Origin of the sequence: Nocardioides lijunqiniae, assembly GCF_015024225.1 — a bacterium.
Classification (GTDB): Bacteria; Actinomycetota; Actinomycetes; order Propionibacteriales; family Nocardioidaceae; genus Nocardioides; species Nocardioides lijunqiniae.
In genome coordinates this window covers 1-56,666 of sequence record NZ_JACJGM010000030.1, presented here as the reverse complement: position 1 = coordinate 56,666, position 56,666 = coordinate 1, and the positions used below count along the sequence as shown (strand labels likewise).

Annotated in this window: 53 protein-coding genes and 1 riboswitch (1 of these 54 running past the window's edge); of the genes, 22 read left to right on the top strand and 31 right to left on the bottom strand. The window is 73.9% G+C overall.

From position 1 onward, the window contains the following. The 4 genes from cydD to IRQ30_RS17400 form a co-directional block, all read right to left on the bottom strand. Positions 1–2,441, bottom strand: partial view of a thiol reductant ABC exporter subunit CydD gene (gene cydD, locus IRQ30_RS17415; RefSeq protein WP_193614236.1) — the 5' portion only. 874 nt of this gene lie to the left of the window's left edge; the window shows 2,441 of its 3,315 coding nt (coding positions 1–2,441); its start codon is at positions 2,439–2,441; its stop codon lies off the left edge, out of view. Beyond that, positions 2,438–3,457 carry a cytochrome d ubiquinol oxidase subunit II gene (gene cydB, locus IRQ30_RS17410; protein WP_193614235.1) on the bottom strand — a complete coding sequence of 340 codons (1,020 nt, stop codon included), beginning with the start codon at positions 3,455–3,457 and terminating at the stop codon, positions 2,438–2,440. The genes cydD and cydB overlap by 4 nt, the downstream gene beginning before the upstream one ends. Positions 3,458–3,472: 15 nt before the next feature. Next, on the bottom strand, positions 3,473–4,921 hold the full coding sequence (locus IRQ30_RS17405; protein WP_193614262.1) for a cytochrome ubiquinol oxidase subunit I: 1,449 nt from the start codon (positions 4,919–4,921) through the stop codon (positions 3,473–3,475). Positions 4,922–5,032: 111 nt separating this feature from the next. Then, positions 5,033–6,016, bottom strand: coding sequence for an Acg family FMN-binding oxidoreductase (locus IRQ30_RS17400; protein WP_193614234.1), 984 nt, complete (start codon positions 6,014–6,016; stop codon positions 5,033–5,035). Positions 6,017–6,124: 108 nt separating this feature from the next. Between IRQ30_RS17400 and IRQ30_RS17395 the strand changes: the two genes are divergently transcribed. After that, positions 6,125–6,796 carry a response regulator gene (locus IRQ30_RS17395; RefSeq protein ID WP_193614233.1) on the top strand — a complete coding sequence of 224 codons (672 nt, stop codon included), beginning with the start codon at positions 6,125–6,127 and terminating at the stop codon, positions 6,794–6,796. Between the two features lie 28 nt (positions 6,797–6,824). Beyond that, a complete protein-coding gene (locus IRQ30_RS17390; RefSeq protein ID WP_338089769.1) occupies positions 6,825–8,549 on the top strand; it encodes a sensor histidine kinase in 1,725 nt (574 codons plus the stop codon). Between the two features lie 10 nt (positions 8,550–8,559). On the opposite strand, the gene IRQ30_RS17385 is transcribed toward IRQ30_RS17390, so the two are convergent. The 6 genes from IRQ30_RS17385 to IRQ30_RS17360 all read right to left on the bottom strand — a co-directional run bounded on the left by IRQ30_RS17385 (position 8,560) and on the right by IRQ30_RS17360 (position 14,921). Next, on the bottom strand, positions 8,560–9,393 hold the full coding sequence (locus IRQ30_RS17385; RefSeq protein ID WP_193608163.1) for a ScoMcrA-related endonuclease: 834 nt from the start codon (positions 9,391–9,393) through the stop codon (positions 8,560–8,562). Between the two features lie 53 nt (positions 9,394–9,446). Further along, positions 9,447–10,898: an SDR family NAD(P)-dependent oxidoreductase gene (locus IRQ30_RS17380; RefSeq protein ID WP_338089768.1), complete on the bottom strand. Its 1,452-nt coding sequence runs from the start codon at positions 10,896–10,898 to the stop codon at positions 9,447–9,449. 9 nt (positions 10,899–10,907) lie between these two features. Beyond that, on the bottom strand, positions 10,908–11,861 hold the full coding sequence (locus IRQ30_RS17375; RefSeq protein WP_193614232.1) for an MBL fold metallo-hydrolase: 954 nt from the start codon (positions 11,859–11,861) through the stop codon (positions 10,908–10,910). Between the two features lie 276 nt (positions 11,862–12,137). Continuing rightward, the gene (locus tag IRQ30_RS17370) at positions 12,138–13,166 is read right to left on the bottom strand and encodes an SGNH/GDSL hydrolase family protein (RefSeq protein ID WP_193614231.1); all 1,029 of its coding nucleotides are present in this window, start codon (positions 13,164–13,166) and stop codon (positions 12,138–12,140) included. Between the two features lie 113 nt (positions 13,167–13,279). After that, the gene (locus IRQ30_RS17365; RefSeq protein WP_193614230.1) at positions 13,280–13,771 is read right to left on the bottom strand and encodes a cupin domain-containing protein; all 492 of its coding nucleotides are present in this window, start codon (positions 13,769–13,771) and stop codon (positions 13,280–13,282) included. 10 nt (positions 13,772–13,781) lie between these two features. After that, positions 13,782–14,921, bottom strand: coding sequence for a carboxylate-amine ligase (locus tag IRQ30_RS17360; protein WP_193614229.1), 1,140 nt, complete (start codon positions 14,919–14,921; stop codon positions 13,782–13,784). Positions 14,922–14,988: 67 nt separating this feature from the next. Here IRQ30_RS17360 and IRQ30_RS24275 point away from each other — a divergent pair, with 67 nt between their 5' ends. Further along, entirely contained in the window at positions 14,989–16,587 is a 1,599-nt protein-coding gene (locus IRQ30_RS24275; RefSeq protein WP_338089767.1) for a phospholipase D family protein, read from the top strand. Between the two features lie 21 nt (positions 16,588–16,608). Here IRQ30_RS24275 and IRQ30_RS17350 read toward each other — a convergent pair whose 3' ends face one another. The 10 genes from IRQ30_RS17350 to IRQ30_RS17305 form a co-directional block, all read right to left on the bottom strand. Then, positions 16,609–17,271 (bottom strand): HAD family hydrolase, encoded by a 663-nt coding sequence (locus tag IRQ30_RS17350; protein ID WP_193614227.1) that lies wholly within the window; start codon positions 17,269–17,271, stop codon positions 16,609–16,611. Between the two features lie 35 nt (positions 17,272–17,306). Continuing rightward, positions 17,307–18,086, bottom strand: a complete 780-nt coding sequence (locus IRQ30_RS17345) for a UbiA family prenyltransferase (RefSeq protein WP_193614226.1) — start codon at positions 18,084–18,086, stop codon at positions 17,307–17,309. Then, on the bottom strand, positions 18,083–18,661 hold the full coding sequence (gene idi, locus IRQ30_RS17340) for an isopentenyl-diphosphate Delta-isomerase (protein ID WP_193614225.1): 579 nt from the start codon (positions 18,659–18,661) through the stop codon (positions 18,083–18,085). The genes IRQ30_RS17345 and idi overlap by 4 nt, the downstream gene beginning before the upstream one ends. Further along, positions 18,658–19,680, bottom strand: coding sequence for an NAD(P)/FAD-dependent oxidoreductase (locus IRQ30_RS17335; RefSeq protein ID WP_193614224.1), 1,023 nt, complete (start codon positions 19,678–19,680; stop codon positions 18,658–18,660). Before IRQ30_RS17335 ends, idi begins: the two co-directional genes overlap by 4 nt. Then, the gene (locus tag IRQ30_RS17330) at positions 19,673–20,209 is read right to left on the bottom strand and encodes an isoprenylcysteine carboxylmethyltransferase family protein (protein WP_193614223.1); all 537 of its coding nucleotides are present in this window, start codon (positions 20,207–20,209) and stop codon (positions 19,673–19,675) included. Before IRQ30_RS17330 ends, IRQ30_RS17335 begins: the two co-directional genes overlap by 8 nt. Beyond that, a complete protein-coding gene (locus IRQ30_RS17325; RefSeq protein ID WP_338089766.1) occupies positions 20,206–21,336 on the bottom strand; it encodes a type III polyketide synthase in 1,131 nt (376 codons plus the stop codon). The genes IRQ30_RS17330 and IRQ30_RS17325 overlap by 4 nt, the downstream gene beginning before the upstream one ends. Beyond that, positions 21,333–22,241, bottom strand: coding sequence for a sucrase ferredoxin (locus IRQ30_RS17320; protein ID WP_193614221.1), 909 nt, complete (start codon positions 22,239–22,241; stop codon positions 21,333–21,335). Before IRQ30_RS17320 ends, IRQ30_RS17325 begins: the two co-directional genes overlap by 4 nt. Then, positions 22,238–23,368, bottom strand: a complete 1,131-nt coding sequence (locus IRQ30_RS17315) for a cupin domain-containing protein (RefSeq protein ID WP_338089765.1) — start codon at positions 23,366–23,368, stop codon at positions 22,238–22,240. Before IRQ30_RS17315 ends, IRQ30_RS17320 begins: the two co-directional genes overlap by 4 nt. 2 nt (positions 23,369–23,370) lie before the next feature. Next, a complete protein-coding gene (locus tag IRQ30_RS17310) occupies positions 23,371–23,601 on the bottom strand; it encodes a hypothetical protein (protein WP_193614258.1) in 231 nt (76 codons plus the stop codon). 170 nt (positions 23,602–23,771) lie between these two features. Beyond that, positions 23,772–26,642: a response regulator gene (locus IRQ30_RS17305; RefSeq protein WP_193614220.1), complete on the bottom strand. Its 2,871-nt coding sequence runs from the start codon at positions 26,640–26,642 to the stop codon at positions 23,772–23,774. A gap of 274 nt (positions 26,643–26,916) precedes the next feature. Between IRQ30_RS17305 and pcaDC the strand changes: the two genes are divergently transcribed. From pcaDC to IRQ30_RS17285, 4 genes are all read left to right on the top strand, one after another. After that, complete coding sequence (pcaDC, locus tag IRQ30_RS17300; protein WP_193614219.1) at positions 26,917–28,119, top strand: bifunctional 3-oxoadipate enol-lactonase/4-carboxymuconolactone decarboxylase PcaDC; 1,203 nt, start codon at positions 26,917–26,919, stop codon at positions 28,117–28,119. A gap of 24 nt (positions 28,120–28,143) precedes the next feature. After that, positions 28,144–28,962: an IclR family transcriptional regulator domain-containing protein gene (locus IRQ30_RS17295; protein WP_193614218.1), complete on the top strand. Its 819-nt coding sequence runs from the start codon at positions 28,144–28,146 to the stop codon at positions 28,960–28,962. Between the two features lie 63 nt (positions 28,963–29,025). Next, positions 29,026–30,207 (top strand): acetyl-CoA C-acyltransferase, encoded by a 1,182-nt coding sequence (locus IRQ30_RS17290; protein WP_193614217.1) that lies wholly within the window; start codon positions 29,026–29,028, stop codon positions 30,205–30,207. Positions 30,208–30,254: 47 nt separating this feature from the next. After that, positions 30,255–30,521: a hypothetical protein gene (locus IRQ30_RS17285; RefSeq protein ID WP_193614265.1), complete on the top strand. Its 267-nt coding sequence runs from the start codon at positions 30,255–30,257 to the stop codon at positions 30,519–30,521. Here the strand turns inward: IRQ30_RS17285 and IRQ30_RS17280 are convergent. Together IRQ30_RS17280 and IRQ30_RS17275 are read right to left on the bottom strand one after the other, a co-directional pair. Beyond that, complete coding sequence (locus IRQ30_RS17280; protein ID WP_193614216.1) at positions 30,518–31,222, bottom strand: hypothetical protein; 705 nt, start codon at positions 31,220–31,222, stop codon at positions 30,518–30,520. The genes IRQ30_RS17285 and IRQ30_RS17280 overlap by 4 nt on opposite strands. Continuing rightward, the gene (locus IRQ30_RS17275; RefSeq protein WP_193614215.1) at positions 31,219–31,596 is read right to left on the bottom strand and encodes a nuclear transport factor 2 family protein; all 378 of its coding nucleotides are present in this window, start codon (positions 31,594–31,596) and stop codon (positions 31,219–31,221) included. The genes IRQ30_RS17280 and IRQ30_RS17275 overlap by 4 nt, the downstream gene beginning before the upstream one ends. Positions 31,597–31,666: 70 nt before the next feature. On the opposite strand from IRQ30_RS17275, the gene IRQ30_RS17270 reads away from it, so the two are divergent. Further along, entirely contained in the window at positions 31,667–32,161 is a 495-nt protein-coding gene (locus IRQ30_RS17270) for a GAF domain-containing protein (RefSeq protein ID WP_193614214.1), read from the top strand. A 3-nt stretch (positions 32,162–32,164) separates the two neighbouring features. Here the strand turns inward: IRQ30_RS17270 and IRQ30_RS24270 are convergent, their stop codons facing one another. The 3 genes from IRQ30_RS24270 to IRQ30_RS17255 are packed head-to-tail and all read right to left on the bottom strand — an operon-like array spanning position 32,165 to position 36,060. Then, on the bottom strand, positions 32,165–33,220 hold the full coding sequence (locus tag IRQ30_RS24270) for a dihydrodipicolinate reductase (protein ID WP_193614213.1): 1,056 nt from the start codon (positions 33,218–33,220) through the stop codon (positions 32,165–32,167). Positions 33,221–33,230: 10 nt separating this feature from the next. Next, on the bottom strand, positions 33,231–34,481 hold the full coding sequence (locus IRQ30_RS17260; protein WP_193614212.1) for a DUF1501 domain-containing protein: 1,251 nt from the start codon (positions 34,479–34,481) through the stop codon (positions 33,231–33,233). A gap of 7 nt (positions 34,482–34,488) precedes the next feature. Further along, a complete protein-coding gene (locus IRQ30_RS17255) occupies positions 34,489–36,060 on the bottom strand; it encodes a DUF1800 domain-containing protein (RefSeq protein WP_193614211.1) in 1,572 nt (523 codons plus the stop codon). A 239-nt stretch (positions 36,061–36,299) separates the two neighbouring features. Between IRQ30_RS17255 and IRQ30_RS17250 the strand changes: the two genes are divergently transcribed. From IRQ30_RS17250 to IRQ30_RS17190, 13 genes are all read left to right on the top strand, one after another. Beyond that, on the top strand, positions 36,300–37,649 hold the full coding sequence (locus IRQ30_RS17250; protein ID WP_193608188.1) for a CNNM domain-containing protein: 1,350 nt from the start codon (positions 36,300–36,302) through the stop codon (positions 37,647–37,649). Continuing rightward, a complete protein-coding gene (locus IRQ30_RS17245) occupies positions 37,646–38,791 on the top strand; it encodes a CNNM domain-containing protein (protein WP_193614210.1) in 1,146 nt (381 codons plus the stop codon). Before IRQ30_RS17250 ends, IRQ30_RS17245 begins: the two co-directional genes overlap by 4 nt. 73 nt (positions 38,792–38,864) lie before the next feature. Beyond that, complete coding sequence (clsA, locus tag IRQ30_RS17240) at positions 38,865–39,479, top strand: cardiolipin synthase ClsA (protein WP_193608190.1); 615 nt, start codon at positions 38,865–38,867, stop codon at positions 39,477–39,479. After that, positions 39,472–40,356, top strand: a complete 885-nt coding sequence (locus IRQ30_RS17235; protein ID WP_193614209.1) for a DUF881 domain-containing protein — start codon at positions 39,472–39,474, stop codon at positions 40,354–40,356. The genes clsA and IRQ30_RS17235 overlap by 8 nt, the downstream gene beginning before the upstream one ends. Next, on the top strand, positions 40,353–40,685 hold the full coding sequence (locus tag IRQ30_RS17230) for a DUF1290 domain-containing protein (RefSeq protein ID WP_193608192.1): 333 nt from the start codon (positions 40,353–40,355) through the stop codon (positions 40,683–40,685). Before IRQ30_RS17235 ends, IRQ30_RS17230 begins: the two co-directional genes overlap by 4 nt. Continuing rightward, positions 40,678–41,457, top strand: coding sequence for a DUF881 domain-containing protein (locus IRQ30_RS17225; RefSeq protein WP_193614208.1), 780 nt, complete (start codon positions 40,678–40,680; stop codon positions 41,455–41,457). The genes IRQ30_RS17230 and IRQ30_RS17225 overlap by 8 nt, the downstream gene beginning before the upstream one ends. Positions 41,458–41,521: 64 nt before the next feature. After that, a complete protein-coding gene (gcvH, locus tag IRQ30_RS17220; protein ID WP_193608194.1) occupies positions 41,522–41,908 on the top strand; it encodes a glycine cleavage system protein GcvH in 387 nt (128 codons plus the stop codon). A 122-nt stretch (positions 41,909–42,030) separates the two neighbouring features. Further along, on the top strand, positions 42,031–42,579 hold the full coding sequence (locus IRQ30_RS17215; RefSeq protein WP_193614207.1) for an FHA domain-containing protein: 549 nt from the start codon (positions 42,031–42,033) through the stop codon (positions 42,577–42,579). 2 nt (positions 42,580–42,581) lie between these two features. Beyond that, complete coding sequence (gene ftsR, locus IRQ30_RS17210; protein ID WP_420827615.1) at positions 42,582–43,340, top strand: transcriptional regulator FtsR; 759 nt, start codon at positions 42,582–42,584, stop codon at positions 43,338–43,340. A gap of 61 nt (positions 43,341–43,401) precedes the next feature. After that, positions 43,402–43,878 (top strand): bifunctional nuclease family protein, encoded by a 477-nt coding sequence (locus IRQ30_RS17205; protein ID WP_193608196.1) that lies wholly within the window; start codon positions 43,402–43,404, stop codon positions 43,876–43,878. 174 nt (positions 43,879–44,052) lie between these two features. After that, positions 44,053–44,652 carry a MerR family transcriptional regulator gene (locus tag IRQ30_RS17200; protein ID WP_193608197.1) on the top strand — a complete coding sequence of 200 codons (600 nt, stop codon included), beginning with the start codon at positions 44,053–44,055 and terminating at the stop codon, positions 44,650–44,652. Positions 44,653–45,019: 367 nt separating this feature from the next. Further along, a riboswitch (glycine riboswitch) is annotated at positions 45,020–45,158 on the top strand. A gap of 89 nt (positions 45,159–45,247) precedes the next feature. Next, complete coding sequence (gene gcvP, locus IRQ30_RS17195) at positions 45,248–48,115, top strand: aminomethyl-transferring glycine dehydrogenase (protein ID WP_193614206.1); 2,868 nt, start codon at positions 45,248–45,250, stop codon at positions 48,113–48,115. After that, entirely contained in the window at positions 48,112–49,374 is a 1,263-nt protein-coding gene (locus tag IRQ30_RS17190) for a serine hydrolase (protein WP_193614205.1), read from the top strand. The genes gcvP and IRQ30_RS17190 overlap by 4 nt, the downstream gene beginning before the upstream one ends. On the opposite strand, the gene IRQ30_RS17185 is transcribed toward IRQ30_RS17190, so the two are convergent. The 5 genes from IRQ30_RS17185 to IRQ30_RS17165 form a co-directional block, all read right to left on the bottom strand. Beyond that, complete coding sequence (locus tag IRQ30_RS17185; RefSeq protein WP_193614204.1) at positions 49,349–49,765, bottom strand: hypothetical protein; 417 nt, start codon at positions 49,763–49,765, stop codon at positions 49,349–49,351. The two genes, IRQ30_RS17190 and IRQ30_RS17185, sit on opposite strands and share 26 nt — an antisense overlap. Beyond that, on the bottom strand, positions 49,762–50,304 hold the full coding sequence (locus IRQ30_RS17180) for a hypothetical protein (RefSeq protein ID WP_193614203.1): 543 nt from the start codon (positions 50,302–50,304) through the stop codon (positions 49,762–49,764). The genes IRQ30_RS17185 and IRQ30_RS17180 overlap by 4 nt, the downstream gene beginning before the upstream one ends. 41 nt (positions 50,305–50,345) lie before the next feature. Continuing rightward, positions 50,346–51,071 (bottom strand): Ig-like domain-containing protein, encoded by a 726-nt coding sequence (locus IRQ30_RS17175; protein WP_193614202.1) that lies wholly within the window; start codon positions 51,069–51,071, stop codon positions 50,346–50,348. A gap of 95 nt (positions 51,072–51,166) precedes the next feature. Further along, entirely contained in the window at positions 51,167–52,561 is a 1,395-nt protein-coding gene (locus tag IRQ30_RS17170) for a TldD/PmbA family protein (protein ID WP_193614201.1), read from the bottom strand. Next, a complete protein-coding gene (locus IRQ30_RS17165) occupies positions 52,561–54,114 on the bottom strand; it encodes a TldD/PmbA family protein (protein WP_193614200.1) in 1,554 nt (517 codons plus the stop codon). Before IRQ30_RS17165 ends, IRQ30_RS17170 begins: the two co-directional genes overlap by 1 nt. Positions 54,115–54,199: 85 nt before the next feature. On the opposite strand from IRQ30_RS17165, the gene IRQ30_RS17160 reads away from it, so the two are divergent. Then, positions 54,200–54,676: a pyridoxamine 5'-phosphate oxidase family protein gene (locus IRQ30_RS17160; RefSeq protein ID WP_193614199.1), complete on the top strand. Its 477-nt coding sequence runs from the start codon at positions 54,200–54,202 to the stop codon at positions 54,674–54,676. A 118-nt stretch (positions 54,677–54,794) separates the two neighbouring features. Here IRQ30_RS17160 and IRQ30_RS17155 read toward each other — a convergent pair. After that, positions 54,795–56,666: SbcC/MukB-like Walker B domain-containing protein (locus IRQ30_RS17155; protein WP_276592211.1), on the bottom strand; the 1,872-nt coding region annotated here is incomplete at its 5' end.

Here is a 56,666-nt window from a genome sequence, read left to right as displayed (position 1 = left end):
GCGGTCAGCCACGCCATCGCGGCGACCCCGGCTCCGGACGTGAGCAGGACGAGCCCGCGCGCAGCCCCGAGCCAGCGCGCAGCCCGCACCCCGGCACCGGTCAGCCTGCCGCCGATCGCCGACACACGGCGCACGGCGTCCTCGACGGCACCCCACATGACCAGCTCGGTGGCGACCTGCGCCGCCTCCACGACCGCGGCGGAGAGCTCGGCGCGCAGCCCGACCGCCGCGCGCTCGCGCCGGCCGGCCCCGAGGCGGGCCAGCACGAAGCCCCCTCCGGCGCCGACGACGGCCGTCGCCAGCACCACCGGCACGGCCGAAGGCATGACGAGCGCGGCCACCACCGACGTCACGGCCGTGACCCCGGCGAACCCGAGCACGGGGAGCCGCACCCGCAGCTCCCGGTCCACGACGCTGTCGACGTCGTCGACCACCGAGGTGAGGACGTCGCCACGGCGTCGCCCCAGACGGCCGGGGGTCAGCGGCACGATCGCGTCGTAGACGTGGACCCGGCGCTCGGCGAGCATCCGCAGCGCGGTGTCGTGAGAGCGCAGCCGCTCGACGTAGCGCAGGACCGGGCGCGCGAGGCCGAAGAGCCGCACCCCGACCACGGCCACCAGCAGCGTCAGCACCGGCGGCCGGGTCGACGCCTGCACGATCAGCCATCCCGCCGTCGCGGTCAGGGCGACGCCCGAGGCCGACGCGAGCGAGCCGAGCACGATGCTGCTCCACAGCGACGCGGGTCGGGCGGGCTCGACCGTCACCGGCGTGGCCGCCTGCGGTTTGGTCACAGACCGCACGATTCGGGGGCTCGAACCTGCGGTTTGTGACCAAACCGCAGGCGCGCCGCGTGTCAGCGCCACCACCTGGTCGGCGAGCGCCAACACGGCGGGCCGGTGCGCGACGACGAGCACCCCGCTCGTCCGGCCGAGCTCGACGATGGTGTCGGCGATGACCCGCTCGGTGAGCTCGTCGAGGTGGGCGGTGGGCTCGTCGAGCAGGACCCACGGCCGCCGCGCGAGCACCACCCGCGCCAGGGTCAGCCGCGCGCGCTCACCGGCCGAGAGGCTGCCGCCGTCCTCGGCGACCTGCGCCTGCAGACCACCGGGCAGCAGCCGCACCCGCTCGGCGAGCGCCACCCGCTCCAGGGCGTCCCAGAGCTCGTCGTCGCTCGCCGCGGGCGCCGCCAGCCTCAGGTTCTCGGCCACCGTGCCGGCCAGCAGCACCGGGCGCTGCGGCAGCCACGCGACCTGGGAGCGCCACGCTGCGGTGACCGGGACGCCCCCGACGGTGATGGCGCCCTGGGCCGGGAGCAGCCCCGCCACTACGGCCAGCAGCGTGGACTTCCCGCAGCCCGACGGACCCGTCAGCACCGTGACGCCGCGTGCGGGCACCACCGCGGAGACGCGCTGCAGCGCCGGACGCGAGCGCCCGGGGTAGCTCACGGTCACCTCGTCGACGACCAGGTCGCCGTCGCCGTACGTCGCCAGGGACTCGGCCTCCGGAGCCGCGTCGAGCAGCGCGCTCACGGCCGCGAACGTCGCCACGCCCTCCGCGGCGGCGTGGAACTCCGCGCCGACCCGGCGCAGCGGCCAGTAGGCCTCGGGGGCGAGCAGCAGCACGAACAGCGCCGTGCTCAGCCCGACCTCGCCGTGCGCGAGCCGGACGCCGATGACCACCGCGACCAGCGCGACGCTCAGCGTGGCCACCAGCTCCAGCACGGCCGACGAGGCGAACGCCACGCGCAGCGTCGCCTGCGACGCGCGCCGGTAGCGGTCGGTGACGGCGGCGATCCGGGCGGACTGCGCACGGGCCCGGCGGTGGGCGACGAGCGTCGGTAGCCCCTTGACCACGTCGACGAAGTGCCCGGAGAGCGCGGCCATGGCGGCCCACTGCTCCTGGGCCCGGTCGCGGGTCGCCAGCCCGACCAGGGCGCCGAACACCGGCACCAGCGGGAGGGTGAGAGCCACGATCAGCGCGCTCCACCGGTCCTGCGTGGCGATGACCGCCAGCGTGAGGAGCGGCAGCACGAGGGCCAGCACGGCGGCCGGGAGGTAGCGGGTGAGGTAGGGCTCGGCGGCCGCCACCCCGCGGGTGGCCAGCACCGACAGCTCGCCGCTCGACGAGGAGCCCTGACCTCCGCGACCCAGCACCGTGCGCACGACCTGCTCGCGCAGGTGGTCGCCGACCGCGGCCGCGGCCCGCGCCGAGAGGACGTCGGAGCCCCAGGACACGACCGCGCGAGCGCCGACCAGTGCGAGCACCGCGACGACCCACGAGCCCAGGGGCTCGCCGGTGACCACGGCCACGACCAGCCCCGTGACGGCGTAGGCCTGCGCCACGACGAGCACCGCGCCCAGGACTCCGGCTGCGACGACGCCCAGGAGCGGGCGCCGCGCGGGGGCCAGGTGGGGCCGCAGCCGCGGGTCCGTGGGCCTCACGGCGCGAAGGGGGTGGGCAGCGGCGCGGGGATGTGGTCGACGGAGATCCGGCGACGGAACACCCAGTAGGTCCACGCCTGGTAGGCCAGCACCAGGGGCGTGAAGATCACCGCCACCACGGTCATGATCTTGAGCGTGTACGCCGTGGCCGCGGCGTTCGTCGTGGTGAGCCCGGTGCCGCCCGCCAGGCTGGTGGGCATCACGTCGGGGAACAGCGCGAGGAACAGCCCGGCCACGCCCAGGCCGATGGCGAGGAACGTGCCGACGAAGGACCAGCCGTCCCGGCCGGCCAGCACCGCGAGCAGCCCCAGGACCAGGGCGACCGCGGCCGCGGCGAAGGCGAGGGCGGAGGCCGCGGTGCCGGTGTCCAGCTGGGTCCAGCCGAGGAAGACGACCGTCACGACCGCCGCTCCCAGGCCGAGACGGGTGGCGAGGTCACGGGCGTGCTCGCGCACCCGGCCGGAGGTCTTCAGCGAGATGAAGACCGCGCCGTGGGTGAGGAACAGCAGCAGCGTCGTGGCCCCGCCCAGGAGGGCGTAGGGGTTGAGCAGGTTGAAGAAGCCACCGGCGTACTCGAGGTCGCCGTCGATCGGCACGCCCCGCAGGATGTTGCCGAACGCCACGCCCCACAGGACGGCGGGCACGGCCGAGCCCACGATGATGGCGAGGTCCCAACGGGCGCGCCAGGCGACGTCGTCGCGCTTGTGGCGGTACTCGAAGGCCAGTCCGCGCACGATGAGCGCGACCAGGATCAGCAGCAGCGGGAGGTAGAACCCGCTGAACAGCGTGGCGTACCACTCGGGGAAGGCGGCGAACGTGGCGCCGCCGGCGACGAGCAGCCAGACCTCGTTGCCGTCCCAGACAGGCCCGATGGTGTTGATCAGGACCCGGCGCTCGTCCTCGGTGCGGCCGATGACGGGCAGCAGCATGCCGACCCCGAAGTCGAACCCCTCGAGGACGAAGTAGCCGATCCACAGGACGGCGATCAGGCTGAACCAGACGGTGGTGAGCTCCATGGCGGTCTCCGGGTCTCAGTAGGCGAACGCGAGCGGGCGGTCGGGGTCGTGGTCGGGGCGCTCCGGCGGCAGGTCGTCGTCCTCGACCTTGTCCGCGCCGTGGCGGGCGTAGCCGAGCAGCAGCTTGACCTCGATCACCGCCAGGACGCCGTAGAGCAGCGTCAGGACGACCAGCGACACGAGCGCCTCGGTCGGCGAGACGCTGGGGGAGACGGCGTTCTGCGTGGTCATCAGCCCGAAGACGGCCCAGGGCTGGCGGCCCATCTCGGTGAAGATCCAGCCGAACGAGTTGGCCAACAGGGGCAGGAACGGCAGGGCCAGCGCCGCGGTCATCAGCCAGCGGCCGCGCGGGGTCCGTCCGGCACGCGTGGCCCAGAGGATCCACACCGCGATCGCGGCGGCGGCCATGCCGAGCCCCATCATCAGGCGGAACGTCCAGTAGGTCAGGGGGATCACCGGCGTGTAGTCGCCGGGGGAGTAGTAGGCCGCGCCCGGGTCGCTGCCGTACTCCTCGGCGTACTGCTCGCGGAGCTCGTCGATGCCGACGACCTCCCCTTCGAGGTCGCCCGTGGCGAGGAACGACAGCAGCCGGGGCACCTTGATCGCGAAGCGCTCCTCGCTGCCGTCGAGGCTGCCGACGGTGAAGACGGAGAAGTCGGCCGGCTGCTCGGTCCCGTAGAGCGCCTCGGCCGCGGCCATCTTCATCGGCTGCACCTCGGTCATGACCTTGCCCTGGAAGTCGCCCGAGATCGTGACGCCGACGCCCGCGACCAGCACGACCGCCGCGGCGCTGCGCACGGCCGAGCGGTACATCGAGCGGTCCTCCTCGTCGCGTGCCTTGCGCACGAGCTGCCAGAAGGCCACGCCGACCACGAACGCCGCGCCGGTCATGTACGCCGCCAGCACGGTGTGGGGGAACGTCACCAGCTGCACCTTGTTGAACATGACCGCCGCGAAGTCGGTCATCTCGGCGCGGCCGGTCTCGGCGTCGTAGCGGTAGCCCACCGGGTTCTGCATGAACGAGTTGGCGGCCAGGATGAAGTAGGCGGAGAACAGGGTGCCGAGGTGCACCAGCCACATGCAGGCGGCGTGGAGGCGGGCCGGCAGCCGGTCCCAGCCGAAGATCCAGAGGCCGAGGAACGTCGACTCGAGGAAGAAGGCCAGCAGCCCCTCGATGGCGAGGGGAGCGCCGAACACGTCGCCCACGAAGCGCGAGTAGTCGCTCCAGTTCATGCCGAACTGGAACTCCTGCACGATGCCGGTCACCACGCCGATGGCGAAGTTGATGAGGAACAGCTTGCCGAAGAAGCGCGTGAGTCGCAGCCACTGCGGGTTGCGCGTGCGCACCCAGGCCGTCTCGTAGCCGGCCACGATGGCCGAGAGCCCGATCGTGATCGGGACGAACATGAAGTGGTAGACGGTCGTGATGGCGAACTGCCAACGAGCGATGTCCAGGGTGTCCAGGTCCACGTGCTCTCCTGTGGTGGTGGGCGGGGCACGCCCACGCTAGGAACGCGACGGGGTCGGGCGTCACGGTCGCGGGTCCCGACCCGGAGGGACGAAGGTCCCGGGCCCTCAGGGCAGGAGCACGTCGCCCACGGGACGGCGCGGCGTGCGCGGCAGCTGGCTGCGCCCGAGCTCCTGCCACCCGAGACGCACCAGGACCTGCGGGTGCGCGAGCCCGCCGAGGACCTCGGTGCGCATGGCGCCGCGGGTGCTGGGCACCTCGACGACCTGGCTCAGCGGCACGACCGAGAGCCCGTCGACCGTCGCGGCCAGCCACAGCTGGCTGAGCGCCTCGCCGGTCGCCAGCCAGGCGTGCGGCTCGTCGGTGTCCGTGCAGAGCGCCAGGAGCCCGTCGGAGCCCTCGAGCAGCCCGGTGCGCGCCGCTGCGGGGCCGGCGGCCCCGCTCGTGAACCGTCCGACCGGCGCCCCAGCATGTCCGGTCGCCTCCGGGATGCTCGCGGACGGGACGCCCTCGCCGCGGCCGCGGTCGACCCAGGACCGCTGCTCGGCCGCGAGCCGGGCGTCGCCGAGCTGGTGGTCCCGCGCGCGCTCCACGAGCAGCTCCACGCGGAAGCGCGTGGTCGTGTCGACCAGCGGCAGCGCCCGTACCCCGGGGGTCGTCACGGAGGCGGCCAGCAGCGCCAGCCGCTCCTCGGCCACGGGCCAGGAGGTGAAGCGCCGCCGGTCGGTCACCCGCCGGGCCAGCGTCGCGAGGCGCTCGACCGCGTCGGCCGGGCGGGGGCCGCGGCGCAGCTCGAGCCGGGCCAGGTGGTCCGGGTCACCGGGGTCGGGCACCAGGACGACGTCCGCGGGCGTCCCGAGGGCCTGCGCCGCGACGCGCGCCTGGTGCAGGGCCGCGCCGCACGACACCAGCAGGTTGCGCCCGGCCGGGTCGGCCACGAGGAGCTGGCGGCTGCGGTCGGCGTACAGGTCGACGCGGTTGCCGTCCACGCGCCAGAGCCACGGCTGCGTGTTGTGCACGCTGGGGGCCCCGCAGGCCAGCTCGACCACACGGCGGGCGGGCGAGCCGGAGGGAGCGGTCCGGGGGTCCATCCGTCCAGCGTGCGACGGCCGGGTGGAGGGGACCAGGGACCAAGGTCCCGGCTCTTCCGGGCCTTCCGGTCCGGTCGGCGCACCGGCGACGGACCCTAGGCTGGGGGCATGACGCAGAGTTCCGCCACCAGCCCCGAGGAGCGCGACCGGATCCGGGTGTTCCTGCTCGACGACCACGAGATCGTGCGGCGCGGCATCCGGGAGCTGCTCGAGAGCGAGGGCGACATCGTCGTGGTCGGCGAGTCGGGCTCGGCCGTCGAGGCGGCCAGCCGGATCCCGGCGCTGCGCCCCGACGTCGCGATCCTCGACGGCCGCCTGCCCGACGGCACCGGCATCGACGTGTGCCGCGAGATCCGCTCGGTCGACCCGGCGATCCACGCCCTCATCCTCACGTCCTACGACGACGACGAGGCGCTCTTCGCCGCGATCATGGCCGGCGCGGCCGGCTACGTGCTCAAGCAGGTGCGCGGCGGCGACCTCATCGACACCGTGCGCCGGGTGGCCGCGGGCCAGTCGATGCTCGACCCGGCCGTCACGGCCCAGGTGCTCGAGCGGGTCCGCAACGGGCCCCGGGTCGACCCCAGCCTGGAGCAGCTCACCGCCCAGGAGCAGCGCATCCTCGAGCTGATCGGCGAGGGCATGACGAACCGCCAGATCGCCTCCACCCTGTTCCTCGCGGAGAAGACGGTGAAGAACTACGTATCGTCGCTGCTGGCCAAGCTCGGCCTGAGCAGCCGCACCCAGGCGGCGATCTTCGCCACCAAGCACCCGCACCGCTGAGCGCCCGGTGCAGCGGTAGCCTGCCCGCGTGAGCGACGCCCCTCGCCCGGACCCGGCCCCCTCGAGCGCCCTGGAGGAGACCGGCTTCGACGACCTGCTGCGCGAGGTGCTCAGCCGGGTCCACGGCGCCCTGGACGAGCAGGCCCGCTGGCAGCTGCTGCTCGACGCGGTCGTCACGATGGCGGCCGACCTGACGCTGGACGAGCTGCTGGCCCGCATCGTGCGGATCGCCAGCGACCTCGCCGGCGCGCGGTACGCCGCCCTCGGGGTGCTCGGCGACGGGCCGGACAAGCGGCTGCGGCTCTTCGTCACCCACGGGATCGACGAGACGCTGGTGCGCGAGATCGGCGACCTCCCCACCGGCCACGGTCTGCTGGGGCTGATCATCGACCGGCCCGAGCCCCTGCGCCTGCACGACATCGCCGAGCACCCGGCGTCGTACGGCTTCCCGGAGCACCACCCGCCGATGGCGTCGTTCCTCGGCGTCCCGGTGCGGATCCGCGACACCGTCTTCGGCAACCTCTACCTCACCGAGAAGGTGGGCGGCGGCGACTTCACCGAGCAGGACGAGGCCATCGTCGTGGCGCTGGCCGCCGCGGCCGGCGTGGCCCTGGAGAACGCCCGGCTGCACGAGGAGGCCGGGCACCGCCAGCGCTGGCTGGCCGCCTCCGCCGAGGTGGCCTCCCTCGTCGCCGGCATGACGGTCGTCGCGGACGCCGTCCAGGCGGTCGCTGACCGGGCGCGCGACGTCTCGGGCGCCGACCTGGTCTGGGTCGCCTCGGGAGCCGACAGCGAGAGCCTGCACCTCGAGGCGGTCGCCGGCGCCCTCGCGGACCCCCAGACGATGGCCCAGGTCGACCTCGGGCACTCGCTGGCGAGCGAGGTCGTGCGCACGGGAGCGCCCCTCAAGGTCGGCGACATCGGCATCGACCCGCGCGCCGTCGACGTCGCCGCCCGGCTGGGCTGGCCCGCGGTCGGCCCGGCGGTCGCCGTCCCCCTCCGCAGTGCCCAGGGCGTCCAGGGCGCGCTCGTCCTCGCGTGGTCGCCGGAGCGGGCCGCGGCCTTCCACGCCGTCGACCCGGCGCTGGCGATGAGCTTCGCCGAGCAGGCCGCCCTGGCGCTGCAGGTGGCCGAGGCCCACGAGGACCAGCAGCGTCTCGTGCTCTTCGAGGACCGCGACCGGATCGGGCGCGACCTCCACGACCTCGTCATCCAACGACTGTTCGCCGTCGGGCTGGGGCTCGAGAGCGTCTCGCGCCTGAGCGACCGGCCCGAGGTGCGCGACCGCCTCGGCCAGGCCGTCGACGACCTGGACGCCACCATCAGGGACATCCGGCGCTCGATCTTCGCGCTCGGGACGCTGGAGGAGTCGACCGACGTCCAGGCCGAGGTCACCCGCATCGTCGACCGGGCCGCGACGACCCTGAAGTTCCGGCCCACCCTGCGCTTCACCGGGCCGGTGCGCACCCGGATCCCCGCCGGCGTCGTGCCCGACGTCCTGGCGGTGCTGGGGGAGGCGCTCTCCAACGCGGCGCGCCACGCCGACGCGCACGCCGTCGACGTCGAGCTCAGCGCGGTCGACGACCTGCGGCTCACCGTCCGCGACGACGGCCGGGGGCTGCCCGCCGGGGTGCTGGAGAGCGGGCTGTCGAACATGCGCCAGCGCGCCGACCGGCTCGGCGGCTGGTGCGACGTACGCTCCGCCCCCGGCCAGGGCACCACCGTCGAGTGGTGCCTCCCGGCCGGGGCCTAGCGGCGGCCGCTCAGGCGCAGTTGTCGCACTCGCCCGTGGCGGGCAGCTGCATGTGGCAGGTGGGGCACGTCGGGATCTCGCGCTCCTGGTAGCGGATCTTGCGCTCGCGACCGCGGGCCGCGGCGAGCTTCGGGGTCAACGCGGCGATCCCGCCACCCTCGGGCAGGTCGGCGCCGAAGCGCTGGTGCGCCAGCAGGCGCTGCTGGGCCGCGTGGTCGTCGGGGTCCTCGGGCAGGGTGCCGGTCGCGGCCTGCACGGCGGGCGCGTACGACGCGCCGACGCTGCCGTCTGCGTTGACGCAGAACGCGGTCAGCAGCGGCTCGTCGTTGCGGGCGCACATGGCGGCAACGCGGGTGAGCACGTCGCCGAGCCAGTAGTGGGTCTGCTGGGAGGTGCGGATGCCGGTGCGGTTCTGCACCTGGACCGCGAGCTCCTTGGTGGTCAGCACCCGGTGGTAGTGCCCGGCGGTCTCGAGGAGCGTGGCGTGGGCGGCTTCGGCCCAGGCGTTGCGCGACTCGTCGAGCTCGAGGTCGGCGGCGTCGCGCCACTCCCCGTTGACCGGCTGGTCCACCAGCCCGGAGGCGTCGACCTGGGTCACGTCGAAGCCGAGGTGCGACAGCAGCCGGCCGGCGCCGTCGAGGCTCCCGGCGAGGTGCGCTCGCGAGGCGGCCTTGCCGGTGGCGTACTTGTGCGCGACGCCCAGGATGGCGTTCGCGTCGTAGCTGTTGCCCTCGTGCCACACCACGTAGTCGCGGCTCCCGCCGAACCCGTAGGTCCGCAGGAACGCCTCGCTCCCGCGCTCGTCGTACTCGGAGAGGGCGTCTAGGACGTGGTCACGGGTCACTGCTGGAAAGTCGGGCACATGTTCGACCTTAAGCCCGGGACCCGCCGAACCCGTCACCAGGGACTGGGACGGTAGTCCTTCACGAAGCATCCGTACAGGTCCTCGCCCGCTTCCCCGCGCACGATCGGGTCGTAGACGCGGGCCGCGCCGTCGACCAGGTCCAGGGGGGCGTGCCACCCCTCGGCGGCGATCCGGAGCTTCTCCTGGTGGGGTCGCTCGTCGGTGATCCAGCCCGTGTCGACGGCCGTCATCAGGATCCGGTCGGTGTCGAACATCTCGCCGGCGCTGGTGCGCGTGAGCATGTTCAGCGAGGCCTTCGCCATGTTGGTGTGGGGGTGCCCGGCGCCCTTGTAGCGGCGCGAGAACTGCCCCTCCATGGCCGAGACGTTGACGACGTATCGGCGCCGGGCCTGCGCCGCGCGCATCGCCGGGCGCAGCCGCGAGATCAGCAGGAACGGTGCGATCGAGTTGCACAGCTGCACCTCGAGCAGCTCGAGCGGGTCGACGTCCTCGACCTTCTGCGTCCACGAGTTGACCCGCTGCAGGTCCGGGAGCAGCCCGCCGGCGTCGACCGCGGTGCCCGCGAGGTGCGCCTCGAGCGAGGCGTGACCGGCGCTGAGCGCCAGGGCGGTCATCGAGGCGGGTGACTCGCCGAGGTGGTGGGCGATCGGGTGGTCGCGCAGCGTGCCGGCGATGGAGGCCGGGTGCAGCTCGGAGACGTGGTCGAAGGTGACCATCTCCGGCAGCGCCAGGTCGGTGGGCAGCGGCGCGAGCTCGGCCTCGGCCAGCGGCGCGTAGGCGCCGGGGGAGCGTCGCACCGTCTGGCAGGCGTTGTTGACCAGGATGTCGAGCGGTCCCGCCGCCGCGACCTCGTCGGCGAGCGAGATGACCTGGGTCGGGTCGCGCAGGTCGATGCCCACCACGACGAGCCGGTCGATCCAGTCGGCGGCGTCGGGCATCGCGGCGAACCGGCGTACGGCGTCCTTGGGGAAGCGGGTCGTGATCGTGAGGTGGGCCCCGTCGCGCAGCAGTCGCAGCGCGATGTACATCCCGATCTTGGCCCGGCCGCCGGTGAGCAGCGCCCGGCGGCCGGTGAGGTCGGTGCGCTGGTCGCGCTTGGCGTGCGAGAAGGCAGCACACTCGGGGCACAGCCAGTGGTAGAACGCGTCCACCAGGGTGTAGTCGTTCTTGCAGATGTAGCAGCCCCGGGGGTTGATCAGCTCTCCCGCGAACGCGCCGGTGGCCTGCGAGACGAGCGGGATGCCCTCGGTCTCGTCGTCGATCCGCATTGCCGAGCCGGTCGCCGTCAGCTCGGTGACCGCCCGGTCGGCGGCCAGCTCGGCGGCGCGCTTGGCGGCCCGCCGCTCGTGCTTGAGCGCCTTATACATGTGGGAGGCCGCGTGCTTGACCGTGGTCATGTCCGGGTGGCCGTCCGGCAGCCGGTGCAGCTGCTCCAGCACCCGCACGGTGGTCGCGAGGTCGTCGGGGTCGATGCCGGAGGTCACCGGCGAATGCTACGGCGCGACCTCACCGTCACCACGATCGACGGTGGGCAGGTCGGCCCAGGGGTCCTCGCGGCGCCACAGGGTGGGCAGGTGGAGCGCGACGCCCTGCTCGGCGGCGAGGCCGCCGAGGACCCGCATCGTGACGTCGAGGTCGTCGCCGGCGTAGGGGAGCGCGCGCAGCGGGCGGTCGAGGGGTCGGAAGAAGTCGTCCCAGTGGGTCAGCACCACGCGCCGGGCACCGACCGCCTCCACGGTCTCGGCCCAGTAGGCACGGACGTACTCCTCGGGCTGGACGCCGAGCTGGCCGACGCCGAGGTAGGCCACGTCGGCCCGGTGACCGGCCAGCGAGCCGGGGACGAAGCCGGCACTGCCCTGGAGCAGGGCCGTGCGGCCGCTCGCGTGCGCGACCAGGATCGACCAGGCCTCGCCGCACCGGTAGGCGCCGGTGCGCACCGGGGGGACGACCGGCTCGGTGATGACGCCGGGGTAGCGGTCCGGCGGGCAGTGGTGCGACTCCACCAGCGTCAGGGTCCACCCGCCGTAGGCCATGGCCTCGCCGGGGACCGCGACGCGGATCCGGTCCTCGGGCAGCCCGCCCCCTCGACCGACGTGGGCCGTCGAGGTGCCGCCGACGAGCACCGCGCCGGTGCGGTGGGCGACCGCCGCGGAGTCCATCGCGTGGTCGTAGTGGGTGTGGACCGGTAGGACCGCCTCCAGGCGGTCCACCCCGGCCCTGCCCAGGGCGGCGTCGATGCGGTCGACGTCCGGCGAGATCCGGCCGAGGGCGACGCGGGCCAGCGAGGGACGGGAGAAGAAGCCGTCGGTGAGCACGGCCGACTCCCCGTCGTCCAGGAGCAGGCTGGTGACGCCGAGGAACGTGACGCCGAGCGGCCCGGAGGCGGCCGGCACGTCGAAGCGGGCGGCGTAGCGGGACAGGTCGGGACGACCGGGCTTCAGGCGCACGGGTGGCTCCGTTCGGGCGGGCGGCGAGCGGTGTCCGGTGACGGTAGCGGAGCCCCTGGGACGGGGCGTCCGGCACGCCGGACCACGGGTCGACCGCCAGTTCCTCAAGGAATCCTCAAGGTTCTGACCGGGCCTGCGCAAGGTGCCCGCAAAGCCCTACTTGAGGCGGCTCCGGGGTGTCATCGTCTTCTTGTCACTGCGGCCCTCCGGGGCCGCCACAGGCGAGGGTCGGTCCGCGACTTGGGGGGGTGGACCGGCCCTCGCCCCTGTGCGTGCTCAGTCGGTGCGCGGCGTCTGGGAGCCCAGCGGGGGCTGGGCGAAGACGTTGGCCGGCGCCGTGGCGCCGTCGGTGAGCTGGCGGTAGATCTCCTGGGCGGCGCCCCGCATCCCCCTCAGGAACGGGTGGAAGTTGGCGGCCCGCAGGGGCTTGAGCTTGCTGCCGTTGATCCAGGCCTCGCGGCCGGCGCAGGCGTCGTGCCCGCGCGAGGCGGGGTAGAGGTCGACGTACGTCGCGCCGTTGCGGGCGGCCGCCCGCCGCAGCGACCGGTTGAGCCGGCGCTCGACGCGGTTGCCCCAGCGGTAGTCGCCGGCGGCGAAGGCCACCTGGCGGCAGGTTCCGCGCTGGGGGAGCAGCCGGGGGTAGCCGACGACGTAGACCTCGGCGGAGGGCGCCCGGCGCGCGACCGTGCGCAGCACGCGGCCGACGTTGGCCTGGATGCGGGTGGCGTCGCGCAGCTTGGTGTCGACGCCCTTGCGGTTGGTGAAGTGGCGCCGGCAGGGTGCGCCCTTCGGGGCGGTCGGGGCGACCTTCTCGCAGACCTCGATCATGGAGCCGAAGAGCGTGCGGTCGTTGCCCCCGATGCCGACGGTCACCAGGTCGGTGCCGCTGCTGAGCGCGGCGACCTGGGGTGCGGGCTTGGGGCCGGGGACGATCGTGGTCTGGCGGCGCTTGGTGAGGTCGACGCTCTGGGCGCCCGAGCACGTCACGTCGACGTAGCTGCGCACGCCGAAGTAGCCGGCGAGGAACGCCGGGTAGCTGTTGGTCGACCGCAGGCAGCCGACCGGGTCGAGCCGCTGCGCCGGGATGAGCGGGCCGGCGCTGTAGGAGTCGCCGAGGGCGACGTAGTCGATCGGCTCGTCGCCGGTCACCACTCCACGGGGCTCACTGGGCTCACTGGGGGCACTGGGGGCATTGGGGGCGGCGCCCGCCGACGTCGTCACCGCGGGCGCCGCGGTGACGGTGAGGACGACGGCGGCGGCGGCGACCAGGGCGGCGCGCAGCGGGCGGGGTCGGGCAGTGGTCATCGGGGCCTCCCAGGGGTGTCGACGGCCGGGTACCCGTCGTCGAGTGGTGCGACCCTATGTGACGGCGCCCACACCGCGGTCCGCGTCCCGTGTGCTCGCGGCGCTCGGCCTCCTCAGAGGTAGATGTTGTCGTGCTCCTCCAGGAACGCCCGCATCTCCTCGGGGGAGGGGGTCCACCGGCCCTCGGCGATCTCTACCAGGCCCTCGAAGTACGCCTCACGTGGTGCGCCCGGCGCGAACAGGATCAGCATCGAGGCGGGGGCGCCCGACTCGTTGCGGAAGCCGTGGACGCCCCCCTCGGGGACGTAGGCGAAGTCGCCGGGCACCGAGCGGCGCCACTCGCGGCCGTCGTACAGCTGGACCTCGCCCGACAGCACGAAGAACGACTCGCTGATCGTGCGGTGGAAGTGCGGTCCGGGGCCGCTGGGCTCGGCGCCCATGTCCCAGCGGTAGAGACCGAAGCGTCCGTCGGTGGAGGCCGCGGTCGCGAGGTAGTGGGCCGCGCCGCCGTCGGGACGAGGCAGGTCGGGCGGCGTGCCGACGGGGCGGAAGCGCGCGGTGACCTCACCGCCGGTGCCGGGGTAGACGGGTGCGGGGTAGGACATGCGGCGCAGGCTACTCCGACCAGGTGCGCTCGGTCCGGACGACGAGGTCGTCCACCACGCCCTCGACGTCCCCGCTCCGCTCGAGGGCGGTGCGCTGCCGGGAGGCGCCCGTGCCCTGGAGCACCCGGTCGACGCCCTCGCGGACCAGCGCCAGGTCGCCGTGCTCCTCCAGCACGTCGGCGAGCCCGTCGACGGTGTCGCGCAGGACGTCCTCGGCCTTGCTCAGGCCCCGGTCGACCGGGTGCACGAGGGTGCCGCTGAGGCCGTAGCGCGCGGCGCGCCAGTGCGCGGCGCGCAGGAGCTCGGAGCGCCAGGGCGCGAGGGGCTCGCCGTCGGACCACGACCGCGCCGAGCGCTCCACGAGCGCCCGCACCAGCGCCGCCACGAGGACGCCGTCGGCGGGGTCGGTGCACACGTCGGCGACACGCACCTCGACCGTCGGGTGGTCCGCGGCGAGCCGGGCGTCGAAGTAGAGCATCCCGGGGTCGCGCGCGGCCCCGGAGGCGATGAGCTCCTGTGACACGGCCCGGTAGGTCTCGAGGTCGCCGAAGGCCTCGGTCGGCCCGGCGCTCGGCCAGCTCGACCAGGTGCGCGAGCGCCACGAGGCGTAGCCCGTGTCGCGCCCGTTGGCGATGGGGGAGTTGGCCGTGAGCGCGAGGACCAACGGCAGCCACGGCGTGATCCGGTCGATCACCGCAACGCCCTCCTCGTCGGAGGAGATCGCGACGTGCACGTGCATCCCGCAGGTGCCGGCGGTGCGGGCGATCTCGCCGTAGGTCTGGACCATGTCCTGGTAGCGGTCGTTGCGCGTCACCTGGGGGTCGGTCAGCGGCAGCGGGGAGACGCCGGTGGCCACGAGGGCGAGCCCCACGTCGGCCGCGGCCTCGCCCGCCGTACGACGGGCCAGGCGCAGCTGCTGCAGCGTGTCGGTCAGGTCGGTGGCCGGATCGGTGCGGGTCTCGAGCTGGTGGCGGAAGAGCTCCTGGTCGAGCTCGTCGGTCGAGGCGCGGGGGCCCGGCAGGTCACCGCGCTGGCCCTTGCCGTGCTCGCGGAAGCGCTTCAGGACCTGCTGGGACCTCGGGGAGGCGGCGCGGGTCTCGGGGTCGACGAGGAGGAGCTCCTCCTCGACGCCCACGGTGCGGGAAGTCATGACCTCAGGTAACCACGCTCACTCACCCTTCGCCCCGAGGGGTGAGCCCGCGTGGCAGGGTGTGCCCGTGCCACTCTCGCGCGACGTGCGCCCCGCCGACTGGTTCCTCGGCAAGATCGAGCGGGGCAACCCCAGCACCCGCCTCGACGACGTCCATCCCGGGGACCGGGCGTGGTCCCTGGGCAACCGGGTCCGGCCGCTCGTGCACGGCGCGACGTACTTCGCGGAGCTCTTCGAGCGCATCGAGGCCACCGTCGAGGGCGACCTGATCTTCTTCACCGACTGGCAGGGCGACGCCGACGAGCGCCTGACGGGCGAGCCGGGCAGCGAGGTCGTCGAGGTGCTCGGGCGCGCCGACGAGCGCGGTGTCGACGTGCGGGGCCTGGTGTGGCGCTCGCACAGCGCGGCGCTCGGCTTCACCGCCGGCGAGAACCTCCGCCTCGGCGAGGACCTCCAGAAGCGCGGGGCCGAGGCCCTGCTCGACATGCGGGTGCGCCACGGCGGCTCGCACCACCAGAAGCTGCTCGTCATCCGCCACGCCGACGACAGCTCGCGCGACGTGGCCTACGTCGGGGGCATCGACCTGTGCCACTCGCGTCGCGACGACGCCGACCACCACGGCGACCCGCAGGCGCTGGACACCATGGCCGACGAGTACGGCGAGACCCCGCCGTGGCACGACATCCAGGCGGCGATCAGCGGCCCGGCGGTCCACGACGTCGAGACGGTCTTCCGCGAGCGCTGGGAGGACCCGACGCCGCTGAGCCGCAGCCCGTTCTTCTGGCTGCGCGACAAGATCCTGCGCCTGGACCTCAGCCCCGACCCCCTGCCCGAGCAGGCGCCCCCGCCCCCGCCGGTCGAGGGCGGGACGCACGCGGTGCAGCTGCTGCGCACCTACCCCGACCTCCGGCTCAACCGCGACTACCCCTTCGCCCGGGGCGGCGAGCGCAGCGTCGCCCGCGGCTACACCAAGGCGCTGATGAAGGCGCGGCGCCTCGTCTACGTCGAGGACCAGTACCTCTGGGGCAAGCACATCGGCGACGCCTTCGTGCAGGCGCTGCGCGCGCACCCCGACCTGCACGTGCTCGCGGTGCTGCCGCTGCACCCGGACCTGGACGGGATGTCGCGGGTGCCGGAGATGCTGGGCCGGCGCCGCGCGATGCTCGAGATGATGCGCGTCGCGCCGGACCGGGTGGCGGTCTACGGCATCGAGAACCGCGCCGGCACGCCGGTCTACGTGCACGCCAAGTGCTGCCTCATCGACGACACCTGGGCGACGATCGGCTCCGACAACTTCAACCGCCGGTCGTGGACCCACGACTCGGAGCTGTCCGCGGTCGTGGTCGACACCGACCCCGACGACCCGCACCGCTACGCCCGCTCGCTGCGCGTCGAGCTCGCTCGAGAGCACCTGGACCGTGACGACGACGCGATGGAGGACTGCGCCGACACCGACGGCATGTTCGCGGCGTTCGCCGACAGCGCGGCGCGCCTCGACGCGTGGTACGACGGTGGCGGGGTCGGCCCCAAGCCGCTCGGCCGGCTGCGGCGGCTCCAGCCTCCGCGGCTCGGCCCGGTCAAGCGCGCCCTGTCGCTCGCGCCGTACCTGCTGATGCACGACCCCGACGGCCGTCCCCGCTCGCTGAAGCGAGTCGACGGCTTCTAGCCCTGGGCCGGACCGTCCCGTTCAGGCGGAGGAGCGCGCCAATGCGGTGTCGTCGAGGCGCTCGCGCAGCTCGACTAGGGACTCGAAGACCTGGGCCGCGCCGGAGTCCTCGAGCTCCCCGACGGAGAAGCCTCCGGTGCGCACGGCGATCGTCGGCACGTCGAGGCGCCCGGCGGCCTCCACGTCCCAGACGGAGTCGCCGACCATCACGCCGGAGGCGCCGTCGACCTTGGCCAGTGCGGTCTGGACGAGGTCGGGCGAGGGCTTGGACTCCTCCGCGTCCTCCGACGTCGTCCAGGCGTCCGCCAGGGGGCGGCCGTCGACCAGGTCGAGGAAGACCTCGACGTGCTTCTTCTTGCCCGAGCTGGCCAGGACCAGCCGGAAGCCCCGTCGCTTGACCTCCGCGAGCAGCTCGTGGGCGCCCTCGAAGGGCTGCACCTCGCCGATCAGCTCGTCGAACTCCTCGACCCAGGCGTCGCGCAGCGCGTCGCCGAGCTCCTTCTCCACGTCGTCACCCGCCACCTCGGCGACCAGCTTGTCCCCGCCCATCCCGATCGCTCGGTGGATGCGCCAGATCGGCACCACCACGTCGTGGCGCAGGAACGCGCGGGACCAGGCGAGCGCGTGCTGGTAGTTGCTGTCGACGAGCGTGCCGTCGACGTCGAAGATCGCGGTGTCGGCCATAGCTCCGCGGTACCCACCCACGCGCCTCGCACCGATCAGCGCGCTGCGACGAGCGTCACCACGTCGACCAGCGCGATGGCGATGGCGGCCAGGAAGGGCGTGCGGCCGCGACCGGCGAGGGCGACGACGGCGAGGGCCGCGACCACGCCCAGGCCCGCCAGGGCGACGGGCGTGAAGCCCGCCCCGACCGTCACCACCACGGAGCCCAGCACGAGCACCGCCGTGGCCGCGGCCGGCAGCCGACGCCGGCCGATCCGGTGAGGGAGCCCGTGCACGCCCGTGGCGGCGTCGTCGTCGAGGTCGGGCAGCACGTTGACCAGGTGGGCGCCGACCCCCAGCAGCGCAGCGGCCGCCGGGACCCACCACGGCGGCAGGTCGTCGTCGGCCAGGGCGACCACGACCGGCAGCAGGCCGAACGACACCGCGTACGGCGCCCAGGACCAGGCCGTCGCCTTGAGACCGAGGTTGTAGGTCCAGGCGGACGCGACGAGGACCAGGTGGACGAGGCCGGCCTCCCAGCCGCAGGCCAGCGACAGCGGGACGACCGCGACGAGGGCCAGGACGCAGGCGGCCCGCACCGTGCGCTCGCTCAGCTCGCCGGAGGCCAGCGGCTTGTCGGTGCGCCCGACGGTACGGTCGCGGCGGGCGTCCAGGAGGTCGTTGGACCAGCCGACGCTGAGCTGGCCCGCCATCACGGCCAGCCCGACCAGCAGGACCCGGGCCGGAGCCAGGTCCTCCGCCACGCCCAGCAGGAGCGCCAGGATCACCACGGCCGCCGCCGGTCCGCCGTGGGCGGCGCGCAGCAGCGGGGTCACGCGGTCCGGGCGGCGGGGGGCAGGGCGGACTCGTCCTGCCCGGGAGCGGTCAGCGGGTCCTCGGGGAGCAGGGCCACCTGCTCGCGGCACCAGGGGCTGATCTCGCGGCTCCCGTCGAGCACCTCCGCCCGGAACCGCGACCAGTCGACCCAGGCGACGTCGTCGACCTCGGTGGGGTCGGGGGCGAGCGTGCCGGTGGTGGTGGCGACGTAGACCGGGCACATCTCGTTCTCGACGACGCCGTTGGGCATCACCGCGCGGTAGCGGAAGGCCGGCAGCATCAGGCGCACTCCGGCCGCGTCGACCCCGACCTCGTCCCGCACCCGCCGGCGCACGGCGTCCGTCATCGGCTCGCCCGGCCCGGGGTGCCCGCACACGGAGTTGGTCCAGGCACCCGGCCAGGTGCTCTTGGTCAGCGCGCGCCGGGTCATGAGCAGCCGGCCCTCGGCGTCGAAGAGGTAGCACGAGAAGGCCAGGTGCAGCGGCGTCTCGCGGTGGTGCACGCCCTGCTTGGGGGTGGTCCCGACGGCCCGGCCGGCCTCGTCGAGCAGGACGACGAGCTCCTCGGTGCTCATGCGGGCCTCGCGAGCTGGTCGACGGCGGTGCCGAACACCCAGGGCAGGGCCGCGGCGGCCGGGACGACGCGACGGCGTACGCCCGGGTAGCGGGTCGCGGCCAGCAGGCCGCGGGTGAGGAGCTCGTGGCGCCGGCTCAGCCGTCGCGAGTCGCGGTCGTAGCGGACCGGGTCACCGGCGAGGACGGCCCGGACGGCCGCCCGGGCCTGGGCGACGCCGAGGGCGATGCCCTCGCCGGTCAGCGCGTCGACGTAGCCGGCGGCGTCGCCGACGAGCAGCACCCGCCCCGCGGCGCGACGCCGCGACTGCTGGCGCAGGGGTCCGGCCCCGCGGACGTCGGGCGCGGCCGCACCGCGCAGCCGCTCCACCAGGACCGGGAAGTCGGTGATCAGGTCGGCGAAGGACCGTCGCTGGGACGTCAGGACCGCCACGCCGACGCGGTCGGGGCCGACCGGGGTGACGTAGGCCTCCGAGGAGGCCGCCCAGTGCACCTCGACGAACGACGTCCAGGGGGCCACGTCGACGTGGCAGCGCTGGCCGTAGCGGCGAGCCGTCGTCGCCGGGACGTCGAGGCCCGTCATCCTGCGCACGGGGGAGTGCAGCCCGTCGGCCGCGACGAGGTAGCGGGTGGGCTCACCGTCGACCAGGAGGTGGTCCCCCCGGTCGACGACCTCGCGCACGGCGCGGGGGTCGGTCTTGACACCCGCCGCCAGCACGGCGTCGCCCAGCGCCCGGTGCAGGGTCGTCCGGCGCACGCCGCGGCCCGCGCCGTGGCGGAAGCGGGCCTCGGCCACGTGCTCGCCGTCGACGTAGCGGATGCCGGTGATCGGGTGCCCGTCCAGCGGCACCCCGAGGTCGGTGAGGGCGGCCACGGCCCCGGGCATCAGGCCCTCGCCGCAGGCCTTGTCGATGACACCCTCGCGCGGCTCGACGACGCCGACGTCGAGCCCGGCCCGTGCGGCGTACAGCGCGGTGGCGAGACCCACGGGACCGCCGCCCGCGACCAGGAGGTCACGCATCGACGGTCTCCTGCGGCAGGGTGCGCAGGGCGGCGTCCTCGGTGCGGATCCGCACCGTCAGCAGGGCGGCGTTGGCGACGGTGAAGACCAGGGCGGTGATCCACGAGGCATGGACGAGCGGCAGGGCGACGCCCTCCACGACCACCGCGACGTAGTTGGGGTGGGGCATCAGCCGGTAGGGCCCCGAGCGGACGGGAGCGAGCCCGGGGACGATGATCACGCGGGTGTTCCACCGGCGGCCCAGCGTCGTGATGCACCACCAGCGCAGCGCCTGCGAGGCGACGACGAGGGCCAGCATCGACCAGGCGAGGCCGGCGGCGACGTCGGGGCGGCGCACCCACGCCTCGACCAGCATCGCCACGAGGAGGCCGGTGTGGAGCACGACCATGAAGGGGTAGTGGCCCTGCCCGGACTCGCGCCCACCGCGCTCGAAGCTCCACGCGGCGTTGCGCTGGGAGACGACGAGCTCGGCCAGCCGCTCCAGCCCCACGAGCGCGACGACGATCGTGAACGCCGTCAGCGTGGTCACGCGGTCTCCCCGGCCGCACGCACCAGCACCAGCTCGGAGCAGAACCCGGGACCCATGGCGAGGACCATCCCATACGACCCCGGGGCGGGTGGACGGTCCCTCAGGGTGTCCTCCAGGACGTGCAGCACCGAGGCCGAGGAGAGGTTGCCGATCCGGGCCAGCGAGTCCCAGGTCAGCTGCACCGCGGAGCGCGGCAGCTCCAGCGCCTGCTCGAGGGCCTCGATCACCTTGGGGCCGCCGGGGTGGCAGACCCACCAGCCGATGTCGGACCGCGTGAGGCCGTGGTCGGCGAGGAACCCGTCGACGTCCTCGCGGACGTAGCGCCCCACGATCGTGGGCACGTTGGCGTCCAGCACGATGCGCAGCCCGCCGTCGCCGACGTCGAAGCCCATGGTGCGCTCGGAGTCGGGGTAGAGGCGGCTGCGGGTGGCCAGGACCTCGGCCTGCCCGCCGCGGTCGGTGCCGCCGCGGGCCACCACCGCGGCCCCGCCGTCGCCGAAGAGGCCGCTGGCCACGAGGTTGGGCATCGAGACGTCGTCGCGCTGCACGGTCAGCGAGCACAGCTCGACGGCCACCAGCACGGCGACCTCGTCGGGGTGCCCGACGAGGTAGTCGTGCAGGCGCGCGATGCCCGCGGCGCCGGCGACGCAGCCCAGGCCCACGATCGGGACCCGCTTGACGTCGGGCCTCAGGCCCACCAGCGCCGCGATGCGGGCGTCCAGGCTGGGCACCGCCAGGCCGGTCACCGTCGCGGAGACGATGACGTCGACGTCCGAGGGCGTGAGGTCGGCGGCCTTGAGGGCGTCCACGAGCGCGCGCGCCCCCAGCTCGACGGCGTGGTCGATGAACAGGTCGTTGGCCTGTCCGAACCCCTCCAGGTCGGCGTAGGCCTCGAGGGGCAGGACCAGGTGGCGCTGGTCGACGCCGGCGTTGCCGTGGAACCGTCGCAGCAGCCGCTCGTCGAGACCGCCGTCGGTGGCGATGAAGCGGGTGAACGCGTCGGTGATCTCGTGCTGGGGGTAGGTGTGTGCCGGGAGCACCCCACGGACCGAGAGGATCTCCATGTGACTCCTTCGATGCCGAGTGCGTCGCTGGATTGCCCGGTACCCCCGGGACGATGATGTCACCCGGTGCGCGAGATCCCGAGCAGCTCGTGACCGGGCACCGGGTTGTCGCGCGTGGCCTTGCAGGTGAGCTGGACCAGCTCGGCGCCGGGAGCGGTGCGCACCGAGACGGCCCACTGAGCGCCCCCGGCGGCGAACACCACGTCGGTGACCCCGTCCTCCACCTGCCGTGAGACCAGGCGCACCGCGTCGTCGCGGGTCTCGCCGATCTGTCGGCGCAGCGCGATCTCGGCGAACTGCACCGGCATCGCGTAGGACGAGCGCCCCCGCAGGTGGTCCAGCTCGAGCTCACCGGCGGCCAGGCCGCCGGCCACCGCCAGCGACGAGACCGGGTCGAGCCGCCCGTAGTACAGGCCGTGGGGCAGCACCAGCATGTTGCCGGCGAAGCGGTCGCCGCCGATGTGCGAGACCTCCCAGGTCTCCTCGGGGTGGGCGGCCGCCAGGGCGGCGACCACCGGTCGGCCCTGCTCGGCGCAGCAGGCGTCGTGGCGCCCGTGCGTGCAGACGCACAGCAGCGGCCCGTCGTACGGCGTGAGGCCGGGCGAGCGGCCGGCGCCCAGGGCGGCGAGGTCCAGGTCGAGCAGCTGGTGCGGGTCGGGCACCACCGTGGTCTCCAGCCACGACCGCGACGGGTGCGCGAACGCCGCGAAGACCCGCATCCCGTCCTGGTGCGTACGGCGGTCGGGGCGCCGCACGAGCAGCGGGCGCACCCGTGCCGCGGCGGCGGCCCTGGCCACGGCGTCGCCGAGCCCGTCGGGCAGCCGGGCGTCGCGGAGCGCGTCGACGCCCCACGGGCCGGGGTGCTCGAGGAGCAGGAAGGCCCGCACGGTCGAGGCGGTGCCGCCGACGGGCTCGTCGCGCAGCCCGCTGGCGACCGAGCAGCGGAACGCGGGGTCGCGGGAGGTCACGTGGCGACCTCGAGCAGCCCTTCCCGGACGAGGCGGCGGCAGAGCACGAGCCGACTCTGCGGGTCGAGGTGGTCGGCGAGGTCGCGCGGGGCCAGCTCGCGCCGGGCGCGCAGGTCTTCCAGGGCCGGGCCGAGCCACGCGGGCACGTCGACCGCGCGGTCGCCGAGGAGCACCTCGATGCGCTCGTCGCGGGGGATCAGGACGCACGGGTGGCCGGGCCGTCGGCGCAGGAGCGTGTCGTCGTCGAGGGCGGGGACGGCGAGCACGTCGTGCAGGCCGCCGGAGAGACGGGGGCTCCGGGTGGTGAGGAAGCGGCGTACCTCCGCGGTGACCGCGGCCCCGGCGTCGACGCCCCGGATGTCGGCGGCCAGCGACTCGAGCCGCTCGGCGAGCTCGTCGGCGAGGCCGCGCGGGTCGTCGAGGTAGCCCGCGGGAAGGTGCTCGTCGGTGACCCCGGCAAGCGCGTCGGCGACGCTGCGCTCCACGAGGCCGCGCCAGGTGAGCTGGTTGATCCCCAGCGTCACGTGGAGCGACACCGTGTCCTGCGCCCGCGCCGCGTGGGGGGTCCCGGTGGGCAGGTACATCGACACGCCCGGTTCCAGGAGCACCTCGTCGGCGCCGTCGGGGCAGTGGACCTCCCACTGCTTGGAGCCGGCGGTCTGGAAGACGAACACGTCGTGGGAGTCGGAGTGCACCGCGAAGCCCTGGGCTCCCGGCGGGGTGAGGTAGGCGTTGGCCTGGCACGGGTGGCCCAGCTCGAGCTCGAGCTCCGCGACGAGCCGGGTGATCGGCAGCCAGTAGCGGTGCAGCCCCTGCAGCACGATGGTCGCCCCTCCCTCGAAGAGCGCGAGCGCCTTGCGGGAGTCGACGAGGCCGGTGAGCGGCTTGCCGGCGAGGGTGGCGCCGCGCGTGTAGGACGACTCCGGCAGCACCGCCCCGTCCTGGGCGACGCGGACCGACGGGGTGCGGATCGCCGACGACGTCAGCAGGGTGTCGACGTCGTCGAGGGACAGCAGCGCGACGAGGCGCTCGGGGTCGGTGCGGTGCAGGTGCACCCGCGACGCCCAGACCTTCGTGACGAAGGTCTGGGCGTCGCCGCTGAGCAGGTCGAGCGCGGATCCGGGCACGGTCAGGACGCGTCGCCGTCCGTGGTGTCGGTGGCGTCGCCGTCCGTGGCGTCGGTGTCGCTGCCGTCGGAGTCCGTCGTGTCGCCGTCGGTGCTGTCCGTGGCGTCGCCGTCGGTCCCGTCGGCGTCGCCGCCGTCGGTCCCGTCCGCGTCGCCCGCGGGCGGCGTCGGGTCGCCCGCCGGGACGGTGGTCATGTCGTCGTCGCCGAGCGGCTCTTCCGGGGTGGTCGTCATGCGTCCTCCTGTGTCCGAAGTGGCTGACCGTCCCGGAGGGACGGCCCTCGTGCAGTCTGCTGGGGCGACCCCGCCCCGGCAAGGGCGGGGAGGCCACGGCGTACGCGGCGGTACCCGGGCGCCGCCGTCCTCACGCTCCGGCTCCGCCGCCGGGGCCTGGCGGCAGGCGGTCAGCCGGAGGGGGCCGCCACCCAGCGATCGAGGGCGACGACGACCTCGTCGGGGTGCACCGGCTTGGCGACGTAGTCGTCCATGCCGGCACGCAGGCACCGCTCGCGGTCACCGGCGGTCGCGCTCGCCGTCATCGCGATGACCGGCGTGTGCCGGTCGTCGCCCTCGCGGCGGCGGATCTCGGCGGTGGCCTCGTAGCCGTCCATCTCCGGCATCTGGCAGTCCATGAGCACGGCGTCGAAGGATCTCCGCTCCATCGCGGCCAGGGCCTCCAGCCCGTTGTCGGCCACCTCGGTGGTGTAGCCCAGGTGCTCGAGGATGCCCACGGCGACGAGCTGGTTGGTGAACCCGTCCTCGACGACCAGGACGTGCCCGCGGCCCTCGGGGCGGGCGTCGGTCGTGGGCGCGGCGGGCTCCGCCGGCGGCTCCGGCGCGTGCGTGGCCGCCATCGCCTCCTCCAGCGCCGCCGCCAGGCGTGCGAGCTGCACCGGCTTGGACAGCATCCCGTCGATGCCGGCGGCGGTGACGTCCGCGGTGCTCAGGTCGCCGCCGGAGGTCAGGAGGACCAGGCCGGGGCGCACCGACGCCTCCGCGTGGATCCGCCGGGCCACCTCCAGCCCGTCCATGTCCGGCATGCACAGGTCCAGCACGCACAGCTCGTACGGCGCACCGGTGCGCTCCGCGTCGGCGAGGCGGGCCAGGGCGGTCTCGCCGTCCGCGACGCAGTCGGGGCGCATGCCCCAGGCGCCGAGCTGGTCCTCGAGGATCAGCCGGTTGGTCTGGTTGTCGTCGACGACGAGCACCCGCACCCCCGACAGGCCGCCGGGGCGGGCCGGGGCGCGCAGTGCGGGGTCGTGGGCCCGCTCCAGCGGGAGCGTGAACCAGAAGGTGCTGCCCTCGCCGAGCCGGCTGCGCACGCCCAGCGAGCCGCCCATCGCGGTGACGAGCTGACGGCAGATGGCCAGGCCGAGGCCGGTGCCGCCGTACTTGCGCGTCGTGGAGGAGTCGGCCTGGGAGAAGGGGTCGAAGAGCCGCTCCTGGTCATCCGGCGCGATGCCCACCCCGGTGTCGCTGACCTCGAAGCGGACCACGACCCCCTCGGACGTGGTGTCCTCCAGCTGCGCGCGTACGACGACCTCGCCGTCGGCGGTGAACTTGATGGCGTTGGCGGCGAGGTTGAGCAGCACCTGCCGGATCCGGGCGGGGTCGCCGCGCAGGTGGGGCGGCAGCTCGGGGGAGCAGTAGGCCAGGAGCTCGAGCGACTTGGCGGCGGCGCTCTCGCCGACGAGCTCGGCGGCCTCCTCGACGACCTGGACGAGGTGGAAGTCCAGGGTCTCGAGCTGGAGCTTGCCGGCCTCGACCTTGGAGAAGTCGAGGATGTCGTTGATGAGCGAGAGCAGCGCCTCGCCGGCGCCGCGCACGCCCTCGGCGTACTGGCGCTGGCGCGCGTCCAGCTCGGTGGTGAGCAGGAGGCCGGTCAGGCCGATGACGCCGTTCATCGGGGTGCGGATCTCGTGGCTCATCGTGGCCAGGAACGCCGACTTGGCGCGCGATCCCTCCAGGGCGGCGTCGCGCGAGCTCTCCAGCTCCGCCTCCACGGCCTTGCGGGGGCTGATGTCGGACAGCGCGACCACCACGCCGCCGACGTCCGGGTCGTCCACGAGGTTGACGAGGCGGACCTCGAGCCAGCGGGTCCCTTCGGCGTCGCGGTCGACGCGGGCCTCGGAGGTCAGCGGCTCGCCCGGCTGCTCCAGCGAGGCGAGGAAGAGCTCGGTGAGGGTCTCGGTGTCAGCCGGCAGGAGGTAGCTGGTCCAGTCGAGGTCCGGGGCGATCCGGGGGAGGCCGAGCAGGCGGGGCAGGTGGGGCGAGCTGCGCAGGATCGTGCCGTCCGTGCCGATGACGATGACGGCGTCGGAGCTGTTCTCCGCCAGCCGCTCGTAGTGGCGGCGGCTGCGCCGCACGACCGCCCGGGCGCGTCGCTCCGAGGCGAGCAGCCGCGCGGTGCGGGCGAAGGCGAGCACCAGCAGGGCGGCCATGCCGATCACCGACAGGTACGGCGTGAGGTCGCCGCCGCGCAGGTCGCTCTGGAGCTCCAGCAGGGGCGGCACGGCCAGGGGCAGGATGGCGATGGCGAGGTGCCAGGCCTCGGTGCGGCCGGTGTCGGCGTCCTCGTCCCGGCCGGCCGCCGGGGCCGCGGCGCCGCGCCAGGCGCCGGCGGCCATGAGCAGCCCGCCGAGCATCCAGCCGAGGTCGAGGACCGTGGAGACCGGGGTGGTGAGGGTCAGGAGCAGGTAGCCGAGGTCCGAGCCGAGCCAGCACAGCGCGCCGGCCGCGAAGGTGCGGCCGATGGCCGCGCGGGTGCGGGGGGTCGCCAGCGCGCGCACCACCAGCGCGAGCAGGATCGCGTCGGCGACCGGGTAGGCCCCGAGCACGGCGGTCTCGAACGGCGAGATGCTCTGGTCGGCGACCAGGCTCGAGATCGAGGTGCTCCAGAAGATCAGGACGCTGACGGTGAGGATGCTGAGGGTGTCGAGGACGGCGTCGGCGTCGATGCGCCGCCGTCCCGCCTGCGTGCGCACGAGGGTCACCACGAACATCGCCGCGCCGAGCGCGACGTAGCTGAGGAAGTACGGCACGTCCGCGAGGGAGACGTCCGGCTCGAGGCCCTGCCAGTAGTAGGCGTACCAGGCGACCTCCCCGAGGCCCGACGACGTCAGGCCGGCCGCGATCAGACCGGGGACAAGGCGCGCGCCGCTCGGCGCGCGGAGGAACGCCACGCCGGCGACCACGGCGGCTGCGAGGACCGCGAGCAGGTAGGTCGCGTCGCCGACCGGCCCCGTGGGCACCACGGCGTGGACGGCCAGGAGCACCGCAGCACCCGCCAGGAGGGCGGGGCGTGCTGGTCGAGCGGTCGGCCGTACGTGCTTCAAGCGCACCTCTCGGGTCGTGCAGCGGGCGGGGTGGAGCGTGGTCCCGGCACCGCGCAGACCCATCGTCGCAGGTCGGGGCGCCGAACGTGCTCACCCGCGAGGAGTGGTGCCTCGTGGCGTGCGCCACGGGGTCGGCGGGTGCCCCGGCTGGCGTCGTCCTCGTCCGGCCGGGCACGCTGGTCGACGACGTCCGCACCCGCTCTGGAGGCCTCCGATGATCCCCGCCGTCACCGCCGTCCGCATGAGCGGCGCCCAGCACCGCGCCGACCTGCCGCTGCTGGTGCTCGGCCCGGCGCTCGGGACGTCGGCGAGCGCGCTGTGGACGGAGGCGGCGCGCGGGCTCACCGACGTCTTCGACGTCCTCGCCTGGGACCTGCCGGGCCACGGGCACAACCGCTCGCTGCCCGAGGAGCCGTTCGACGTGGCCGAGCTCGCCGCGGGCGTGCTGTCCGTGGTCGACGAGGTCCTGCTGCAGCGCGACGAGGTCGGCGGCGCGTTCTCCTACGCCGGCACCTCGGTCGGCGGCGCGGTCGGGCTGCAGCTGCTGCTGGACGCCCCGGGGCGGGTTCGCGACGCGGTGCTGCTGGCCACCGGCGCGACCCTGGGCCAGCGGGCCATGTGGGAGGGGCGGATGACGCAGGTGGCCATGTCGGGCACCCAGGTGCTCGTCGCGGGCTCGCCGGACCGGTGGTTCGCGCCGGGCTTCGCCGAGCGCCGCCCCGACGTCGTGGCGCCGCTGGTGAAGGCCCTCGCCGACACCGTCGACGACGCCTACCGCCACGTGTGCGCCGCGGTCGCCGGATTCGACGTCCGGGCGCGGCTGGGCGAGATCGCCGTCCCCGTGCTGGCGGTCGCCGGCGCGGCCGACCACGCGACGCCGGCCGCGCTGCTGGAGGCGGTCGCCGGCGGCGTACGGGAGGGGCGGCTGGTGGTGCTCGACGACGTCGCCCACCTGGCCCCGGCCGAGGCCCCGGAGCAGGTCGCCCGGCTGATCCGCCAGCACGCCCTGGGCGAGGCGCCGCCGGCGTCGTCCGCGCCGGGGGAGCGGTACGAGGCCGGTGCGGCGCTGCGCCGGGAGGTGATGGGCGACGCTCACGTCGACCGCGCGGAGGCCGCGACCACCGACCTCACCCGCGACCTGGAGGCGCTGGCCACCGAGTACGAGTGGGGCGCCGTGTGGAGCCGACCCGGCCTCGACCGGCGCAGCCGCTCCCTGGTGACGCTCACGGCCCTGGTCGCCCGCGGCCACCACGAGGAGCTGGCCGAGCACGTGCGCGCCGCCCTCGGGAACGGCGTGACCGTCGAGGAGCTCCACGAGCTGCTCCTCCAGACCGCCGTCTACTGCGGCCTCCCCGACGCCGCCCGCGCCTCCCGCGTCGTCCAGCGCGTCCTCGACGAGGACGGCCCCGCCTGCTGACCCCGGCGCCCTAGGCTCACGCCCATGACCGAGCGGCCGCCTCCCGGGGAGATGTTCGTGCAGTCGCTGGCCCGGGGGCTCGAGGTGATCACCTCGTTCGACGCCGAGCACACGTCCATGACCCTGAGCGACGTCGCGGGCCGCACCGGTCTCAGCCGCGCGACGGCGCGGCGCTTCCTCCACACCCTGCGCGAGCTCGGCTACGTCCGCCTCGACGGCGCCCGCTTCACGCTCACCCCGCAGGTGCTGCGGCTCGGGACGGCCTACCTCTCCGGGCTCGGCCTGCCCCAGCTCGTGCAGCCCCACCTCGAGCGGCTCACGGCGCTGGTGGGGGAGTCCAGCTCGGGCGCGGTGCTCGACGGCTCCGACATCGTCTACGTCGCTCGCGTGGCGACCCGCCGGATCATGACGGTGGGCATCAGCGTGGGCACCCGCTTCCCGGCGTACGCCACCTCCATGGGGCGGGTGCTCCTCGCCGACCTCCCCCCGGACGCCCTCGACGACCACCTCGCCGCCACGCCCCTCGTGGCGATCACCGAGCACACCCTGCGCGAGCCCGCCGCGCTGCGCGCCGAGCTGGCCCGCGTGCGCGAGCGCGGCTGGGCCGTGGTGGACCAGGAGCTCGAGGCCGGTCTCTGCTCGGTCGCCGCGCCTGTGCGCGACTCCTCCGGGGCCGTCGTCGCGGCCATCAACATCTCCACCTCGAGCCGTGGTCCCGGCGGTCTCCCCGAGGCGTACGTCGGCCATGTCGTCGACGCCGCCCGGGCCGTCTCCGCGGACCTCGCCCATGCGGCCCCGGACGCGCCCGGCGGGCTGACGGCGCGCAGCGACGACGCGACCTAGGATGTTCGTGACGCGGACACCCGTTCGCCCACCGAACATCTCCCTCTCAGCAGCAGGAGCACCGTGACCTCGTCCTACCTCTACGCCGCCGCCCGCACTCCGTTCGGTCGCTTCGGCGGCGCGCTGGCCGAGGTCCGTCCCGACGACCTCGCGGCGGTGGCGCTGAGCGGCGTGCTCACCAAGGCGCCGGGCCTCGACCCCGCCGCGATCGAGGAGGTCGTGTGGGGCAACGCCAACGGGGCGGGGGAGGACAACCGCAACGTCGGCCGGATGGCGGTGCTGCTGGCCGGTCTGCCGACCTCGGTCCCGGCGAGCACCGTCAACCGCCTGTGCGGCTCCTCCCTGGACGCCGCGATGGCCGCCTCGCGCCAGGTCGAGTCGGGCGACGCCGAGGTGGTCGTGGCCGGCGGCGTCGAGTCGATGACCCGCGCCCCGTGGGTGCTGCCGAAGCCCTCGCGGGCCTACCCCGCCGGCAACGTCACGGCCGTCTCCACCACCCTGGGCTGGCGCCTGGTCAACGAGCGGATGCCCGCCGAGTGGACCGTCTCGCTCGGCGAGGCCAACGAGCAGCTCGCCGACCGGTTCGGCATCGGGCGGGAGCGCCAGGACGAGTTCGCCGCGCTGTCGCACCGGCTGGCCGACGAGGCCTGGGCGTCCGGCTTCTACGACGACCTCGTCGTGCCCGTGCCCGGCGTCGACCTCGTCCGCGACGAGGGCATCCGGCCCGGCTCCAGCGCCGGCAGGCTGGCCGGCCTCAAGCCGTCGTTCCGCCCCGACGGCACCATCACCGCCGGGAACGCCTCCCCGCTCAACGACGGCGCCTCGGCCCTGCTCATCGGCTCCGAGGCGGCCGCGGGCGCCATCGGCCGCGACCCTCTGGCCCGCATCGCCGGACGCGGCGCCCACGCCCTCGACCCGCAGCTGTTCGGGTTCGCGCCGGTCGAGGCCGCCGACAAGGCGCTCGCGCGCGCCGGCATCACCTGGGACGACGTCGCGGCCGTCGAGCTCAACGAGGCCTTCGCCGTGCAGTCGCTGGCGTGCGTCGACGCCTGGAAGGTCGACCCCGCCCTGGTCAACGCCAAGGGCGGCGCGATCGCGATCGGCCACCCGCTCGGCGCCTCGGGCGGGCGGATCCTCGGCACCCTCGCCCACCGCCTGCGCGAGTCCGGCGACCGCTGGGGCGTCGCGGCCATCTGCATCGGGGTCGGGCAGGCCCTCGCGGTCGTCCTGGAGAACCAGTCGTGACTCCGGGCCCCGGCACCGGCCGGCGGCCCGGGGAGTAGGTTCGCCCCATGAGTGAGTCCGCCGCCGACGAGTCCCGCATCGACACCCGCGCCGAGCTGCTCCCCGAGGAGCTGGACGCCGGAAGCGACGACCCGCACGCGCAGGCCGAGGCGATCCTCGCCGAGTCCGACGAGCGCACCAACGCGCCCGAGGAGACCCGTCACGACTCGGTGCAGACCCCCGACGAGCCGGAGGCCACCCCGGGCCACCAGGCCGCGGCGGCCGCCGAGGCTGAGCAGTCGGGGCAGTCGGGGCGGTCGGAGCAGGACTCCTAGCCGGGAGTCGCGAAGAAGTACGTCGTCAGCGTGTAGCCGGCCGCCGTGAGCAGCTCGGCCAGCGCCTGGTCGGCGGGCCTCTGCGTGACCACCGAGACGCGCGCGCCGCGACGGGCCGCCGACTGCTCGGCCGTGCGCAGGCCGTCCACGGACTCCAGCGACGTCACCAGCAGCACCGGCCCGCCCGGGTCGTAGACCGGGGGCGAGGGCACCAGCTGTGCCTCGGCGCCCTCGACGCTGAGGCGGTGCTCCTCGGAGACCACGTTGAGTCCCGTGCCCGGCTCCAGGTCGCGGTGCCACCAGATCTCCGCCGCCTCCAGGCCGAGGTCGAGCGCGGCGTCGAGACGCTCGGTCTCCCACGCCGGCACCACGAACCGCACCGGCGACAGCTCGGTGGCCCGGCTCAGCAGCGCGACGCCCTCGGTGGCCCAGTGCTCCGCGGGCTCGACGACCATGTCATCGACCAGCAGGTAGGCGCCGGGGTGCATCGCCACGAGGTAGCCGTGCTCGCTGCGCAGGCTCAGCGTGGCGGAGTCGTCGATGAGGTGCGAGAGGAAGGCGCGGTGCCGGTCGACCGCGTCGGCGGCCGGTCGCCAGAAGCGCGGGGCGTGCGGCGCGAGCCGCTCCCGGCGCACCCGGGTGCGCTCGACCGCCCAGTCGAGGTCGTCCTGGGTGAGGGGTCGTACGTCGTGGGAGCTCACGTCTCGACGACGAGGTCCTCGTCGGACCAGAAGGCGCGCATGCTGAGGATCTTGCCAGCGTCGTCGAAGGTCATGACCTCCAGGGGCGCCATCCGGTACTCCATCCCGCCGGCCTCGGTGACGATCTCGAAGTGGAACGCCGCCTGGCCGGCGCACGCGCGCAGCGTGACCAGGCTCGTGGTGATCGTCAGGCCCTCGAGGCCGGCGTAGAAGCCGCGCAGCGCCTCGGTCCCGCGGAGCACGTCGCTGCCGACCGGGTCCTCGAGGGTCGCGTCCTCGGCGAACAGCGCCACGATCTCCACCGCGGTGCCGGTGGCGACCAGGTCGAGGTACTGGCGGACCGTCGAGCGGATGTCTTCGTTGGAGGCGACCACGGGTCTTTTATAACAGGTTCTAGTTCGTGGCCGACGCGCGTCGCGGCCCGCGCGCCCTAGGGTCGGCGCCATGGACGTGCCCCGTGATGTGCCCCGTGATGTGCCCCGTGATGTGCCCGGTGTGTACCGCGCGCCGCTGCGCTCACGGCGCGACGACGTCGACCACGACGCGGCGGTCGAGCGGGCGCTGTCCCGGGGGCTGTGCGGCGTCGGCGGCCTGCTCCACGACCGGCCCCGGAGCCTGGCCGAGGCCCTGGCCGCGACCGAGGAGCTGCACGGCGACCGGGTCGCCCGCCGGCTCGAGCGCTTCGCCGCCGTGCCCGACGGCGCGCAGGTGTGGACCCGCACCCCCGGCGGCCCGTTCCACCGCGGCTGGCTCACCGGCCCCTGGTCCTACGACGACAGCGGGGCCGCCGCGGCGCTCGATCTGGTGCACGTGCGCCCGTGCGCCTGGGACCCCGACCCCTGGGACGAGCACCGGCTCCCGGCCGCCGTGGCCCACACCTTCCGCCGGGGTGGCCGCAACTTCCAGCGGATCCGCGCGGCGGCGTACCAGCCGCGCTGACGCCTACGCCAGGTCGGGGTGCGCGCGCCCGGCGACGAGCGGCAGGTCGACGTAGGTGCGGACGCCGGGCGGTGCGGCGACGACGTAGGGGACCGAGTTGACGCAGTGCATCGCGGTGACGACGATCCCCGGGTTGCGCACGAGGCCCTCCGCCACGGTGTCGGGCTGCCAGCCCTTGATCGTCACGAAGGTGTCGGGATCGCCCTTCACCTCGACCTCGAAGCGCTCTCCCTCCGGGCCGAAGTCCCAGGCCGGGTCGAGGTGCTCCTCGCCCATGAGCCAGTTGACCGCCACCCGCACCACCACCTGGTCGCGCACGACCGCCTCCCACACGAAGCGCTGGCCGGCCACCCGCCCGGGCTCGATCACGCCGATCGGTGAGTCGATGGGCGCGGTCGCGACCGCGAGGTCGAGGGTGGAGCGCACCTCGGCGTCGGGGGAGAAGCCGAGCACGTCGAGGCACATCCGCACCGAGCGCACGAAGCCCGCCGAGAGCAGCTCGAGCATCGGCCCGGAGCGCGCCTCCTCGGGGGTGCCGCCGAAGCACATGACGTGACGCACGACGTCGGGCGCGTTGTAGGTGCGGATGTCGGAGTACTCCTCGCCGCGCACGTAGGTCACCGCCGACGACAGCGACGAGAACATCAGCGGGTGCAGGTCGGGCACGCCGCCGGGGTTGACCCCGGTCCCGTGCACGCTGACGCCGCCGGCCCGGCACGCCTCCTCGAGGACCGCCCGCTGCCGCTCGCCGGGGTAGATCCACCCCACCGGCGTCACGACGTTCTTGCCCGAGCGCAGCAGCGCCGTCACCTCGTCGGCGACGCCCACGAGCGGGGTGTAGATGACGCAGTCGGCGTCCAGCGCGAGGATCTCGTCGACGTCCGTGGTGGCCGCCACCCCCAGCGGCTCCGCGCCGATGATCGTGCCGACGTCGACGCCGTGCTTGTCCTCGGAGTGCACGTAGCAGCCGACGAGCTCGAGCTCCGGGTGGCGCAGCACGCCCTCGATCGCGGCGCGGCCGACGCCGCCGGTGGCCCACTGGACGACGCGTACGGCCACGGCGGAGCTCCTAGGTCGAGGACATGAGACCGACGGGCGACGGGGTGAAGCCCGGGAAGACCGTAGCGGTCGAGGCGCGGAAGCGGGCCGAGACGACCTCGGAGAGCACGCTGCGGTAGTCGGTGGTGACGCGCAGGTCGGCGTCGTCGGCGAGGGTGAGGCCCGGCCAGGTGCCGTAGACCTTGCCGCCCTTGACCCCGGCGCCGGCCACGAGCATCACGTTGCCGTAGCCGTGGTCCAGGCCGTAGTTGTCGTTCTCCACGGTGCGCCGCCCGAACTCGCTGAGCACCACCAGCGTGACCTTGCCGGCCTGGGTGCCGAGGTCGGCCAGGAACGCCGCCATGGAGCGGGCGAGGTCGTCGGTGTTCCTGATCATCCGGCCCCAGTCGAGCGTGCCGAGGTCGCTGTGCATGTCCCAGTCGCCCTGGTCGACGGTGAGCACCTCGACCCCGACGTCGCCGCGGATGATCCGCGCGACCGAGGCGAGTGCCCTGCCGAGGTCGCTCGACGGGTACGACGCGCTGTGGTCGGCCGCCCGCAGGACCGGCTGGAAGGCGCCGAGCGCGCCGAACGTCGAGCGCATGGCCGTGCCGAGAGGCGTGCGGTTGCCGTCCCACATCGTGTGCAGCGAGCGCTTGCGCCCGTCGCGCACGACCCACTTGTCGTCGCCGGGGATGGTCATGTCCTGGACGGACTCCGCCGACATCACCGGCTCGCTGCCGAACAGCGACCCCGGCACGACGCCGGTGCCGACGCTGAAGCCCTGCAGCGGCGAGGACCCGGGTCGGGCGCCGACCAGCCGGTTGAGCCAGCCGCGCCGCTTGGCCGAGCCGGGGTCGGCGTCCTCGACCTCCTCCATCGCGGCGAAGTGCGAGCGGTTGGGCGCGGGCAGCCCGGTGGCGTGCACGGCGGAGAGGCGTCCGGAGGTCCACAGCGGCAGGAGCGGGGCCAGCTTGGGGTGCAGGCCGAACATCGCGTCGGGCGCGAGCAGCTGGCCCTTCGGGATCGCGAGCCGCGGGCGGGCCTGGTAGTAGACCGGGTCGCCGTGCGGCACGACCAGCGACAGGCCGTCGGCGGCCCCGCGCAGGGAGAGCACCACCAGCACGGAGGACGCGGAGGCGGCGGAGGCGGGTGCGGCGGTCACGACCGCCGACCCGACGGCGGTCGTGGCGCCGGCCAGCGCGACGGCGCCGGTGAGCAGCCCACGCCGCGAGATCGCGCGGAACTCGTCGCAGCAGTCGGTCTCGGTGGGCAGGGTCATCGGGCCGTCACTTCGTGAGGTGGTGGGGGGAGTCGAGCAGCGTGGTCAGCAGCCGCGGCATGTTCCACCGGACCAGCCCGTGCCGCGCGGTGATGACCTCGCGGCGCGACAGGCCGACGGCCTCGCAGCACGCCTTGAGCAGCAGCGCGTCGGAGCGTCGCCCGAGCAGCTGCTGGGCGAGGTGGTCGACCAGGAAGTCGAAGCGGACCCGCCGGCGCGGCAGCCACTGCGCCGGGCGCCGGTAGGTCGCGCCCGTCTTGGGCCACCACCCGCCGCTCAGCGTGTAGTGCAGCTCCAGCGACGCGATCATCCGGGCGGGTGAGGACCAGGAGTCGTTGTCGGCCGGCTGCCCGTCGGGGCGGGGCCAGGCGAGCGGCAGCGCGCCCAGGGCGGAGGCCTGCCAGAGCATGGCGTTGGCGGCGTACTGCTCGGCCCTGGCGCCGGTCGGCCGGGCGACGGCCACGCGCAGGGCTCGGTAGGTGGACACGACGTCCTCGCCGGGGTCCTTGACCTTGAGCCCCGCTGACGCGCGGAACGTCGGGTGGGCCACCAGCGCTCGCAGGACCGGCTTGATGGCGGTGCCGTTCGCGAGGTAGACGCGGGCGAGGTGGTCGACGAGCGCCTGGGGCGGGTCGTCGCGCACGAACTTGGTGGCCAGCTTGCGGGCGATCCGCTGGGCGGTGGCCGGGTGGTGGGCGAGGTAGCGCAGGTAGCGGCGCGTGAGCTCGCGCCCGTCGGCGGCGGCGTTGGGGTCGCTGAACCCCAGCACCCGCACCGGCCCGGTCCAGTGGTTCTCGGGTCGGTACGACGGCGCCCAGGTGCGCCACAGGTCGACCATCCACCCCGTGAGGATGCGCGCGGAGGCCTTCACGTCGTCCTCGGTGAAGGCGCCGCGGCCGACGGTGTGCAGTTCGAGCAGCTCGCGGCCGAGGTTCTCGTTGGGTCGGCGCTTCGTCGACACGGCCTGGTTGAGGTAGACGAGCATCGCGGGGTGGGTGATGCTCTCGTGGAGCAGCTGCTCGAAGGTGCCGAGCGCGTGGCGGCGCACGGTGTCGCCGTAGGAGACCCGGTGCGTGAACTGCGCGTCGCCGTTGACCGGGACGTGCAGGTGGTTCTCCCAGAACTCCGTCATCACCTCCAGCACCTGCCGCGAGCTGTGCATCCGGCGCAGCAGGACGTAGCGCTGGTAGTCGGCCATCACCTCCCAGCCGCCCTCGACGTCGTCGACCTGCCGGGTCCACAGCTCCTGTGCCGGCCGGTTGAGGCCCGACCACCACGTGCGCAGCCCGGCCGACCCGTCGGCGATGCGCTCGGGCGCGAGCTGCCGCTCGAACCACCGCGCGCCGCCGCGCTGGCGGTGGACGGTCGCGGTGAGCGCCGGCGTGACGCCGTAGGAGAACCGGCCGACCAGGTGGCGGTCGGCGGGGGAGAGCAGCCGCGCCCCGCGGTAGCGCGCCGGCGTCCAGGGGCCGGCGTGCGCCGGGGCGGCACCGGTCACGCCGGCCACGCCCGCGAGCCCGGCCGCGCCGGCTCCGCCGAGGAGTGCGCGCCGCGTGGGCGTGGGGGGAGAGGTGCTCATCGTGGCTCCGTGGGGTTCCCTGACCGAGGATCGGGACGCCCCAGGGTACGACGTCCGCGGGGTCCGTGGGGCCGGAGAGACGCACGAGTCTCCGGCAGGGACCCTCGGCCGCCGATCGCGGTCCCGTCGGCCCGTGCGTCTAGGATTGTCGGCTCACCGGCACCCGACCCGTAAGGACCGCCAGCACCCGCCATGGACGGCTCTCAAAGTAGCCCGCTCTCCCCCCGAGGAGAGCGCCCGTGACCCCCCTCCTCCTGCTCCTCGCGGCGCTGCTGCTGATCGCGATGTGCGGCATCTTCGTGGCGGCCGAGTTCGCGTTCGTCACCGTCGACCGCGGCCAGGTCGAGCGCCTCGCCGCCGAGGGCGACGCCTCCGCGCAAGGCCTGCTCGCCGGGCTGCGGTCGCTCTCGACGCAGCTCTCGGGCGCGCAGGTCGGCATCACCGTGACCAACCTCGGCGTCGGCTTCCTCGCGGAGCCGGCCATCGCCGAGCTGATCGACGACCCGCTCGCCGCGCTCGGGATCCCCGAGGGCGTGGTGCGTCCGCTCGCGATCGGCATCGGCCTGGTCGTCGGCACCGTGCTGACCATGATCTTCGGCGAGCTGGTCCCCAAGAACCTCGCCATCGCGCTGCCCCTGGCCACCGCCCGGGCCACGCAGCTGCCGATGCGGTGGTGGACCGCGGTCAACCACTACCCGATCAAGTTCCTCAACGGCTCGGCCAACGCCGTCGTGCGCCGCCTGGGCATGGAGCCGCAGGAGGAGCTGCGCTCGGCGCGCAGCTCCACCGAGCTGGCCTCGCTGATCCAGCGCTCCGCCGACATCGGCACCCTCGACGCCGACACCGCCGAGCTGATGGAGCGCTCGGTGTCCTTCGGCACCCGCAGCGCCGGCGAGATCATGACCCCGCGGGTGCGCACCCGCTCGCTCGAGGCCAACGACCGCGCCAGCGCCGTGATCGAGCTGACCCGTCAGACCGGGCACAGCCGCTTCCCGGTGCTCGACCACGAGGACGTCGTGGTCGGCACGGTGCACGTCAAGAACGCCGTCGCGCTGCCGCTGCACGAGCGCTCGACCACCAAGGTCAAGCACCTCATGGCCAAGCCGATCGTCGTGCCCGACTCGCTGCGCCTCGACCCGCTGCTGGCGCTGCTGCGCGAGGACGGCTTCCAGATGGCCGTGGTGCTCGACGAGTACGGCGGCCACGCCGGCATCGTGACCCTCGAGGACGTCGTCGAGGAGATCGTCGGCGACATCGCCGACGAGCACGACCGCCTCGGCGCCCGCGCGCGCCAGCGTCGCGACGGCAGCTGGTCGCTGTCGGGGCTCCTGCGCCCCGACGAGGTCGAGGACCTGACGTCGATCGCCCTGCCCGAGGACGAGGACTACGACACGATCGCCGGACTGGTGCTCAAGGTGGTGGGCCGGGTGCCCGAGACCGGCGACATCGCCGAGGTGCCGGTGCCCGACCTGAGCGACCCCGACGAGCCGCGCGAGCAGCTCGCCATCCTGACCGTGGAGCACATGGACGGGCTGCGCATCGACCGCGTCGGCCTGCGCCTGCTCGAGGGAGAGGGGGAGGAGTCGTGAGCGACACCGCGGCCCTGCTGGTCGCCGTCCTGCTGCTCGTGCTCAACGCCTTCTTCGTCGGCGCCGAGTTCGCGATCATCTCGGCCCGCCGCACCCAGATCGAGCCGCGCGCGCAGGCCGGGTCGCGCATGGCCCGCACCACCCTGCGCGCCATGGAGAACGTCTCCCTGATGATGGCCGGCGCCCAGCTCGGCATCACGATCTGCTCGCTGGGGCTCGGTGCCATCGGCGAGCCCGCCGTGGCCCACCTGTTGGAGCCGCTCTTCCACGCCGTCGGCGTGCCCGACGACTTCCTCCACCCGGTGGCGTTCGTCATCGCGCTGCTGATCGTGGTCTTCCTGCACGTCGTGCTCGGCGAGATGGTCCCGAAGAACATCGCGCTGGCCGGTCCCGACCGGGCCGCGCTCGTCCTCGGACCGCCGCTCGTCGGCATCGTGACCGTCCTGCGCCCGCTCATCGTCGGGCTCAATTGGATCGCCAACACGGCGCTGCGGCTGATCCACGTCGAGCCGCGCGACGAGGTGACCTCGACGTTCACGCGCGAGGAGGTGGCCGCGCTGGTCGAGGAGTCCCGCGGGGAGGGACTGCTCGCCGACGAGGAGTACGACCGGCTCTCGGGCGCGCTGGGCTTCACCGAGAAGACCGTCGCCACGGTCGTGCTGGCGTCCGACACGCTCACCACGGTGCTGCGCGGCTCCAGCCCGGCCGACGTCGAGGCCTTGTGCGCCACCACGGGCTTCAGCCGCTTCCCGGTGGCCGACGCCTCCGGCGAGCTCGTCGGCTACCTCCACATCAAGGACGTGCTCGAGCCCGACGAGGAGCGTCGCGAGCAGCCGATCCAGGACAAGTGGATCCGACCGTTCGCGCCGGTCACCGCCGACGACCAGCTCCAGGAGGCGCTGGAGACGCTGCAGCGCCGCGGGGCCCACATGGCCCGCGTCGTCGACGCCGACGGCACGACGCTGGGGCTCGCGACGCTGGAGGACGTGATCGAGGAGCTGGTCGGCGAGATCCGCGACGCCGCCCACCACGACGCGCCCCACGACGCGCCCCACGACGCTGGGGCCGACACCGGGACCGACACCGGGACCGACGCGCCCCGCGCGGGGGTCCTCGAGGCGGCTCGCGGGGACGACGCCTGACCCTCCCCGACTCGGGGCCTCCCGGCCGCTAAAGTGTCGTCCACAGGCTCGGAGCAGCACCTCAACACCCGGAATGCAGGCATCAGTGGCGGACGACTCGGCGCGCGAGGACCGCGTCTGGACGGTTCCCAACCTGCTGAGCGCGCTCCGGCTCGCGGGCGTGCCGGTGTTCCTGTGGCTGGTGCTGGGCCCGGAGGAGGACGGCTGGGCGCTCGCCCTGCTGATGGTCTCCGGCTTCACCGACTTCCTCGACGGCTGGCTGGCCCGCCGCTGGAACCAGCAGTCGCTGGTCGGCCAGATCCTGGACCCGGTCGCCGACCGGCTCTACATCCTGGCCGTCGTCGTCGGCCTCGCGCTGCGCGACGTCATCCCGTGGTGGATGGCGGTGTCGCTGCCGCTGCGCGACGCCCTGATGTGGGGGCTCGTGCCGCTGCTGCGCACCCGCGGCTACAGCGCGCTGCCCGTGCACTTCCTCGGCAAGGCGGCGACGTTCAACCTGCTCTACGCCTTCCCGCTGCTCCTGCTCGGTGACGGCGAGGGCACCCTCGCCCTGCTCGCCCGGGTCTTCGGCTGGGCCTTCGCGTTCTGGGGGATCGGCCTGTACTGGTGGGCGGGCGTCCTCTACGCCTGGCAGGTGCGCAAGCTCCTGATGACGACCGAGCGACGCGTGGCAGTGCGCGATGCCTGACTCCCCGGACCTGCCGCCGCGGGTCACCCTGCCGCTGCTGGACCTGATCCAGCGCCAGTCGCTCGACGAGGACTACCTGATCGCGGCCGAGCGCCGCGCCGTCCGCACTGCCGCCGGCGAGCCGGAGTCGCCCCGCACAGGTGGCCACCCGCGTCGGGTCGCCGCCGTGGCGGTCGCGGTCTTCGGCGTGATGGCCGCGACCGCGGCGGTGCAGACCCAGCGCAACGCGGAGGTGCGCGACGAGGGCCGCGCCAGCCTGGTGGCCCGCATCGACGACCAGAGCGCCCGGCTCTCCCGCCTCCAGGAGCGCATCGCCGTGCTGCGCGAGGAGAACGCCGACGCCGAGGGCCGCGTGCGTCGCCTCAACGAGGGGGAGCAGGGCCTCACCCCCCGGCTGCGCCGCCTCGGGGTGCGCACCGGCTTCACCCCCACCCGGGGCGAGGGCATCCGGGTCACCGTCAAGGACGCCACCTCCGGCGACCTCGACGGCACCGTCCGCGACGAGGACCTCGCGCTGCTGGCCGACGGGCTGTGGGCCGCGGGCGCCGAGGCCATCGCCATCAACGGCCAGCGGCTCACGGCGCTGAGCGCGATCCGCACCTCGGGCGTCCCCATCGAGGTCAACGGGGTCGGCATCGCCTCGCCCTACACGGTGTTCGCGATCGGCGACCGGGCCACGATGCAGGCGGCGCTGATGGACAGCAGCAGCGGGATCGCCTTCGACGGCCTGTCGCGGCGCTTCGGCTTCACCTACGAGCTGCAGAATGAGGACCAGATGTCCCTGCCCGCCGGCCCGCGGTCGTTCCTGCTGCTCCGCTCCGCGGAGCAGGGAACCTCCGACGAGCAGGTCCCGCCCAAGCTGGAGGAGCCGCTGTGATCGCCGTACTCGGCCTGGCCGTCGGTGTCCTGCTCGGCATCTTCCTCAAGCCCGACGTGCCGCTGGGGCTCGAGCAGTACCTGCCGATCGCCGTGGTCGCCGCCCTGGACGCGGTCTTCGGCGGCCTGCGCGCCTACCTCGACGGGATCTTCGACGACAAGGTCTTCGTCGTGTCCTTCCTCAGCAACGTGGTGATCGCCGCCGGGATCGTCTACGTCGGCGACAAGCTCGGCGTCGGCGGCCAGCTCTCGACCGGCGTCATCGTCGTGCTCGGGATCCGGATCTTCTCCAACGTCGCCGCGATCCGCCGGCACCTCTTCCATGCCTGAGCCCGAGCGCCCCTCCGAGCCGCCGAGGCCGGCCGGGCCGCCGACCTCGCCGCCGACGGGCCGCGAGCGCCTGCGGCGGGCGCTCACGACGGCCTCGCGGCGCCAGCTCGTGGTGGCGGTGCTGCTGGGTCTCGTCGGCTTCGCGGTCGTCACCCAGGTGCGCACCAACGACGACCGCGACGACTACTCCACGCTGCGCCAGCAGGACCTCATCGACGTGCTCGACGGCCTCTTCGGCACCACCCAGCGCACCGAGGCCCAGATCTCGCGCCTGGAGGCGACCCGCGAGGACCTGCAGTCCGAGACGAGCCGGCGACAGGCGGCGCTGGAGCAGGCCGAGACCGAGGTCGACACGCTCTCGATCCTCGCCGGGCTGGTCCCCGTCACCGGTCCCGGCATCCGGATCACCGTCACCGAGGTCGACGGCGAGGTGAAGGTGGCCTCCCTCATCGACACCATCCAGGAGCTGCGCACGGTCGGCGCCGAGGCCATGCAGGTCAACGGCGAGGTGCGGGTGATCGCGCAGACCTCGTTCACCGACGTGACGGACGCGATCGCCATCGACGGGGTCACGGTGGAGTCGCCGTACGTCATCGACGTGATCGGCGACCCCGACGTCCTGGCCGGCGCCATCAGCTTCCCGCTCGGGCCCCGCGCCAAGCTGCTCGCCGACGGTGCGGAGCTGAAGGTGGAGAAGCTCGCCTCGCTCGACATCGAGGCCGTCGTCGAGCCGCAGCAGCCTGAGTACGCCCAGCCCGACAACGGGCAGTAGCCTTCACGGGCCAAGGCTGTTCCCGCACGAGCGCGGCTCGGCGTCGACCTGAGGAGATCTCGCTTTGTACCCCGATGACCTGAAGTACACCGTCGAGCACGAGTGGGTCCGCTCGCCCGGCGAGCACGAGGGCTCCGTGCGGGTCGGGATCACCGACTTCGCCCAGGACGCCCTCGGCGACATCGTCTACGTCTCCCTGCCCGAGGTCGGCGACACCATCGAGTCCGGCAGCACCTGTGGCGAGCTCGAGTCGACCAAGTCGGTCAGCGACATCTACGCGCCGGTGACCGGTGAGGTCGTGGCCCGCAACGAGTCGCTCGACGCCACCCCCGAGCTGGTCAACAGCGACCCGTACGCCGGCGGCTGGCTCTTCGAGGTGGTCGTGTCCGACCCCTCGCAGCTCGACGACCTGCTCGAGGTCGACGCCTACGTCGCGACCCTCGACGGCTGACCGACCACGGTGGTGCGGATCCTGTTGATCCACGCACCGTGACTGATAGGTTCGACGAAACCGTCACCCTCAGCCCTGCCTTGAGGGTTCTGCCGGGTGGACCCTGACCGGAGGATGATCCGATGCCGTTCTGCACCGCGTGTGGCACGCAGAACCCCGACGACGCGCGCTTCTGCGCGCAGTGTGGCACCCGCCTGGTGCGCGTCGACGACTCCGGGGGCATCTCGACCGACTCGTTCCCGGGTCCGGGCGACTCGGTCGGCGAGTCCACCGCCACGATCCAGATCGGCTCCGCGGGTGACCGCGTCGAGACCTCCGACCGCCAGCTCAACGCCGTCGACGCGGCCGCCGTCGACGCGCTGCCGACCGGCCACGCGCTGCTCGTGGTGCAGAAGGGCCCCGGGTCGGGCAGCCGCTTCCTGCTCGACGCCGACGTCATCAACGCCGGGCGGCACCCGGACAGCGAGATCTTCCTCGACGACGTGACGGTCTCGCGGCACCACGCGGTGTTCGAGCGGTCCTCCGAGGGGTTCACGGTGAGCGACGCGGGCAGCCTCAACGGCACCTACGTCAACCGGGACCGCATCGAGAAGGTGCTGCTCAACGACGGCGACGAGGTCCAGATCGGCAAGTACCGGCTCGTCTTCTTCTCCGGTCACGAGAGCATCTGAGCGTGGCTGGCTCCGCCGTGCCGGGCGGCGCGGGCAGCGCCGCCGGGAGCTCTCGGGCGCGCATGAACATCGGGCAGGTCCTCGACCAGCTCCGCGCCGACTACCCCGGGATCACCATCCCCAAGATCCGCTTCCTCGAGGACAAGGGGCTCATCAAGCCCGAGCGCACCCCCTCCGGCTACCGCAAGTTCTCCGCCGACGACGTCGAGCGGCTGCGCTACGTGCTGCGGATGCAGCGCGACCACTACCTGCCGCTGAAGGTGATCGGCGAGCACCTGGACGCCATCGACCGCGGGCTGGAGCCGCCGCCCATCGAGGCCGTCGTGCCGACCGTGCCGAAGGTGGCACTGGCTCCCGACGGGCTGCCGAGCGCGGAGTCGTTCTCCCGGCGCGACCACCTGCGGCTCTCGCGCCGCGAGCTGGTCAAGATCGCCGGCATCACCGAGGACCTGCTCGTCCAGCTGGAGCAGTACGGCCTGGTCACCCCGCGTCCCGGCACCGGCCACTTCGACACCGACGCCCTCGTGATCGCCCAGACGGCGCGTGAGCTGGCGGAGTTCGGCTTCGAGCCGCGCCACCTGCGCGCGTTCAAGACCTCCGCGGACCGCGAGGTCGGGCTGGTCGAGCAGGTCGTGGCGCCGCTGCGCAACGGTCGCGACGCCGCCGCACGGGGTCGCGCGGACGACGCCGTCTCCGAGATCGCCGCGCTCTCGGTGCGGCTGCACGCCACGCTCGTCAAGGCCGGCCTGCGTCCCTCCTGAGCGCCGTAGCCCGGGTCGCAGGGCCGTTTCCGGGTCCTGGACCGCGGAGTAGGGTTGAGGCATGCGGGAAGTCGATGTCATGGGAGTCCGGGTGGAGATGCCCTCCAACCAGCCGATCGTCCTCCTGCGGGAGGTGTCGGGGGAGCGCTACCTCCCGATCTGGATCGGCGCCGTGGAGGCCACCGCCATCGCGTTCGCGCAGCAGGGCGTCGTCCCGCCGCGCCCGCTGACCCACGACCTGATGAAGGACGTCCTCGAGGCCACCGGCAACGAGCTCACCGAGGTGCGCATCACCGACGTCAAGGACGGCGTCTTCTTCGCGACCCTGGTGTTCGGCTCCGGCACCGAGGTGAGCGCGCGCCCCTCGGACTCGATAGCGCTGGCGCTGCGCACCGGCACGAAGATCCTGTGCGCCGAGGAGGTCCTCGACGAGGCCGGCCTCGCGGTGCCCGCCGAGCAGGAGGACGAGGTCGAGAAGTTCCGCGAGTTCCTCGACCAGGTGACCCCCGAGGACTTCGAGTCCACGCCCGAACAGTGACCCTCAAGCTGAGGTTGAGGGTTGCGACACGCCGCGCTTGTCTTTGACGACCCCCCGGATCGGGCCTACCTTGAGATGTCTCTGTTGTAACTCCACCGCTGTGGTTGCTCCCTCCCGGGAGCGCCCGTCCTTCCCCGGAGCTACGTCCAACGGAGTAGACCCACGGAGGACCGTGTGAACGAGCAGAAGCCCGAAGCCGGCGCGAGCGCCGACACCGTCGAGGCGGTCGAGGCCGCCGAGGAGCAAGGTCTCCTCTTCACCGACGACGTCTCGCCGCTGCCCAGCGACCTGGGCTACCGCGGTCCGACCGCCTGCAACGCCGCGGGGATCACCTACCGCCAGCTCGACTACTGGGCCCGCACCGGCCTGATCGAGCCCACCGTGCGCGGCGCCACCGGCTCCGGCTCGCAGCGGCTCTACTCCTTCCGCGACATCTTGATCCTCAAGGTCATCAAGCGCCTGCTCGACGCCGGCATCTCGCTGCAGCAGATCCGCACCGCGGTCTCCCACCTGCGCGAGCGCGGCACCGACGACCTCACCCGCGTGACCCTGATGAGCGACGGCGCCTCGGTCTACGAGTGCACCAGCAACGACGAGGTCATCGACCTCCTCCAGGGCGGCCAGGGCGTCTTCGGCATCGCCATCGGCGGCGTCTGGCGCGAGATCGAGGGCACCCTCGCCGAGCTCCCCAGCGAGCGCGCCGAGGACTCCGCCGCCGCCACGTCGGCCAACGACGAGCTCGCCGCCCGCCGCGCCGCCCGCCAGACCGGCTGACCCCCACCGCTTCGCTGCTCCGGCGGACTCGTCACCCTCGAGGTGGCGGGTCCGTCGTCATTTCGGCGTACGTCGGCGCCGCCGGCGGCCCGTACCCCCTGCGGTTTGGTCACCAACCGCAGGCCCGGGGCCCGGAATCGTGCGGTCTGTGACCAAACCGCATGCCCCGGTACCGAACGGACCCCGGCTCGACCGACGTACGCCGGCCGGTCCCTACCCCTTGCGGTTTGGTCACCAACCGCACGTCGGGGGCCCGAGAACCTGCGGTCTGTGACCAAACCGCAGGTCCGAGGGCCGGCGACGCCACCGGACACGAGACGGAGACGCGGGCAGGGGAGTGGGCGGTTGCTAGGCTGGGCGCGCTGACTGATCCCGCACGGGAGAGTCTTCGCTCGTCGGACATCGCACCGCCTGCAGGACGACGGCGCGGGGGCCCGGCGGGAACGAAGCGCCGAAGGGGCAATTCCTCCCCGGAACCTCTCAGGCGCCAGGACCGTGCGGAGCAGGCAACTCTGGAGGGACCGTCCGCGGACCCGACAGAGGGGGAGGGTGAAGGTGCTGACGAGCCCGACCCCCGCTGCCTGAGGAGACCCCTGTGTCCGACCACCCCAGCCTCACCGACCTCGACGGCGCGCTGCCGTTCGTCGACCGGCACATCGGGCTGCGTCCCGCCGACGAGCGGGTGATGCTCGAGCGCCTCGGGTTCGACTCGCTCGACGACCTGATGGCCTCCGCGGTGCCCGGCGGGATCCGCGCCGCGGCCGACCTCGACCTCCCCACGGCGCTCACCGAGGAGGCGACGGCCAAGGAGCTGCGCAAGATCGCCGCGGCCAACCGGCCCGGCGAGGCGATGATCGGGCTGGGCTACCACGCCACGATCACCCCGCCCGTGGTCCGGCGCAACGTGCTCGAGGACCCGAGCTGGTACACCGCCTACACGCCGTACCAGCCCGAGATCTCCCAGGGCCGGCTCGAGGCGCTGCTGAACTTCCAGACCGTCATCGGCGACCTCACCGGCCTGCCGACCGCCAACGCCAGCCTGCTCGACGAGGGCACCGCCGCGGCCGAGGCCATGACGCTCGTACGCCGCGCGAACCGCAAGGCCAGCGGCCCGTTCGTCGTCGACGCCGACGCGCTGCCGCAGACCATCGACGTCGTGCGCACCCGCGCCGAGGGCATGGGCATCGAGGTCGTCGTCACTGATCTCGCGCAGGGCCTGCCCGAGGGCGAGCTCAGCGGCGTGCTGGTGCAGTACCCCGGCGCCTCCGGCCGGGTCGTCGACCCGCGCCCGGTCATCGAGGCCGCCCACGAGAGGGGCGCCCTCGCCGTCGTCGCCGCCGACCTGCTGGCGCTCACGCTGCTCGAGGCCCCGGGCACGATGGGCGCCGACGTCGTCGTCGGCTCCTCGCAGCGCTTCGGCGTCCCGCTCTTCTACGGCGGCCCGCACGCCGGCTTCATGGCCGTCGGCCAGGGCCTCGAGCGCCACCTGCCCGGACGCCTGGTCGGGGTCTCCGTCGACGCCGAGGGTCGACCCGCGTACCGGCTGGCGCTCCAGACCCGCGAGCAGCACATCCGCCGCGACAAGGCCACCTCCAACATCTGCACCGCGCAGGTCCTGCTGGCCGTCGTGGCGTCGATGTACGCCGTCTACCACGGCCCCGAGGGGCTGCGCGCGATCGCGACCCGCACCCACCGCTACGCCGCCGTCCTGGCCGGGGCGCTGCGCAACGCCGGGGTCGAGGTCAGCCACGAGCAGTTCTTCGACACCCTCACCGTCTCGGTGCCCGGCCGCGGCGCGGAGATCCAGGCCGCCGCCCGCGCGATGAACATCCACATCCGGCTGGTCGACGCCGACACGGTCGGCATCTCCACCTCCGAGTGCACCACCGGCTCCACGATCGGCGGCCTGCTCAAGGCCTTCGGCGTGACCGTCGACGTCGACGCGGTCGACCGGGCCACGGGCGACGCCCTCCCGGACGCCCTGCGCCGGACGACGCCGTACCTCACGCACGAGGTCTTCTCCGCCCACCACAGCGAGACGCAGATGCTGCGCTACCTGCGCACCCTCTCGGCCCGCGACTACGCGCTCGACCGCGGCATGATCCCGCTGGGCTCGTGCACCATGAAGCTCAACGCCACGACCGAGATGGAGCCGGTCTCGCTGCCGGGCTTCGCCGACCTGCACCCGTTCGTGCCGGCCGAGGATGCGCTGGGCTACCGCAAGCTGGTCGACCAGCTCGAGGGCTGGCTGGCCGAGGTCACCGGCTACGACCGGGTCTCGATCCAGCCGAACGCCGGCTCCCAGGGCGAGCTCGCCGGGCTCCTGGCCATCCGCGGCTACCACCACGGCCGCGGCGACACCGGTCGCGACGTCTGCCTGATCCCGTCATCGGCCCACGGCACCAATGCCGCGTCGGCGGTCATGGCCGGGATGAAGGTGGTGGTCGTCAAGGCCGCCGACGACGGGACCGTCGACCTCGAGGACCTGCGCGCGCAGTGCGAGAAGCACGCCGACGACCTCGCCGCGATCATGGTCACCTACCCCTCGACCCACGGCGCCTACGAGGACACGATCTCCGAGCTGTGCGAGATCGTGCACGCGCACGGCGGCCAGGTCTACGTCGACGGCGCCAACCTCAACGCGCTGCTCGGCTACGCCAAGCCCGGTGAGTTCGGCGGCGACGTGTCGCACCTCAACCTGCACAAGACGTTCTGCATCCCGCACGGCGGCGGCGGCCCGGGCGTGGGTCCGGTCGCGGTGCGCGCCCACCTCGCGCCGTACCTGCCTTCGCACGCCATGCACCCGGAGGAGGAGAAGCGCCAGGGCATCGGCCCGATCAGCGCGGCGCCCTACGGCTCGGCCGGCATCCTGCCGATCTCGTGGGCCTACATCCGCCTGATGGGCGGCCCCGGCCTGACCCGCGCGACCGCGATCGCCGTGCTGTCGGCCAACTACGTCGCCGCGCGGCTCGGCGAGCACTACCCGGTGCTCTACCGCGGCCACGGCGGCCTGGTCGCGCACGAGTGCATCCTCGACGTGCGCGGCATCACCAAGGACACCGGCGTCAGCGTCGACGACGTCGCCAAGCGCCTGGTCGACTACGGCTTCCACGCCCCGACCATGTCGTTCCCCGTGGCAGGCACGCTGATGGTGGAGCCTACCGAGTCCGAGGACCTGGCCGAGATCGACCGGTTCTGCGAGGCGATGATCGCGATCAAGGGCGAGATCGACCGCGTCGGCGCGGGGGAGTGGACCCCCGAGGACTCCCCGCTGCGAGGCGCCCCGCACACCTCGCGCTCGCTCGTCGGCGAGTGGGACCGTCCCTACGACCGCGAGCTCGCGGTCTTCCCCACCGGCATCGACCCCGACAAGTACTGGCCTCCGGTCGGCCGCATCGACCAGGCCTACGGCGACCGCAACCTGCAGTGCTCGTGCCCGCCGCTGGAGGCCTTCGCCGAGTGAGCACCCCCTGGGACGCCCGTCTCACCGCGCTGCAGGCCCACGGCCGGCTGCCGTCGGTGGTGGCGGGCGTCCTGCAGGGCGGCCGGCTCGTCTGGACCGGCACCGTGGGTGGCTCGCTCGGCGACCGCTACCGGATCGGCTCGATCACCAAGACCATCACCGCGGTGGCGGTGCTCCAGCTGCGCGACGAGGGCCGGATCTCGCTGGACGACCCGATCGGCAGCGTCGTCCCGGAGACCGGGTACGCCGCCGCGTCGGTGGGCGAGCTCCTCGCCCACACGTCCGGGATGCAGAGCGAGCCGGTCGGCTCGTGGTGGGAGCGCTCGCCGGGCGTCGACTTCGCGACCCTGGCGGCGGCCAACGACGGCTCGGGCGCGGTGCTGCCGCCCGGGGAGTTCCACTACTCGAACCTCGGCTACGCCCTCCTGGGCGAGCTCGTCGCCCGCCTGCGCGGGGAGTCCTGGTGGGAGGTCGTCTCCACGCGGGTGCTGGCGCCGCTGGGCATGCACCGCACGTCGTATGCCGACGACGCCTCGGCCGCGCAGGGGTGGAGCGTCGACCACTTCGCCGGCACCCTCACCCCCGAGCCGCACCACGACACGGTGGCCATGGCGCCGGCCGGCCAGCTGTGGAGCACGGTCGAGGACCTCGCTCGTCTCGGCCGCTTCCTGACCACCGGGCACCCCGACGTCCTCGACGTCGCCACGCTGCGCGAGATGGCCGAGCCGACCAGCGAGTCCTACGGCCTGGGGCTGTGGTTGGGCGACCTCGAGGGCCGCCGCTGGGTGGGGCACCCCGGCTCGATGCCCGGCTTCCAGGCCGGGCTGTTCGTCGACCCGGCGAGCGGCGACGGCGTGGTGGCGCTGGCCGCGGCGACGACGGGCCTCGACTCCAGGCGGCTCCCGCAGCTGCTGCTGGGAGAGTGCCCCGCGTCCGCGGTCGAGCCGTGGGTCCCCACCACCACCGTGCCGCCGCTCTCGCGGGAGGTCCTGGGGTTGTGGTTCTGGGGCAACACCGCCCTCGAGCTGCGCTGGCACCAGGAGACGCTCCAGCTGCGCGGTCTGGCCTCCGGCGAGGTCACGGACGTGTTCGAGCCGCACGGCGACTCCTTCGTCGGCACGGCGGGCTACCACCGCGGCGAGACCCTCCACGTCGTCCGCCGCGACGACGGGGTCGTCGACCACCTGGAGTGCGCGACGTTCGTCTACACCCGCGCGCCCTACGCCCCGACGGTCAGTCGCCGACCGGCGTCGGGGTGACGCCCTCCGTGTCGTGATGGTCGTGGCCGCGCCGGCGGCCGTCGACGGCGATCACCACCGACGCCAGCCCGATCCCGACCGCGACGGCGACGAGCGCCCACGACCAGGCGTGGACGAGGTGGCCGAGCCGGGCCTGGGCGGCGACCAGGCTGGCCAGCTGGACGGTCACCGCCAGCACCCACGGCCACGGAGTGCGGCGCGCGGCCCACGCCGCCGCGGCCAGCACCACCGGTGCGATCACGACCCAGCCCAGCCAGGCGGCGTAGACGGGGTGGCCGCGCTCGCGGAGCCACCCCACCAGGCCCACGACGTCGGCGCCGCTCGCCAGCACGGCGTACGTCGTGAGCGCCGCCACCGCGACGAAGGCGGCCGCCGACAGGCGGTAGATCAATCGCCGTCCTCGCCCACACGCTCGCCGTCCTCGACGCCGGCGATGCACGAGCGGTCACCGTCCTGCTCGACGATCACCACGAGGTCCAGCTCCTTGCCCTCCAGTGCGTCCTCGTCGCTCGTCGCGACGACCCGGAAGCTGCCCGTGGCGTCCCCCTTCACGTCGCTCACCTCGTAGTCGACGTCGGGGTCCTCGCCGCCGGCCTCCTCGCGGCCCTCCGCGATCAGCTGGTCGAGCTCGGCGCGCTGCTCGTCGGTGGGCGTCGTGCAGAGCAGGTCGATGCCGGCGTCGACGTCGAGGTCCTCGGCCGCGTCGACCGCCTGGTCGGCGACGTCCTGCACAGTCGTGGCGTCACCGCCGGTGAAGGCGAAGACCGCGCCTCCGATGCCGAGGATCAGCAGCAGCACGCCACCGGCGACGTACCAGCCCAGCCGCGACGGGCGCCCGCCCGCCGGGGGTCCGGCGGAGGGCGGTGGCCCGGCGGGAGGAGGCGTCGGAGGACCGGCGGGGGGCGGGCCAGGCGGCCGGGAGTCGGACATGCCCTGCGTGGTGCCGCCTCCCGGCCTGCCTCAAACGCGCGTCAGCGCTGCGCGTCCCAGAGCTTCTGCACGCGGGGTGCGAGCGGGACGGTCCGCTCGGAGCCCGCTCGGTCGGCGCGCTTGGGCAGCCTGATCTTGCGGACCGTGCCCTCGCCGGCCAGCACGAAGATGCGCGGGATGTAGGCGATCCACAGGATGCGCTCCCGCTTGACCGTGATCACGGCGCGCTTGCCCGCGGCCAGGCCGAGTCGGCCGTCCGGCCGCTTCTCGTCCTTGCCGCCCCAGAGGACGACCACCTTGCGCTCGTTGGGGTTGACGACCCGGAGCTTGCCCGGTCGGCCGGCGATCTTGGTGACGCGCACCGGCTTGACCTTCTTGACCGTGACGGTGAGCGTGCCCGGCGTCAGGTAGTCGAGGTCGCACGCGTAGTAGGTCACCTGGTAGGTGCCCGGCTTGGCCCGGGGCATGGCCCCGAGCATGAGGGTCCCTCCCGACGCGACGGCCATCACGTGCCGGGAGGACGTCTCCGCCACCCGGCAGACCTGCAGCTCGTCGCCCTGGGGGTCGGTGTCGTTGGCGAGCACGTTGACGGACTGGAAGCCGCCCTGCGGCCCCGCCCACAGCGTGACGGCGTCCGGCGCGGTGACCGGGGCGTCGCTGGCCTCGTCGGCCGAGGCCGGCGAGGCGGCGAGGGTGCTGAGCGCGAGGCCCAGGCTGACGACCGTCGCCGTCGCCCAGCGTCGTACCTGCAGGCGGGTGTGGGTCATGCGTGGCTCCTTCTCCGTGGCCACGGGGTCGTGAGCCGTGGAGACCGTACGTCGGCGGCCGGGTCGGTGTCCGGCGAACCGCCGCACGCTCACCCTCAGGTCGCCTGCGACACGCTCGACATGTTGAAGTCCGGCACCCGCAGGGCCGGCGTGGCGGTGCGGGAGAAGTAGTCGTCGCCCCACTCGCGGCTGAAGCTCGGCACCGTGGCCGAGGCGTGGCTGAAGCGCCGCAGCAGGTCGACCGGGCTCTCGTTGAACCGGAAGTTGTTGACCGAGCCGGTGATCTCACCGTCCTCGACGAGGTAGACCCCGTCGCGGGTCAGCCCGGTCAGCAGCAGCGACTGGGGGTCGACCTCGCGGATGTACCAGAGGCACGTCAGCAGCAGGCCGCGCTCGGTGCCGGCCACGAGGTCCTCCACCGAGCCCGCGCCGCCGTCCACGTCCAGGACCAGGTTGTCGACGCCGGGGGTGACCGGCTGCTGGGTCATGGCGGCGCTGTGCCGGGTCTGCAGCAGCGCCGTGAGCTCGCCGTCCCTGATCCAGTCGGTGCGCGACAGCGGGAGGCCGTTGTCGAAGACCGACGACTCGTTGCCGGAGGAGGAGGCGACGGTGAACGGCGCGCACTCCAGTCCGGCGTACGAGGGGTCGGAGTACAGGTGGACCCCCGGTGAGGCGAGGCGCTGGCCGATCCGGGTGCCGCCGCCGCGCTGGCTGTAGACCGACTGGCCCTCCCACGCGACGCGCGCGCCGGCGGACCAGTAGGCGTCGATCATCAGGTCGGCCACGGCGGTGGGGGGCAGGATCGTGTCGTAGCGCCCGGCCGGCAGGTCGACCCGTCGCGACCCCCAGGCCAGGCGTCGCTCGAGCTCCGCGTCGAGGGCGAGCGCGTCGACGCCGGCGAAGTCACGCGTCGCGCCTCCCACCCACGCGCTCTCGGTGAGGGCGGCGTTCTTGCCGGTGCAGGCGTAGTGGCCGGTCGGCTGCACGTGGCGCAGCCGCAGGCCGGTCGTCGACCCGAGGTAGGTCGTGGTCATCTCGTGGTTGACGAACCCGTAGAGCACCCGCTCGGAGGAGCCGGCGCGGCGGAACGCCTCCCCGAGCTCCGGGGCGAAGGCGTCGTAGACGTGGATGTCCGTGGGCACGGGCGCGTCGTCCCAGTCGGGCGAGGCGACGTCGCGCACCAGGTCGGCGGCGTCCTCCGCGGCCGAGGAGGCGCGCGCCGCGGCGTCGGCCTTCTCCACCAGCGCCGTGACCTGCGCCTGGGTGCTGGCGCTGCCGCTCACCGAGCCGGTGCCGGTGCCCTCGCCGGTGCGGACGAACGAGATGACGGTCGCGGAGATGCCGTGCATGACGCCGTTGGTCGTCAGCGTGTTGTTGGCCCAGCGCAGGTTGGCGCTCGTGCGGTCGTGCACGATCACGACGCACTCGTCGGCGACGGAGACCGCCAGCGCCTGCTCGACCAGGGACTGCGGGGTGGCGAGAGTGGTCATCAGTGGCCTGCCTCGTCGGTGGTGTTGAGGATCCGGACGCCGCGGAACAGCGACGTGGGGCAGCCGTGGCTCACCGCGGCGACCTGCCCCGGCTGCGCCTTGCCGCAGTTGAAGGCACCGTGCAGCTCCCAGGTCTGAGGGCCGCCCACCGCCTCCATCGAGCCCCAGAAGTCGGTCGTCGTCGCCTGGTAGGCCACGTCGCGCACCTGGCCGACGAGCTCGCCGTCGGCGATCGCGTAGAAGCGCTGGCCGGTGAACTGGAAGTTGAAGCGCTGCATGTCGATCGACCAGGACTTGTCGCCGACGACGTAGAGCCCGCGCTCGACCCGGCCGATGAGCTCCTCGGTGGAGGGGCCGTCGGCTGCCGGCTGCAACGACACGTTGGCCATGCGCTGGATCGGGATGTGGCCCGGTGAGTCGGCGTAGGCGCAGCCGTTGGACCGACCCTCCGGAAAATCGGGGCCCGAGAGCTCGGGCTTCATCCGCCCCATCGGACGGTCGAGCTGGTAGCCGACGAGGACGCCGTCGCGCACGATGTCCCACGCCTGGGTCTGGACCCCCTCGTCGTCGTAGCCGATGGTCGACAGGCCGTGCTCGACGGTGCGGTCGCCGGTCACGTGCATCACCGGCGAGCCGTACTGGAGCGTGCCGAGCCTGTCGTAGGTCGCGAACGACGTCCCGGCGTAGTTGGCCTCGTAGCCCAGCGCGCGGTCGAGCTCGGTGGCGTGGCCGATCGACTCGTGGATGGTGAGCCACAGGTTGGAGGGGTGGATCACCAGGTCGTAGGTGCCGGCCTCGACGCTCGGCGCCGTGAGCTTCTCGGCGAGCAGCTCGGGCACCTGCTCGATCTCGGCATCCCAGTCGTAGCCGCCGTCGGTGAGGTACTCGTAGCCCCGTCCCACCGGGGGCGCGATCGAGGCCATCGAGTCGAAGGTGTCGGCGCCGGCCCCCATGGCCTCGAACCCGGGCTGGAGCCGGATCCGCTGCTGGGTGGTGCGGGTGCCCGCGAGGTCCGCGTAGTACTTGTTCTCCTGCACCTGCAGCAGGTACGCCGACGCGTGGTCGACCGCCGCGCCCGTGCGCAGCCGCTCGGTCCAGTCGGCCAGCAGCGCGGCCTTCTCCGCGACGGGCACCTCGAGGGGGTTGGTGACGTAGGACGACACCCAGGTGACGTCGTCGTGGACGGGCTCGGGGGCCAGCTCGACGGGGGAGGTGGTCATGGTGGCGGCGACCCGGGCCACGGCGACCGCGGTCTCCGCGACTCGCGCGGCGCCCTCGGGGGTGAGGTCGACGCCGGAGGCGAAGCCCCACGCGCCCTGGTGGACGACCCGCACCGCGAAGCCCAGGTCCTCGGTGTCGCTGGCGCCCTGCAGCGCGCCGTCGCGCACCCCCACGTGCTGGTAGCGGACCCGCTCGAAGCGGAAGTCGGCATGGGTGGCGCCGAGCTCGCGGGCCCGGGTCAGCGCGGCGTCGCCGAGGCTGCGGTAGGGGAGCGCGGTGAACGTCGGATCGAGGCGGGCGGCGTCGCCGCCCGGTCGGCTGGTGCCAGTCATGGGAGCGAACCTACCCAACCAGCGCCACCGGTTTCCCGCCTGAGGGCCACGGGTACCGGGCGCCTCCCACCAGACGAGGAGCACCATGACCCAGGACGGTGACCAGCAGCGGCTGGTCGAGCTGATCAACGACATCCCGATCGCCATGCTGACGACGTTCGGCGTCGACGGGCCACGCAGCCTGCCGATGGCCCGCCAGGAGGCCGAGGCCAGCGCGGAGATGTGGTTCATCACCGGTCGCGACACCGACCACGTGCGCGCCATCCAGCACGACCCGCGGGTCGCGCTGACGTTCTCCGCGCGCGACACCTGGGTCGCCGTCACCGGCCGCGCCCACGTCCTCGACGACCTGGACAAGCTCAAGGAGCTGTGGAACACCTTCGCCGAGGCCTGGCTGCCGGAGGGTCCCGAGGACCCGAACGCCACGCTGATCCGCGTGGACGTCGACCGCGGCGAGTACTGGGACACCCCGGGCGGCAAGATCGCCTCGCTCGTCAGCTTCGCCAAGACCAAGCTGGGCGGCGACACCTACGACACCGAGCACGGCACTGTCACGACGTGATCGGAGACGCGCCAGCGGATCCGATCGTCGGTGGTCGAGCAGCGCGGACGACCGAGGAACGAGGTCGTGACCGCGCGTGTCGAGACCCGGTGAGACGACCGCCGACCTCGCGAGCGACCTACCGCCGCAGCGCGACGGTGGAGCCGAGGCGTGACTTGGTGACGACCAGCTGGGTCGGGATCCGGTCGCGCAGCTCGGCGACGTGGCTCACGACGCCGACGACCCGGCCACCGTCGCGCAGCGAGTCGAGGGTGTCCATGACGTCGTCGAGGGTGTCGGCGTCGAGGCTGCCGAAGCCCTCGTCCACGAACAGCGTGTCGAGCGCGGCGCCGCCCACCTCCTGGGTGATCACGTCGGCGAGGCCCAGCGCCAGGGCGAGCGAGACCACGAAGGTCTCGCCGCCCGACAGGGTGGCGGGGTCGCGGGTCTCGCCCGACCAGTCGTCGCGCACCAGCAGGCTGAGGCCGCCGCGGGTCTCGCCCGCGCCACGGTCTCCGGTGTGGACGAGCGAGAAGCGCCGGTCGCTCATCGAGGCCAGTCGCTCGTTGGCCGCGGCGACCACCTGGCCGAGCCGGTAGGCGAGGACGTAGGCGGAGAGCCTCATCCGCAGCCGGTTGTCGCTGGACTTGCCCTCGACGAACGCCGCCAGCCGACTGGTGACCTCGTGGTCCCCGCGCAGCGGGGCCCAGCGCGCCAGCGCCTCCTCCAGGTCCGCGACGAGGGCGGTGAGCCGCTCGGTCCGGCGGGCCCCCTGCTCCTGGGTGGACCGCACGCGCGACAGGCGGGCCAGCGCCTCGGTGTGCGCGGCCTCGAGCGGCCCGAGCGCGGGCGGCTCGAGGGCGTCCAGGTCGGCGGCGTCGGGAGCGCCGAGGACCTCGCGGACCGCGGCCAGTCGCCGGTCGTGGGCGGCGAGGGAGGAGTCGAGCTCGGCCACGCGGGTGGGCTCCAGCACCGCGTCGGCCGCCTCGTGCGCGGTCGCGAAGCCGGCACCGAGCGCCGCCTCGTCGAGCGCCTGCTCGGCCTCTGCGCACGCGGCCTCGCCCCGCTCGAGGGCGTCGAGCGCCGCCAGGACCGAGCGCAGCGACTGGGTGCGCGCCGCCAGGGCGGCCAGCAGCGCCTCCAGGTCGTCGTGGCCGCTGCCGGCCAGCGCATCGTCGAGGGCGGCGCCCAGCTCGCCGCACTCGCGGGTGAGCTGCTCGAGGCGCGCGCGGGTGTCCGCCCGCTCGTGCTCCAGCGCGCGACGGTGCTCCACCGGGTCGGCGGGGTCGTGGCTCGACGCCGAGGCGGAGCCCAGCTCGGCCAGCGCCTCGTCGCGCGCGGCGAGGAGCTCGGTCAGGCTCGAGCTGCCGGCCTGCTCGAGCAGCAGGGCGCGGCGGGTGGAGAGGTCGCGCAGCTCGACGTCGCGCAGGTGCTCGGTGGACTTGGCGTCGTCGACGGCGCGCAGTGCTGCCTTCTCGGCGGCCGCGTCGGGCGCACCCGGCAGCGGCGCCGCCTTGTGCGGGTGCTCGGCCGAGCCGCAGACCGGGCAGCACGCGCCGACCGCCAGCGCGCCGGCGATCTCGCCGGCCATGCTCTCCAGCCGCGCCTCACGGACCGACAGGAGCTGCTCCTGCAGGGAGAGCGCGGTCTCGCGGGCGGAGTTCCACGCCTCGTGGGCGACCGCGACCTGGGCCTGCACGCGGGCCAGCTGCTCGTGGACGGCGACCTGGGCCCCGACGACGCGCAGCCGGTCGCGGACGTCGGCGGCCCGGAGGTCGCGCTCGACGCGGACGGCCTGCGACTCCACGCGCGCGACCTCGCGAGTCGCGTCGCGCAGCCGCACGGCGGCCGGCCTCAGCGCCTGGACCCGCGCGACGGTCTCGACGGCCTCCTGGACGTCGTGGGCGACCTCGTCACGGTCGTGCCGGCCGAGTCGGGCGACCGCCTCCGCGGCGCGGTCGCGCTGCGCGCGCGCCTGGTCCGCGAGCTTGAGCAGCGGCGCCACGGAGGC

What these genes read in the sequence shown, in the direction of transcription:
- cydB (WP_193614235.1), bottom strand. Translation starts at nt 3,457, where the DNA reads ATGGAGCTCACCACCGTCTGGTTCAGCCTGATCGCCGTCCTGTGGATC.
- IRQ30_RS17400 (WP_193614234.1), bottom strand. Translation starts at nt 6,016, where the DNA reads ATGGACCCCCGGACCGCTCCCTCCGGCTCGCCCGCCCGCCGTGTGGTC.
- IRQ30_RS17395 (WP_193614233.1), top strand. Translation starts at nt 6,125, where the DNA reads ATGACGCAGAGTTCCGCCACCAGCCCCGAGGAGCGCGACCGGATCCGG.
- IRQ30_RS17370 (WP_193614231.1), bottom strand. Translation starts at nt 13,166, where the DNA reads ATGACCACTGCCCGACCCCGCCCGCTGCGCGCCGCCCTGGTCGCCGCC.
- IRQ30_RS17365 (WP_193614230.1), bottom strand. Translation starts at nt 13,771, where the DNA reads ATGTCCTACCCCGCACCCGTCTACCCCGGCACCGGCGGTGAGGTCACC.
- IRQ30_RS17360 (WP_193614229.1), bottom strand. Translation starts at nt 14,921, where the DNA reads ATGACTTCCCGCACCGTGGGCGTCGAGGAGGAGCTCCTCCTCGTCGAC.
- IRQ30_RS17350 (WP_193614227.1), bottom strand. Translation starts at nt 17,271, where the DNA reads ATGGCCGACACCGCGATCTTCGACGTCGACGGCACGCTCGTCGACAGC.
- idi (WP_193614225.1), bottom strand. Translation starts at nt 18,661, where the DNA reads ATGAGCACCGAGGAGCTCGTCGTCCTGCTCGACGAGGCCGGCCGGGCC.
- IRQ30_RS17335 (WP_193614224.1), bottom strand. Translation starts at nt 19,680, where the DNA reads ATGCGTGACCTCCTGGTCGCGGGCGGCGGTCCCGTGGGTCTCGCCACC.
- IRQ30_RS17310 (WP_193614258.1), bottom strand. Translation starts at nt 23,601, where the DNA reads ATGACGACCACCCCGGAAGAGCCGCTCGGCGACGACGACATGACCACC.
- pcaDC (WP_193614219.1), top strand. Translation starts at nt 26,917, where the DNA reads ATGATCCCCGCCGTCACCGCCGTCCGCATGAGCGGCGCCCAGCACCGC.
- IRQ30_RS17295 (WP_193614218.1), top strand. Translation starts at nt 28,144, where the DNA reads ATGACCGAGCGGCCGCCTCCCGGGGAGATGTTCGTGCAGTCGCTGGCC.
- IRQ30_RS17285 (WP_193614265.1), top strand. Translation starts at nt 30,255, where the DNA reads ATGAGTGAGTCCGCCGCCGACGAGTCCCGCATCGACACCCGCGCCGAG.
- IRQ30_RS17270 (WP_193614214.1), top strand. Translation starts at nt 31,667, where the DNA reads ATGGACGTGCCCCGTGATGTGCCCCGTGATGTGCCCCGTGATGTGCCC.
- IRQ30_RS17260 (WP_193614212.1), bottom strand. Translation starts at nt 34,481, where the DNA reads ATGACCCTGCCCACCGAGACCGACTGCTGCGACGAGTTCCGCGCGATC.
- IRQ30_RS17255 (WP_193614211.1), bottom strand. Translation starts at nt 36,060, where the DNA reads ATGAGCACCTCTCCCCCCACGCCCACGCGGCGCGCACTCCTCGGCGGA.
- clsA (WP_193608190.1), top strand. Translation starts at nt 38,865, where the DNA reads ATGCAGGCATCAGTGGCGGACGACTCGGCGCGCGAGGACCGCGTCTGG.
- IRQ30_RS17235 (WP_193614209.1), top strand. Translation starts at nt 39,472, where the DNA reads ATGCCTGACTCCCCGGACCTGCCGCCGCGGGTCACCCTGCCGCTGCTG.
- IRQ30_RS17225 (WP_193614208.1), top strand. Translation starts at nt 40,678, where the DNA reads ATGCCTGAGCCCGAGCGCCCCTCCGAGCCGCCGAGGCCGGCCGGGCCG.
- IRQ30_RS17215 (WP_193614207.1), top strand. Translation starts at nt 42,031, where the DNA reads ATGCCGTTCTGCACCGCGTGTGGCACGCAGAACCCCGACGACGCGCGC.
- IRQ30_RS17205 (WP_193608196.1), top strand. Translation starts at nt 43,402, where the DNA reads ATGCGGGAAGTCGATGTCATGGGAGTCCGGGTGGAGATGCCCTCCAAC.
- IRQ30_RS17180 (WP_193614203.1), bottom strand. Translation starts at nt 50,304, where the DNA reads ATGTCCGACTCCCGGCCGCCTGGCCCGCCCCCCGCCGGTCCTCCGACG.
- IRQ30_RS17175 (WP_193614202.1), bottom strand. Translation starts at nt 51,071, where the DNA reads ATGACCCACACCCGCCTGCAGGTACGACGCTGGGCGACGGCGACGGTC.
- IRQ30_RS17170 (WP_193614201.1), bottom strand. Translation starts at nt 52,561, where the DNA reads ATGACCACTCTCGCCACCCCGCAGTCCCTGGTCGAGCAGGCGCTGGCG.
- IRQ30_RS17165 (WP_193614200.1), bottom strand. Translation starts at nt 54,114, where the DNA reads ATGACTGGCACCAGCCGACCGGGCGGCGACGCCGCCCGCCTCGATCCG.
- IRQ30_RS17160 (WP_193614199.1), top strand. Translation starts at nt 54,200, where the DNA reads ATGACCCAGGACGGTGACCAGCAGCGGCTGGTCGAGCTGATCAACGAC.